Raw genomic sequence first — 57,671 nt, 5'->3', positions numbered from 1 at the left:
ATAAAGGTTATTCGATTCCACTAGAGGAATTAGAAGAGTTTGACGTTCCAGTATTAAATATGGGACCAGTAGGAAAAGATGCACATCAATGGACGGAGCGTCTGGACGTAAATTACGCATTTGAAACGTTATTAGATATGTTACCTATATGTATTGAAAAACTACTTGTTTCTAATAAAGTTACACAGTCATAGTGTTTGCATAAGAGCGAGAAAAGGACCGTAGTGATACGGTCTTTTTTTCGTAATGAATAGTTTGAAACCTTAGATTTATGAAATTGTGATGTAAGAATTCTCCTTAAAATAGATTCGCAATAAACTATTTAGAGAGAGTAGATATGGCTTGTACACTTTTTGTAACGGTATTTGCTGAGTTTTTGTATAATATAATTATGTGAAGTTAAAATAACTTATTGTATCAATAATATATATTTGCGTAGAATATCCATTTTAAGATTTTGAAGTCCCCCCCTAAATGAAAAATTTATTTCGCTACAGTTAGTTACTTAGTGAAGTCTGCTCATTTTTTTCGTATTAGGGAAGAAGGTACTTTTTAACTTGATGGGTATGGGGTAGTATCCCTTTTAGCAAAACCGGAGTGGAAATGATGAGTATAAATAGTTTTGTGAGATTGATAAAGGACGAATTATTAAAAGAGGTAAGCATAAGAAGTGAGGATGAATTCGAGCCTATAGTAGTTAAAGATATTCCTAGACTTTGGAAGTGTTTAGGGACAGGTAATTATGCCGCAGTATTTATGCACAAAGAATACAAAGATTGGGTAGTGAAAGTTTACGCGCGAGAAGGAGAAGGAATTGAAAAAGAGTCAGAAGTATACCGAAGAATCGGAAATCATCCTTCTTATTCGAATCTTATATATAAAGGAGAAAATTTCATAGTATTGAAACGTTTAAAAGAAATTACCTTATACGATGCTATTCATAAGGGGATTAAAATTCCTAAGCAGGTAATCCTTGATATCAATGAAGCTATAGAGTATGCAAGGGAGCAAGGATTAACTCCCTGTGATGTTCACGGAAAAAATGTGATGATGGAAAATGGAAGGGGATATGTAGTCGATGTATCTGATTTCTTAAAAACAAAAGAAGATAGTAAGTGGAGAGACTTAGAAAAGGCATATTTTACATTTTACTTGCCTTTCATTTATAAATTGCCTTTCCCTGTTAAAATACCGTATTTCATGTTAAACATTGTTCGACGTTCATATAGAAAATATAAGAAGCTTACAAAGAAATTCAAATTGTAAAAGGACCACATACTTATCTTTAGGTTAGATAAGTGAACCACTAGTAAACAAAAGGACCGTACATTTTAGATATGTCTAATATGTACGGTCCTAATTTTATAACTTCATGAAGTAATTTATTTATAAAATGATTGTAACAATAGAATATACTATTTCAGTACATTTCATTTTAAATATATTGATGTACTATAGTTCTAAACAAATCACAATAATGGATTAGAAGGGGAATAAACTATGTACACAGACGCAATTGAGTATTAAAATTTCAATCTAATGTACCTTTGCATAGATGCAGGTATCAGTTAGTTCTTTACCGTCAGCTGAAAGATCTTCATTACGTAATATCCCTTCAAGCTCAAAACCTAGTTTTTCAGGGATCGCACGACTTTTAGTGTTATTAGATTCACAGCGTATTTCAATCCTTCTAAATTTGAGTAACTGAAATCCAAGATTTGTTAACTCACTTACTGCTTCTGTCATATATCCATTGCCACTAAATTGCGTATTAATCCAGTATCCAATTTCACATTTAGAAATTTTCCAATTAATTCCGTGAAGGCTAGCAGTTCCAATAAAATCATTAGTACCCTTAAGATAGATAAGATAGCGAAAGCTTTCTCTTTTTAAAAAATCTATATGGGCATTTCTCAGGATAATTTCAGTTTCTTCAACAGTAGGAATTGACTGGAATAAAAGCAACCATTGTTTTAACTCATTAATTGAATCCTTAATAGCTTGGTGTACGACATTCCCGTCACCAGCTTGAAGTGGTGCTCGAAGAATTAGTCTGTCTGTTTCTATTTGTAACGGAACATCTAATAAAATAGAATTCATATCATTTCTCCTCTCGAAAACTTTAAATTATGACAGAATGAAACTTATATAATAAAAAAACTTTCACCCAAAAGAAATAATTCTTGAGGACGAGAGTTGCAATTTCGTGGTACGTTATTATAATAAATAAATTAAAAAATACCCTATCTCACTAATAGGAGATCCTGTCACAGCATTACTATAAGTTATTACAGAACCGTGCGAAGCTCTTAGTCTTTCTTCATTAAGAACTTGATAGCAATACAGTAAAGTTTATCTCCCATAATGGGGCCTCTCAAAAATTAGTAAACAATAAATATATATTCAATTAATCACTTAGAAATCCCTTTTCGCATATTGAAAACTAAACTGCCAGTTGGTACAAAAAAATGGCTACCGAAGCAGCCTTAGGTTATTCAACTAATGATTGTAGAAGGAATGAGTGTCGCATTTATTAATCCCAATTTATTTGATTTAAAAATTTACTTCTATGCAGATGGTGAAACAGAATTAATGAGAAGGTCTAGCCGCGATATTGCTGAAAGGAGAGCCGATATCAATTATTTAAGGCGGTCTCATGCAGAACGTCGGATTCAGTACGAAGTGTTTATGCATCCATACAGTCAATGTTTTGATATTATTATCAAAAATTCCGATGAAGCAATATGTCTAGAAAAAAATACATTTGAGTTTTATAGAGTTTAAATGCAAATACTCTATTTGTTATGTTTATTATGAGGGTTCATTTTCATTATTTGGCTCCCAAATGAAGCAACTTTAGTATTCACTCAAAAATCCATTGTCTATGAAACAACTAGATTTTTAAACGGCTTTAATAGACAACTGCCATTTACATAGACAGATGTCTATTGTATTTTTGGCGGCAAGATTAAATAGCTTTTTTGTTACTTTACAATAAAGTATACTTAATATCAGTAATTCATGTAATTAGGAGTGATTTCTATATTTAGGGAAAATGCAAAAAGGTTACTTCTGTCATTAGTAACAAATCCAATACTAATAATTGTATACGGCATTTTTTGTTATGAGTTAGCCTTATACTGTAAGTACGGAAGGATGAATTATAATATTTATATTTTGTTATTATGTATAGTACTTTTTATATCCATGATTACATTTACTACAATGCGGGTGATAAAAAATAGAGAATATGAATCTAAAAAATTAACTAATTCAATAGCATGGAGATCCATTTCTATTATCATTATTGTTGCAATTACATCATTTTATGGGATGCAGATTTATCAAAGTGCAATAAATTACAATGGCAAATTGGCATGGTTTATAGAAAGGTTAAAACATGAAAGGTCAGTTAAACTTAAACATAATAATATATATGAATCTGGAGTAGAAGGTATTTTTGAAGATATAAATAAAAAACATCCTTTGCCAAAGAAATTGTATATGGCAACTGATTTTGATCTTACATTTCATTCAGATGGAACAATCACAGAGTTTGATACATTTGTTTATGGGAAAAATGTTGATGGGAAAGAAGAAACTTATTTAATCTCTTATAATAAGAAGAAATCAGAAGATATTACTATAATACGAGACGGGTATGCAAAGCCTGATTATGATGATGATAAATTAGTAGAACCTTTAATTAAAACGGTTAAGGCGATTCCAGTTAAGCAAACGGTTAGAAAGTGGAATGAAAGTAAGTATGGGTTGATTTATTATGGAAAAAGAAATTGGGGATCCAATACAGAGGGGATTATTAATATTACTGAGGATGGTAAGGGGCAGAGTCTTAAAGAAGCAGCTTCTGAAATCATTGGATATACTGTATCTATATTTGTCCCTGGAAAAGAGAAAGAGCTAGTACCTGCTAGATATAACTTAATATGTGACGCAAGTTGGAGTAAATCAAAGACGCCTCCAAATGAAGATAGGCTTAAAGAGAAGAAACAACAAGATTTAAAGAATGAAAAAGAACAGTTTTTCCTATCAAAAGAAGTTGGTTATAAACTAAATATGACAGATAAAGCATTAGGGAGCGCCTTTTATTCATTAAGCAAGACTAGTGATGAAGGGGAAACATGGGAGGTTATCAATCCAGACCCATTTAATAGGGGGATTGGTAGTGTATCAGGAATCACTTTTATAAATGATAAACTTGGGTTTTTAGGAGCAGTTAGACCTTCTGGTAATGAGGGAGAGTTATATCGCACAGATGATGGGGGGGTATCTTTCAAAAAGGTAGAATATCCGCCGCATGAAGTCAAATTAGATCATACACAGTCCACAATAAGTCCTTTTGATTCTCCTAGTATGCCATATGAGAAAGATGGGGTTTTTAATATGTTAGTGGGACAAGGGGCAGATGGAGACTACAATGGCGATAGTAGTGCACTTTATCAATCAAAAGATAACGGAGAGACATGGGAATTTGTAGAAGAAGTGAAAAAGAAGCCCGTAAATCTTTAGATGATCTTAAGGCTTGGATACAATAATCTGACCTATTAAAATCTCAAAAGGATTTTGTTGATACGTTACCTGAAAAAGAAGCAAGTATCTCTAAACTAGAGGAAAGTAAAAAATAAAGAAAAGAGGTTGCCCAAAAGTAACTATTCAGCGACTTTTGGGACAACCTCTTCTTTTTGTTGTATATTTTCAAGAAAATTTAGAATAAAATAAAAATGTAGTCATCTACCTATTATTCACTAATGAAAAGAAAAGGGGGTAGCGAAATGCAACTGAAGTATGGGAAGCACATTAATATATTATCTATTGTTCTAACTTTGTTCTCTTTTTCCGTAATTGTAAGTTTCTCTACCTGGTTGAGTGGATATTCAATTCCCAACCTTTCTACAATGCTTAAGGTAACAATGTGGAGTGCATTTATTCTTGGAATTATAGGGTTTAGACAAGAGAAAAGCGCACTAGCGATTATAATTATGGGAATATGTGCCTTTGCTCTAGTCGTTCTATATACTTATGCGGTTATAAGTTTTCTTGAGCATTAAACACCATGAAAAAGAAACGAACATTTTTGTTCGTTTCTTTTTTTGGGATGATTATTATAAAATAGCCTCTTCTAATGATTGAGTGCTGAATCCAAGAATTGATTTTTGGGGTGTTATTTTCATGATCGTTTACAATGATATATGGAACTCCTTGTACGTTAAAGAATTCAAACTCTTCTTTTCCTTCTGGGGTATTAGAGGGGTACCACCCACATTTTTTACTGAAAAAGAAATTGTATTTATAAAGCGAAAAAACGCTATTCTTTTTGTAACAATATACAGAAACGCCATCCTTTCCTATGATTCTACAGAAAGAATAGCGTATTTTTTCATTTTAGGGGGCATTTCTTTTTATTAGTTTGATAGCGAGGTGACGATACCCCTTTATTGTTTTTCAGATTTCGCTTGTTCTAAAATGTATGCTTCTTCTTGTTCCGGTGTCGCTAATTCGTATGCTTTACCAGTGCTGCTATTGTCCCATTCCCATAATAAATTATGCTCCTCAACCGATTGAGAGAAATCGCCTTCATACCAACGAACCAAAATCTTAAGGTACTGTTCTTTATGTTGTAAGGTTCCACTATTACTTTCATCAATCGCTTGACGTATTTTTCCGATGTTTTCTGGAGTCATTTTGATAAATCCTTGCTTTTCGTGGGATAATACTTTTTGATGAGTCATTTTGTGCATTGCATTGATTATATGACGATCAGAGTTGAGGTCAAGTATTACCTCTTCCCCTTTAATTCTCTCAGTCTGCTTTTCCTTAACGTCTGAACCTGCATACGTACCGACTTTGTAGCCAGTAAAAATACCAACTGCTATAGCAATAACTAAGGTTGATGTGATTTTAATCCACTTTTTCAAACCTCTTCCCCCCCTTTTATTGAAGTGTACCATAAAAGAAGAACTGTATGCCCATATCTATCTGTGAGGTCTACATAACGTATCATTATCAATAGTCAACGATGTATAAAATTTTCGTTATGGGGGTAGTTAAAAATATTAGCTTGATAGCGATGTGGCGGTACCCCTTAATGGGCATCTTTTTCATATTCAGCAATAAATTTCATAGTATACTAATATTTAGGTGTTTATATTGGGAGGATTAAAATGATGAAGAAATCAGTATTAGCAGTTGGTTTATCGGTTGCAATGTTAGCGGCTTGCGGCGAAAAAGAAGTGGTTCAAAAAGAGAAGCCAAAAGCACAACAAACAACTGCGAAAACAGAACAACCAAAAGATGAGCAAACACGAATGATGAAAAGTTTTGAACGTAGAACCAAAGAAATTAAAGAATATTTCGGCGGTACTGTTACAGCGGTTGAATTAAAAAAAGAAAATAACTTGTATGTCTTATATGTTTTCGTTGACAAAACAGCATTGTCAAATGCAGACGAAGGCCTACGGGAAAATTTCGGCTACAGAACGAGAACAAAGTTAAAAGACGCCGTTGCGCAGAGTGGCTTGCAAGAATACGGCAAAACAACCATAAGATACTTCACATCAGACAATAAAACAGAAATTGAATTTGAATAAGTATTCCTGCGGGAGTGCTTTTTTATTTTATTTGCAGGAAATTATCACCATTTGTCGAATTATATAAGCTGAAGGGTGATAAAAATGAGACATAGAAATCTTTTTATGCTGGCAATGAATACGTAAAAACAAAAACATTCACTTATAACGGTTAATAGGAGGAATTATCATGAAAAAATTAGCTACAATTGCATTAACAGTAGCTTTAGCTTTAGGCGGTTTGACGGTTATGAACATTAACACACCTGAAGCACAAGCAAGTGAAGATTGTCATTACATCTGTGGTCCTAGCGAAACGGTGAATGGTGTTACAGTTCAAGTTCACGCTACGGAATACACTTTTGGTGGAAACGTAATTGCAAGAATTACAAATAACCGAGCTGAGGACATTCATTATAATGTCAGCATCGAAAAGAAATATGGAGACAACTGGGGAGAATATGATACTTTCTTCCATTGGCAAAATCAATGGGTTCCAGCTGGAGCAAATGATGAAATTTCAACTTTCACAGGATATGGAGAAAACATTTACGACAATGGAACATACCGTTATAAAGTTGAAATTGTAAGTGCTGACGGTTCTGTAGATACAATTTACACAGCAGCAATGACGGTAACAGGGCGATAGCTCATGACTGAGCTTCATTATTTATGATTGTATTTTCAATAATAGCATTGATAATTGCGTTGATATTATTATTAAAATAAGCTCTTCGGAGCTTATTTTTTTATATAAAAATTGAATATTAATATTCTATTATTGAGTTTTATCCTCTGTTCATAAACATAAGATTTTCTGGACAGATGTCTCTTAAAGTACAGAAAACGCTTAAAATATGTCCGGATTATGTCTAAACGTACAATTTTCCCGAAATGGTATGGTGAGACCACATCCATCAACTTAAGAAAAGTAAACACCCCAAAAACAAAAAAATGAGCTGACTTCTCAAAAAAACTAACTGTAGAGAAAGAAAATTTTCATTTAGGGGGTACTTCAAAACCTTAGCCTGATGGGCTTTTTTCTTTTTTCTAAAGATCCAGTGTAAGTTCTTTAAATATTTTCATACCAGATAAACCCTATTGGGTTTTAATTTTTTGGATTACGCTACATGCTTGTGAGGCATAGAAAGGTTATATACGACGCCTAAGATATCAAAGACGGTTTCTTCTCATACCTATGGGATTTTCGTCCGTTTTTCTGTAAGAGATCAAACAGACGAAACAATATCTTTGTTAATTCTTTGGTGTCTTTTTGTAGAGATTCATAAATAAGTAGAAAATAATCTTTTATGATATAAATCGTTTTATATTCGCTTAATTCTCGTTTTTTCTTGATGAGAATTAATTGGCAGATTTGAGACACAGAAGCTATTTTGAACGTAAGGGATTTGTAAGGAATAGGTAAGGAAAAAGAGATTTTCATTGCGTATGATGAAAATATAAAGAAGCATGAAAGGAGGAACAGATATAACTTATATATGAAAAACAAACCAGTTAATAAGAGCGTTTCATGGAAAAGAAATAATTTCTGAGGTTAACATACATGCAAAAAGAGGGATTTACCGTTTATTAGGACAGAATGGAGCTTGTAAAAATAATCATTATGAAGATGATTACGAATTCAATGTTGACTTTTTGTCATCGGTAGAGATGATAGCTGTGTGGTGAGTATGAAATATCAAGCAACCACCTATACAATATGAATAGAGGAGAGGAATGCCTTATGAAAACACGTAGTCAAATTACATTTGCAAGTCTGGCTCTTTTAATAGCTGGAAGTTCCCTGTTATACACAACGCCAACCTCAATTGTAAAAGCAGAGCCCACTCAAAATGTATCTAGTTCGTTACAAACAAATACTCAACGAGATCGTAATTCCGTCAAGCAAGCAATGCGGGATACATTGCAACTTGGATACCCGGGGATACTTGCTAAAACTTCTGAGGGTGGAAAAACTTGGGGTTATGCCGCTGGGGTAGCGGATCTGAGCAGCAAGCAACCAATGAAAACAGATTTTCGCTTTCGCATTGGCAGTGTAACGAAGACGTTCATCGCAACGGTTTTACTTCAATTAGCTGGAGAGAACCGCCTGAATCTAGACGACTCCATCGAAAAATGGTTGCCTGGTGTCATTCAAGGAAATGGATATGATGCTAAACAGATTACTATCCGTCAGATGTTGAATCATACAAGTGGCATCGCTGAATACTCAAGGTCAAAAGAAGCTGATTTTACGCATACAAAAAGATTGTATACCGCTGAAGAGCTAGTGAAGATTGGACTTTCGATGCCCCCAGACTTTGCCCCAGGAAAGGGCTGGTCTTATTCAAACACAGGATACGTATTACTGGGTATCCTTATTGAAAAAGTAACCGGAAACAGTTATGCGGAAGAGATTGAAAATCGGATTATTGAACCGCTTGAATTGTCGAATACATTCCTACCTGGCAATTCAAGCGTTATGCCAGGCACTAAGCATGCCCGTGGATATGTCCAACCAGACGGAGCAAGTGAGCTAAAAGACGTTACTTATTTTAATCCAAGTATAGGTAGCTCGGCTGGAGATATGATTTCTACTGCTGACGACTTAAACAAATTCTTTTCTTACTTGCTCGGTGGAAAATTAATGAAAGAACAGCAACTAAAACAAATGCTTACTACAGTTCCTACAGGAAGAGCTGAAATCGGGAGATACGGTCTTGGAATCTATGAAACTAAGCTTCCAAACGGTGTCCCGATTTGGGGACACACAGGTGGTATTCCAGGATTTAGTACTTTTGCTGGAGGTATACTTGGAGGTAAGCATACGTTGGCCGTCAGTTTGAACAGTATGGGTAGAGCTAACAGTCCTGATCCTTTTAAAAATATTTTACTTGCTGAATTTGGTAAGTAGGTAAAAAGGAAAAAATTTTTTCATAGTTTTCATAGTTGAAAATATACTTTTCTAGTTCAAAAGCCCCAACTTATTTTTAAAAAAATTTGGGGCTTTTTTACTTAGTTGAAAGTATATCGGCATTTTTTAAATATATCATAATCAATTCGCAAATCTTATAATCATATTTTTAATGGCTGCATGAATGTTTTCAATGATTTCATTCCTTATTATTAAATCTCCATAAATTTAAATTAGCCTATCTTTATTAATTCATTATGTATCAGCATTTGGATTTTTTATAAAGAAAAGGCACTATCATCAAAGTGCCTCTTCTTACTTAATCTACAATGGGATAGCAACACATCGCCATCCTTTCTGTATATTTCTACAAAAAGAATAACGTTCTCTGTGAATTATAGATATAAATTTATCTTAGGTTGATAGTGATTTATGATGCCTCCATATACATAAATACATTTTGTCGAAATTATTAAAAAGGGGAATTTTTCTATTTGAAGAACTAATAATTGATTGTCAATATGTATTAGAAATCTCAATCTAAACTAAAGGAGAACAAAATGGGACAAAACAATAAAGGCTTTTCTGAAACAGGATTGCGCAAAATGCGCAATGTACTGGGGCAGCATGTCGATTCTGGAAAGATTCCTGGGCTCGTCGCCTTAGTCAGCCGAAACGGGGAGACGCACGTCGAAGCGCTTGGAACAATGAGGCATGATGGTGGCGCACCAATGCGTCGGGACACGATCTTTCGATTGGCGTCCACTAGCAAGCCGATCGCAGTTTCACCAGTAATGGTTCTGCTCGACGAGTGCAAACTGCATTTAGACGATCCAGTAGACAAATGGCTGCCCGAACTCGCTGACCGGCAGGTGTTGAAACAGCCCGATGGTCCACTGGAAGAGACCGTCCCAGCACGGCGTCCTATCACTGTACGAGACCTGTTGACCTCCACATTCGGTCTCGGAGTGGATCTCACGTTGATGGGTTCTCCGATCATGAACGCGTTCTTCGAGAGTGGGATATTCGACACGCCAGGGCAGGATATGCCCGATCCAGATGAGTTTATGTGTCGCCTAGGTGCACTTCCGCTAAGCTACCAGCCCGGAGAGCGGTGGCAGTATCATATCAGTATTGAAGTGCTCGGCATTCTTGTTGCCAGGGTCACGGGTCAGACATTCGAGTCATTCCTGCGCGAACGCATATTCGATCCACTGGGAATGAAGGACACTGGTTTCTACGTGCCTGAGCTCAAGATTGACCGGCTTCCACCTGCCTTCAACCCAGATCCGCAGACAGGTGAGTTCATCGTGTGGGATGAGGGTACAGGCGGACGTTACAGCAAACCTCCAGCATTTCAAGCAGGCGGTGGTGGGCTGCTCGCAACCATCGACGATTATCACGCGTATTTGCAGATGCTGTTGAACAAAGGGATGCACGGGACCAAACGGATTCTGTCTAGGCCCGCAGTCCAGCTGATGACCACCAACCGTCTTACTCCTGAACAACAAGTATACCGAGACGATTTGGCCAAAAACAACGTCCATTTGTCGTTTGGACAAGGGATACAAGGTGGCTGGGGCTTTGGGATGGGGGTGCGTACCTATCTTGGAGACTACGCGTCTATCGGTCAATTCGGCTGGGATGGCGGAACTGGCACTACAGCTTACGCTGATCCAGACAAACAGTTTATTGGAATTCTGTTCACCCAGGTTGGGATGTCAACTCCGGCCCCATCGCATCTTATCCAAGACTTCTGGACCACGGTCTACCAAGCAATCGAAGACTGAAACCGAACTTAGGTATTGTTTAAAGGAAAACTCCAAGACAAATTATACGCATGATGGCCACCATCAACACCATGGTTAAAAGCTATGGCAGGACGGGAAGTGTTGGAAGTACTACGAGAACAGTTTGGCATTATTAATAAGAGCCAAATAAAAAATCCTCTTGGATGCAAGAGGGTTTTTTTTATTGGGAATAGTAAGGATGAGGGGAGGTGCATTACATATGGGAAAAGGTAGAAGTAATAATGCTGGTAAAAAGCAACCGAATTTCGATGATTCATCTAATTTCGCTAAACAAAGCCAACCGACAGAAAAGAAGAAGAAATAAGAAAAGGATCTCTCTTTATCAAGAGAGATCCTTTTTAAAATATATTGACGTTTCAGCACAACATATCGATTGCCTAATCAAATAGTCATAAATACAAGGCTTAAACTCCTGCGAATGGAAGCCAATTTAATATTATTGTCCTGCTTTTTCTAATGGGTGGAATGATTGCTCAAATTGTAGCCTTGAGGAACCCTCAGCGAGTTCTAAGTATAACTTTGATTGCATCAAGTATTTTTGGCTCTGAAGACAACAAACGGAATTTGCCTCCGATCGATGAGAAGATACTCACTTACCGTGCTAATGGGGCCAAACTAAATTGGTCGGATGAAGAATCTGTTGCAAATTACTTGGTTACAGGATCAGTGTTACTCTGTGGTTCAAAGCATAAGTTCGATGAGAAGAGGGCTTATAAGCAGGTAGAAAAAGAAATAAAACGAGCAAATAACCTACTCAGTATGTTTAATCACTCACTTCTTAAAGGCGATGATTCTTATGAGGGGAAGTTAAAAGAAATTAATATACCTACTTTGGTTATCCACGGTACAGAAGATACAGTGCTTCCATACGAGCATGGTCTTGCTCTTGTTAATGGAATTCCCCATGCTGTATTACTAACCGAAGGATCGGGGCACGAGATTCATTGCGACGATTGGGTTCATATAATCAGCGCTATTTCGAACCATACTTCACTCTTATAATCATTATAGGAATCGCATAAAACAAAAACACTTGGAAAAAGGGCCACAATTGAATTTGTAACCCTTTTTTTCTATTGAAAATCAGTTTTGGAGCTGTTACTCAATTATAGAATATTAATACTCAGTGATTGATAATTCTGTCTTGTAAGGGGTAGTACCACATCGCTATCAAGCTAAGAAAAGTAAGTACCCCCAGAACGAAATTTTGTGCTAACTTGTAGCAAAAAAGCTCATTTTTTTGTTTTGGGGTAATTCTGAATTCTTAAGTTGATTGGCATGTGGCGGTACCCCTGATAGGGCATGCGATAAAGTGCTATTAAATTCGAGGAAGCCAAAGTATAAAAGGGGCATTTATTGCAGCTCGAATATCTTTTACTGATTTATTGCATATAAAAGTAGCTGCACAAAAGTACAGCCACTCTTTTCTTGAAAACATTATTAGAAAAGATCAAAAGGTATACGTACCTTTTGAAGTGTTAGAATACTCCTGAAGAAATAAATAATTCTAATTATAAAGGGCAGTTAATATTAATTCGTTTTTGGTATAGGTTTTGATCATTATAAATCCAATTTTTCTAGTTTTGGGACGTTTCATTTACAGAAGATAGATAATAACAAAATTTTCTCAATAAGGAATTTACTGCTTTTAATATAATTTTTTAACAATTCATGGTATATCTGTATTAAGGGGACCTTTTCGGTTGATTAGGGAGAAAGATTATAAAAATGATATGGGAGGAACAAAAAATGTCATTGAAAAAGAAATTAGGTGTTGGAGTGGTTTCAGCCGCTCTGGGTTTATCTTTAATTGGTGGGGGAACATATGCATATTTTAGCGATCAAGTGGTGACAAATAATTCATTTGCTGCAGGTACATTGGATTTAGCTATGCAGCCAACTACTTCACTTAACTTAGAAAATTTAAAACCTGGGGACAAAATATTAAAGAAATTCAATTTAAAAAATAGTGGTACATTAGATATTAAAGATATCATGATGAAAATAGACTATACTGTAAACGATTTAAAACAAAATAACACTACAGAAGATTTAGGTAAACATATTAAAGTACAATTTCTTTGGGATTGGGATCCTGCAAAAAGCCCTGTATACGAGACAACTCTTGCAGAACTAAAATCACAAAGCCCAGAGATTGCCTCCAAAAAAGTATTTCATTCTAAGTGGACTGAAACAGGAGGATTAAAACCTGGGAAAATGGATTGGTTTTGGATAAAGTTTATATTTGAAGACAACGGAACAGATCAAAACGTGTTCCAAGGGGATAGTATTGCGCTAAAAATGGAGTTCCAAGCCAATCAAACAGATGGACAAGAAAGATAAATGTAAGAGCATAATACTGGTAAAAAGTAAAACTGAGCTTATGCCTTTTAATAATTTAAAAGAATGATTACAACATATCTATACCAAAAGCCATTGATATCAGCATTTGCGCATGATATTAATGGCTTTTGTAAGTTTAACATTTTGAATGTTTTGTAAAACTAACATTTAATTTATAAATAGAAGAAAAAAATAGCCAAAAGTCGTAGAGCGTTTAAGAGAGTAAATAACGACTCTCTTTTTTTGCTTTTGTATTTTTATAGGTATCCATATACATTGAATACGGAAATCCCCACGCTGCAATTGTGCAGAAATAATAAAGTTGTTTAATTTACAATAAAGTCATTTGAAAAATAATATAGTTGTTTAAAAATCCTTATTCCACGAACGGAGCAGGTTAGTGGAAGCAATAGTAATTAGGTTTGACTGGGAAAATTGTCGATGATATTAAAAAAGACACCGAAGTGTCTTATGTTTTTCAAATTAAGCATACCGATAAATTGAAATATAATTACTTAACATTATGCTTATCTTGGGAGCGGGGTATTTTATCGGTGAGTGTATACAAACCATGTAATGCTTGCTGTTAATAATGCTGACGAAATCAAAGCTGTAAGAACACTATATGTTTGCCACATAAGTATTGTTGACCAATCAAAAGCACAGCACAGTATACCCAGGGCAATCGTAGCGGTCAGGAAAATAACTGTTACGGTTATTCTCTTTTTTGTCATTGGCTGCCGCTCATTCGTTCTCCTTCTGCGTAATCCTAAGATAAATAGCAAAACGGCCAATAGGCAAAGAATAATTGTGATAGACGACAAAATGATATCCAAAAGCTGTGTGCCGCTTATTTCATATGACTGAGTTAGATTGCCTTCTAATATATCTTTAACTTTTAGTACCATGTTTGTATTGGTATTTGCGCCGTTGCTCAGCAAGGAGACGGCTGTTCGTTCATTTGGCAGTATGACTACTTCGGTTCTGAAATTTGGATTGCCCCCAGTGTGTTCTATAATCGTTTGTTCGGCGTTTACGGACCAGCCTGCCGCATAATACATACCGTTGACAGCCGAAACAGACATATCACCCCTATGTGATTTTTCGATAACCATGTGAAATATTTCGGGTATGTCCTGCACGATCCCCATCTGTATGCCCATCCAACGCGCCATATCTTTTGTATTAGAAATGATGTAGCCTGCGGGTTTATTCCCAGCATAATCCGGAGCTTTAAATGGAGTTGTCATAAAAAAGGAAGAACGGTAGCCCTGTGCCAACTGTCCAGTGACTTGAGCAGCTTCTTTATAAACATACGTCTGGTGAAGACCTAACGGCTGAAATACCTGTTCCTTCATAAAGTCTTCATAGCTTTGTCGCGACACAATCTCAATAACCAAACCCAATACGTCATAATTAACGGTTCCATAGTTATACTGTTCACCGGGAGGGAACGCCAATTCAGCATCCACGAGCATTTCCACAGTTTTTTGCAACATATCCGGTGTATTGCCTTGTGGAATATTTTGAAGATGCCTAATATTTGTTAGACCACTGGTATGGTGAAGAAAGTTATTTAGTGTAAGACTTTGCATATCAACAGGTTTCCCCTGATACTTTAACGTAAACCAAGGTAAATATTTTTGAACAGGATCAGTCATTGAGAGCAACCCTTGCTCTTCCAACAACATAATACCCATACCGGTAAAAGCTTTACTGACCGAGGCTAACTCATAGAGTGTATTTTCACTTGCAGACAACCCCTTTTCACGGTCTGCATACCCTGAAGAAAAGTAGAACACTTCATCATCAGCAAGTATTGAGATTGACATTCCCGGTACACCTGATATACGACAGGCATCATCTAGCAACGCTTGTATTGCCGTAGATTGCGAATCTGACAACGCATAACTTTGTGTTGTGAATCCTGAGAATAATATAAATATCGTTAATACAAAAACAATAATCTTTTTCATAAACTCTCCTTTTTGGAAAATTATAAGTGAATAATATAAATAACCTCTTTTTACAACTACGAAACTTAATTTTAATTTATCTTTCTATTCACCTATATAATATCAAGTAATTGTGGAGAGTTACACTTAAAAGAACAGATGCGTTAGTTCAATAAGAAGTAAACAACTTTATTATTCATTTTTTAAGTATTATATAAACAGATGGATGTAATTTGAAACAACTTTAAAGAGCCTTGCTACGTAGAATGTAGTAAGGCTCTTAGCTTTTAATAATCAAAATTCAATAACTTTATTATCATTATACAGCAATCAAGCTAAGAAAAGCATAAATCCCAAAATAGTAAAAGTAATGCTTTGAAAAAAACTATCTACTAGAACTGGTACTCTGTCGGTAAGTCATGAAAGAGGTACTTATATTATTTGTTTTGTAAATTATCTTGAATTTGTTGTTCCATATTTACTAGTGATGTTTTTAGGGAATTACTAAGCTTTTTAACAAATTTAAGAACAAGAAGCCAGTTTTTAATAATAGAATTCTAAAAGCGTTAGGGTAGAAATTTATTGTTTTTGTTAAAAAAGAATTGACTTCTACTATAGTTGTAACTAATATAGTTACATAATGTTGCAATCGAATTGGTTACAACTAATTACTGCTTAAAATAAAAATATGATTTATATATTTAATTAAGGATGGTGGTCCACACGTTGCCACCCGGTGTAGAAAGTTACTAATGCATTCAAATTAATGTATAATCCCAACTTTAGTATTTTCTGATACGGGGCAATAATGTGCAACGTAATCTTTTGTTAAAAACCTTGGTTAATCTTTCTTTGGAAATATTAGTTTTTGGGGAATATAGTAAGGTATCCCAAAAAGAACAAGGTATAAAAAGATGTACTTATATAAACCAAAAAGTTAGCTGAGCTAGATAATAAAAATAAAGGTAGGAGATTTAAATGGAGACAAAACAAGATAACCTTATTTACGTATGGGACGCCTATTGTGGATGGTGCTATGGCTTTTCAGAAAGTATTAAAGGATTTTACAAAAACCACACTGAAGTGCCGTTAACAGTTTTATGTGGAGGATTATTTTTAGATGATTTACCAATGAAAAATTTCTCATATATAGAAGAGGGGAATAAAAGAATTAATCAACTTACAGGTGCAGAATTTGGTCCTTCATATCAAAAATTGGTGGAAGAAGGTACTTTTAAAATGAATTCGAAAGATGCTGCAATTGGCTTTTCAGCTTTACGCTCATTAGCACCAGACCGTTTGTTAGAATTCACTTCGGCTATGCAAAAAGCGTTTTATTATGAGGGCCAAAGTCTGAGTGATCCTGAAACATATCGTAAGATTGCAATTGAGCTTGGTCTGAATTCTAAACAAGTATTAGAACGTTTAAACTCTCAAGAAACAATAATAGATGCCCAAAACGACTTCAATAAAGTTCGACAGCTTGGTGTTAATAGTTATCCTTCATTACTTTTACAAAAGGATAATCAAATTATCCCTATTGGTGGTGGGGTAATGACGCCAGATAAAATTGAAGCGCGTTTTAAAAATTTATATTAATGAATTTTAAGTTACAGTATATAACATTTAACGTTTTAAAAAAGACTAGAATTGGATGGACTTAACCCTTTTTATAACAGTCGGTTTCAATTTATTTTTAAAAAGAGTCCAATTTTAATTTTACTATCAGCTATAGTAGCAAACATGTTAGCTTAAGCCAACTAGCTTCATTACAATTCCGGGTGAGCTAGATCACCCACAAGCAACAGCACCCGGCTATGCGATGTATTTTTGTTGGATGATTCGACATCTTGAGAGTAATCCATGGAATGATCGCATCATGGAGGAAGAACACAAGTGGTTATTAGAACCAAGCGCGAAAATTTGGCCAGAAAAGGAATAGACGAAAATAAAGGTTCTGGTGCAAAAAAAAAGTATAAAAAAGTAGGAACTGAATCTTTTAATTTTAGATAATTTTCAGGTGTGATGAATTCCTCTCACTCTTTATTTTTTTATGGCATTAGGAGAGGCTAGCCCCTCGCTCCACTTTACCCCATACCGAAAAACAAAGGGTATAGGTATACTTTCCTGTTTAAAATATTGTTCGTATAGGAAGCGAATAAGCTTCCTATACGAACAACATTACATATTAATAATTTGGAGGGTTTTAAAAAGAAAGAGGTGGTTTTTAAATGTATAATAATTCAATATATTTTCCTTATATAAATTATGATCAATGCTTCGATCGTCAATTCCCTGGTCCTCAGATTCCAGGTATACCTGGAATGCCAGGTTTTCCGGGTGTACCAAGTTTTCCAGGACAGCAAAGTTCACAAGCTCCAACATCTCCTCCCCCATCATTTATTCCTCAACAATCAACTGCTTCACCATTTGCTGTTGATCCAGGAGCAATTTCATTATGTTTATTTCGAAATACTTATATATGGCTTAGTAATGGTGAACAATTTTGGTATTTCCCAATTTTTGTAGGACCAAGGTCTGTTGCTGGTTTTAGATGGAACGGTAGGTTTTGGGTTATTTTTGGAATTGATACGAGAAGGATTATTTCATTTACATGTTTTTAAAAATTATAGAGTAACGATAGAGGTTTAATTATATAAACAAAAGAGGTATTTGAATGAAAAAATTTCAATCATTTGATGGTACAATAACTATGATTAACGATTTTGTAACAGGGTCAAACGAAGATATAGGATGTAATAAATTAATGTCCGTAGATAATGGTTATGGAAATCTAATAAATTTTGTAGTGAAACCAAATACGTATTTTATCGACTATGCAACGGTAGTAGTAGGAGATAAAGTAACTGGGTTTTACGATGCTAACGCTCCTGCTCCTCTCATTTTCCCACCACAATTTCAAGCGATTGTTATGGCAAAATATACACCGCATCAAAATGTAAAAGTAGACTATTTTAATGAACAGTTGGAGAGTAGTGATGGAAAATTAAAATTAAATATTTCTCCTTCTACTCAAATTTTATTAACAAATGGTCAATTCTTTACAGGTAATCTTGTAAATCGAAATTTAATAGCTATTTATAGTTTTACAACAATGAGTATACCAGCTCAAACTACACCATATAAAATCATTGTTTTGTGTCAAAAGTGATTTCTATTCTAAAGGGTCTCTCGGTTTATCAAACTATAATCCATTGTAGAATCAAAAATTTTAGCCATCTTATTGACCAGAATCATAGGCATGTCAAGAGGCGTTTTGCTAAATCTGCAGGATTTCAAAATCTTCGTCATGCTTCACGTACGATAAAAGGTATCGAGACCATTCATGCCCTATATAAACAACGGCGAAGTCTTCAAAGAGACTCCGCCTTTTCAACGTACAATAGTATTCCTTTCTAAATATGAACATATAAGTATCATAAATACATCAATATCATGAAGATACAGGAACCTAATATGTAATATTGCATATTAATAAATTTATATGAGTATATATAACATGAAAATCACTATAACGAACATGCAGGTTTCCTTTTTTATTTGTTATTTTTATCAGTAAAGTAGACCACATATCAGCTTCAGATACTTGTTTTATGATACAAGTAATCAAACAAAAGGAGGGCCATACAACATAATTACACCATTATTAACAGGGCACTCTTTTAAGTACAGGAGATTATTAGCAGGTGGAGAAAATGTTGAAGATGTACAGACAGATAAACATATTCCATATGAAAAAAATGAATTGCAGCAAACTCTAGAAAAGTACGATTCGAAAGAGTTTGGGTTATAAAAAGAAAATAGATAAATTGACAAGAGAAAAGCACTTTGTGTATATCACAGGTGTTTTTTATTTTCATTTTGATATAGGGCTTGAATTAAATTCCCATGTTTTTTTGCAGCCATTCAATAATGAATATGTACATATTCATTATTGAAATTAGTAATAATAAAATGTATTATTGAAAAGCACTATTTATAATTCAAGTAATCAAGGCTATGTATCCATAATAATTTGAACATTCAGAAATTATAATATTAATCATAAAAATGAGGTGAGTTTAATAGAAACAGTACATATTAAATGGTATGGATTGTATAGTTTAAATGATTTTTATAATAGAGAAGAAGCTTTTAAGAAGGGAATATTTGCAATCTCTAGAGTATATGCTAAGAATGAAACATTGATCTATATAGGAAAAACCAAAAGAAGCTTTATACAAAAGATAAGGGAACTTAATAAAGATTGGATTTTTGATGAAAGCGAATTAAAGATTACATTAGGAATAATAGAGTCTCCTAGTGGTGAAAGTTACTCTGAAAAAAAGGTAAAAGAGATAAAATCCCTTTTGATTTTACGACATACCCCAGTAGAAAACAACACATCTTTATTGTACCATAGAGGGCAGTTTAATTTGAAAATTATAAATAAGGGGAGAAGGGGCTTAATTGTTAAAAAGATTTCTACAGGAGATCTAATGTGGACGTAATTGGAATCACCTTTGAATAAAATTGAAGGTTTCTTACGAACAGATGCTTATCAATTTTTAATGTATTAAAATATTTTTGAATAACATATGTCAGATGCTTGAAACAACACAAATTTTATTATGATATGAAATCTTGTATGGGAATTGTAATTCATTCCCATTGTTTAATGAAAATATTAAGAATTATAAGGATAATGCATAAAGATTAGAAGAGAAAATAAACTCGGAGGTTTAAAAAATGGGACAAGGAAGCAGGTTTCAAGAAAAACAACAAAATCGTCGTAAAAAGGTGATTTTTAATATTGCATTTACTTTGGTATTAGTGACAGTTGGTATAGTGACATACCAGTTGTTTTCCCCTTCTGATACATCAAAGAAAGCAATTGCTCAAGAAAAGAAAGCAACAAAGATAGAAGAGAAGAAACATAAAGAGAAAGAAGCAGCGCAGTTAGAAGAGAAGAAACGTGAAGTGAAAGAAGCAGCGCAGTTAGAAGAGAAGGAACGTGAGGAGAGAGAAGCAGTACTGTTAGAAGAGAAGAAACGTGAAGAGAGAGAAGCAGCACTGTTAGAAGAGAAACAAAAAGCAGAAAAATCGGTAAAAACGAGCGAAAATGAAAATAAAGAGGGAGAAAAAACGGCATCTCAAGAAAAGGGTTCTCAAACTAATCCTTCTTGGAAGCCAATTGGTACAGAGCAAGGAGCAAAACCTGCAATGAAATTTAAAGAAGGAACAGTAGATTGGAATGAGATGAAAAAAGCAATTTCTTATGCTGTTGATGTTCCAGAGGGTCAATTGATTTTTGATTTTATTGGAAATAATGGTGAAAATAAAGCCTACGGTAATGTACGAGATAAGCAAAGTAATAAAAAATATAAGGTTGATATTGATTGGGTAGAGAATCAGGGCTGGAAACCAGTATCTGTTCAAGTGGTAAAATAAATAAGCAAAATGTAAATGCTATCCTCTCTTGTTGTGAGCGACTAAGCTATTAAGTGATGTTATAGAAGTTCATATAGTAGAGATTCCAAAGTTGATGCAGCAATGGCGCGAAGAGAAAGTCAATCCGTGGGAAGATTCGTTTGTTCGTTGGTTATTATTACCTGCGAATGAAGATGAACATCGCACACAAACATTGGAGGATATTGCCATGAACCGAGATCCGATTTTACAAAAAGCAATGAATAAATGGGAACGTATGAGTCAAGATTCTTCTTTCCGTCAAGCATATGAAGCAAGAGAAAAGGCCTTAATGGATGAGGCAGCAAAATTTGCTCATGCAGAACAACAAGGAATTAAAAAGGGAATTGAACAAGGGGTTGAGCAAGGAAAGATGCAACTCATTCGAGGCATGCATAAAAATGGTGTGTCTGTAGAAGACATTGCAAAGCTTACAGGATTACCAGAAATAGAAATACAGCGATTTTTGCAGAGCTAGTTCTTAGAGAAAGCATTTTATCCAATAAAATGCTTTCTCTAACTCTGCCTGAAAAGAAGATGAGATGTCTCAATCTTCTTTTTCTATTTTTAGGGGATACGGAAACATCACTATCAAGCTAATGAAAACGAAATAATCCAAGACCGAAAACTCCTTCCTCAAAAATATAAAGGTGTGAAACACTAATTTTAGGTGGGAGATGAATATCAGTAGGCGTAAGCCTACGTTTTTTTTATACTGTAGATATCGTATAAAAAGGTGAGGTGCACCCTATGTTAGTAAGTAAGGCATATAAATTGCATATCTACCTAAATAAGAAACAAGAAATATTAATTGCTAAAACCATTGGTTGCAATCGCTTTGTATTCAAAACATGAAATTAATTAGCTAAATTCTTCTCTAAATAAAAGACCACTGATTTTTTAAACCGGTGGTCTTAAGTTTACATACTATTCATTTGTATAAGTGTCATATTTTTCTATTGTCTTTAAATGATTTTTGTAATAGAAGCTTCTTATCTTTCTTATTCAAATGTTCCCTTCACTATCGGAACTTTATTTTCTACCATAAACTTGCCTTTTGCAATGACGCTGTGAATGTCCAACGTTTCTTTTTCCAACAATACGATGTCAGCATCCTTCCCGGTTTGGATACAGCCCTTACTTGAAAGTTTCAGCAATTGTGCGGGATTCGTGGTAATGACTTCTAGTGCCGTTTCTAACGGAATACCTTCCACTAAAACAGATTCTCGTACTTCGTGAAATAGCGAAGATACTTTTCCGACTTGAAGGCCTGCATACTCCCCATTGTTGTCAAAGAAGGGGAGGCTGGCCTGTCCATCTGAGGAGAAGGTGATGTGTCCGACTGGGACCCCATCTTCAAGCATTATACGTAATGCCTCACTGCATTTCACTTCCCCGTCCTCCAAAAATTGAGGAGTAGTACTTGTGGTAAAGTCTACGTAACCGCCTCGCTTTGCGTAATCAATACCCGCCCTGAATAATTCTTCGTTTCGATTTATATGTGTTGGATGGAAGTGCCGAATCGGAATGTTGGTTTTATCTGCAATTTCATGTAACAATGAAAGTTTTCCTTCTCCGTCCCCTACATGAACTTCTATTATGCCAGCTTTTCCTGACAGAAGACCGCCATTGCGTGCGGCAGTGGCGACTTTAACTATTTCCTCAAATGTAGGTTCTGATGATCTATGGTCGGAGATAGCAATCTCTCCAACACCGATAATTTTGTCAATTAAAATAATATCATCTTCGATTTTTCCCGTCAGCGTTTTTACTGGCACTTGATAGGAGCCTGTGTGAATGAAACAAGAAACTCCCTCTTCTTCAAGTGCCCGCGCCTTGGCAAGCAGACTTTCCATTTTACGTGTTGTCCCGTCAGTACCGAGTAAACCGATTAGTGTTGTAATACCTGCAGTTGTAATATCAGTAAGCATCAGCTCAGGTGTGCGGGTTTTGAATCCGCCTTCTCCGCCTCCACCAATTATATGAACGTGTGAATCGATAAATCCTGGAACAACCAAAAGATTTGCCGCATCAATGACTAGAATAGGAGCAAAGTTGTAAGGAATTGCGATTCTATCATCTATGAATGCGATTTTATCATCTGCAATTAATATGTCTTTCCGTCCTAGATAGTTGGGTGCGTATACTTCTCCATTTTTTATTAAGGTAATCAATTCTTTTCTCCTCCTGTCAATACTTTTCGTTTTATATCAGAATGGACCATATCCTATGAAGTGAGCTATGATAACAGCTACTAATCCGATGAGATAGTGAATGAACACAAGTGGCAGAATCCACTTTGCCCACTTAGTCCAAGAAATTCCTGCAATCGCCAAGCCTGCCATTAAGGTCGTAGCGGTCGGAAAAATCATATTTCCGATTCCGTCAGCAAAAGAAAACGATAACACTGCAGTTTGGCGTGTAATACCCAATAAGTCTGCAAGTGGCACCATAATCGGCATTGTCAGCATCGCATGACCCGTGCCAGATGCTAGAACAAAATGAATAAGAGCTTGGAAATTGTACATGCCAACAACGCTTAAATAGTCCGGAATATGCTTGATTGATACAGATAATTGATGCAGCATAGGGTCAACGATATGCCCTTCATTTAATACAACAAGAATGGCGCGCGATACACCGATAATCAAGGCACCACCGAGCAAGGATGCAGAGCCGTTTATAAAGGAGTTAACAATCTGATCTGCAGATAGTTTTCCGATGATCCCAATCATTATTGTTAATAAAAGGAATAAAGATGAAATTTCTGTAATGTACCATTCGAATTTGATTACACCAAACGCCAAAACGATATAATTAATTACAAAAGCTCCTAAGATGAACTTATGTCTTCCTGTTAACTTCTCACTTGATTGCAGTAATTTTTCCGCTTCTTCTTTTGTATATTTTCCATAGATGCCAATAGAAGGATTTTTCTTTACCTTCATTGCGTAACGATAGATATAAAGAACAGAAACAAGGTAGATGATAATAAATAAAATAAGGCGAAACACTATTCCTGAGAACATCGGTAATTCTGCGATTCCTTGTGCAAGCCCTACTGTGAAAGGATTCATGATGGCAGTTGTAAACCCTGACAATGCTCCTACTATGACGATAGCAGTACCTGTAATTGCATCAAATCCCAGAGCCAACGCCAGTGGAATGATAAGAGGAAGATAAGCTAGTGTTTCTTCCGCCATCCCCATTAAAGAGCCACCTACAGCGAAAAACAGCGTCACGACAGGAATCAATAGTTTTTCACGCGTCGCCAACTTCCTAGCCATTGTAGCGATAAGCACATCAACCGTACCAGTTGCTCTTAAGACACCAAAAAATCCTCCGATAATCAATAAGAAAAATATAATATTGCCGGCTTCTACCATTCCTGTATGAACAGCTTTTATCATATCGAAAAATCCGACCGGAGCAGATTCTATTGATTTAAAAGAATTTGGGTCTACAGTAGTCCGGTTATTCACTTCAATCCGTGCATATTCTCCGGTCGGTAAAAAATAAGTTAATAGAGTCGCTATTACGAGAATGCCGAATAGCAATACAAAAACATTAATTTTTTTCTCTTTTTTTCCAAGTGAAACAGCCTGTTCTTGTAGTTGGCTCATATGTGTTCCTCCTTTGTATTTAAAATAAATGGATTGAAATAGAACGCTTACAAAAATACCGCTAATAGACCATGTTCTTTTCTCGTATTCTGCTGTTTCCCTCCTTTTCATAACCTCGGACACTTCATTAATTTATACATGCAATATGTGTGCCAATATGGATAGTGTGATTTTTAAGGAGATTTTTATGGCAAGAGTAGAGATTTTGGTTTTTATTGTCCTTTTTTGGCGATATAATAGAACCAATTTAAATATAGGCAGGTGTCTTAATGTTAAAATCCTCACTTACACTTATAGCTGGAAGCTCAAAAACAACGCAAGCCTTACAGGAGCAACTAGAACAATTGCTTGGAGACTATGTTTATATTAAAAGCCATGCTGCGGATGAGGGAATACCGCAGTCTCTTGAAGATACAATTATTTTGTATTCATCAGATTCTGTTTATGATCAAACAAAAGGTATGTATAGCGTGAATGCTGAGAAAATAATTGTGGGAAAGAGAACAGTTCATCATGAATACATTGATAAACTTTTAAGAATACCTGAAGATTCATCAGTTCTAGTGGTGAATGATAATGATGATGCAACAATAAATCTTATTGAATCCTTATATCAACTTGGTATAAATCATATTCAATTTATCCCTTTTCGGAAGGGGGTATTGTTTTATGATGATGTTCGAATTGCTGTTTCGCCAGGAGAAACACATCTGTGCCCTTCTTACATAAAAGAAGTAATTGATATAGGTGTACGTCTTTTTGATATGACAACAATTCTGGAAGTTGTAGAATGTTGTGGTTTGAGCAAGGATATATCCTCGAAGATTTCAGAAAGGTATATTAGCAATATCATTGAATTACAACGTAAGTTATTACATGCAGAGCGGGATGCTAAGCAGATGAGTGAGCACATCCAAAATGTGTTAGGAACTGTCGATGATGGAATATTAGTCGTTAACCAGGAAGGGCGGATTACGGTATTCAATGAACGTCTTACGGCATTGTTTCATATTGTGGCGCAAGATGTGGTTAATGAGTATGTAGAACATGTGATGAGTCGTCGGGATATTACCGATTTCATCATGAATGGAAAGGATGAAAGCAAGTTCTTCGACATAGATGGCGTGGATGTCGTAATTTTTCGTTTGCAAATGATGCAAGAAAATACAATTGTCGCAACTTTTAAGAGTGTACATCAAGCCTTTGAAATTGAAAAAACAGCGCAAAGAGAAATGCGTAATAAAGGATTTCATACAAAATACGGATTTGAGGATATTATCGGCGAACATATTGTAATGAAAGAGCGTAAGCGAATCGCCAAGAAACTTGCCTTATCGGAACATCCGATTTTAATTCAGGGTGAAACAGGGACAGGAAAAGAACTGTTTGCCCATGCTATTCATGAGCATTCATTGCGAAAAAACGGACCGTTTCTGGCTGTAAATTGTAGCGCATTAACAGAGAGCCTGCTTGAAAGTGAATTGTTTGGTTACGAAGAAGGGACATTTACAGGAGCACAAAAGGGGGGCAAGAAAGGTCTGTTTGAATTAGCGGATAACGGAACTATCTTTTTGGATGAAATCGGGGACATAAGTCTTACTGTTCAATCACATCTGCTGCGCGTTCTGCAAGAGGGGGAAATCCGCAGAATCGGTGGTGTAAGAATTATACCTGTTAATGTTCGAGTGATTACCGCAACAAATAAAGATCTTCAAGGAAAGATAAGGGCCGGTTCATTCAAAGTCGATTTATTTTACCGGCTGAATGTACTTAATCTCTGCATTCCACCACTCATTGAGAGAAGAGCGGATATACCAATTTTGATTAAGCATTTCATCACAAAGAGCGGAAAATGGGTAAAGATAGAACAAGATGTGCTGGAGTATTTCATGCAATATGAATGGCCTGGAAATATACGAGAATTAAAAAGTACAATTGATTATATGCTGACAATTTGTGAGGGAAATGTCGTGACGAAAGGAGATCTTCCGTCCATGCTGGGACAAGAGGGGGGCAGCGTGAAATCCGAATATTCCGTATGTGGAAGTATACTGGAAATGAAGGAGCATGTTTTTATCTTGGAAGTAATCAAGCAATGTAACGAAAAAGGAAAGGCGGCAAGCAGAGATCTGCTTTCAAGTAAAAGCAAAGAATCAGACTTTGCTTTATCCCCACAGCAAATCCGTCGCCGCCTGGATATTTTAGAAAGTGAAGGATTTGTCGTAAAAGGAAGAGGGCGAGCCGGTACAAAGATTACTGATGCCGGAATAGAGTATCTGTATTTTCTTAAATCAAAGTATGCTTTGTATTGTTAAAGAAATCATTCCTATATTTTGATTGTGAATGGAAATGATATAATTAGCCATTACAGATTCTGGTGCAAACTTTGCAAGTAATCCCCTAATGTAGATTTCGGATAAAGTTTGATCAAAGTATTGCTGCAAATATTGATTTTATAAAGAGAAGAAACTCACACACTTTGAAAAAATCCGATCAAAATGTGTGGGTTTTAATTTTGGATTCCTTAAGTTTTTATAAAAAAGATTGATCATTTTATGTGGTCTACTTAAATAAACGCAGCTGTTAGTTTAACTATAATTAGTAATTTTTCCTGTTTCTGTTGATAAATATAAAAATACTGCCTAGCACACTTAATGAAAGCACAAAATATAACAATAAATCAGGTAGAAATTCTGAAGGAACAATATCTATCGATTGAAAAATAATAATGGCAATGATACCTAAATATAGGATGTTGTACAACACATTATTTGTTTTATATTGAATTTCTCTCCCTCTTTCGTCTTTTGCTTCATCACTTGATTGAAATTTTATTACATACATCTGACTGATGAATATAAAAACTAAAAATAATGATTTTAACCACAACATATGTCTCACTCCTCCTGATAATCGAACACGTCAGTTATTGACTTTTCAAATATATTTACAATTTTAAAAGCAAGAATTAGAGAAGGATTATATTTATTTTTTTCAAGAGTAGCGATAGTTTGACGACTAACACCCACTCTTTTGGCCAGTTCTTCTTGAGTCCAACCTTTTTCTGCTCGACAAACTACAATTTTATTATGTAACAATAGCAACACCTCTTGAAAAGATTGAAATTTATTTCTTACAATTTGTAAAGTATTTTTGACAAAGTGTTATTTGAAATTAATAATATGCACAAAAAATACCCCTTTATACAAAGGGATAAAGCGGTGCAACTTTTTTATAAACAGTACGACTTTATTTCAAAGGTACAATATTTTTTCTCCTGAAATTAATTTATCATATATAAACTATAAATCTTTTTTAAGGAGAGAGAAACTATGGGGAGTTCAGTTAGTGATCAAGTACTTTCTCGTTCATCAGGTGAGAGTTATAATGATACGGCTTCTGTTGATGTAAAAGTTGGGGATCATTTAGAAACTTGGAAACGTGTTAAAATACCTTCTTCTGTATTATTACATAATCCTAATAATATTTTTGATGCAACTATTTATAAAAATGATGAAACCAAACAAATTATTGTTGCTTTTCGTGGCTCTTGGGAGCAACCAATTTCTTAAGTTGATGGGTATGCGTCAGTACCCCATAAAGAAAAGACACCCATATAAGAGTGTCTTTTCTGATAGTTTTTTTAGCAGAAGCAGCTAGCTCCAACTATGATTAATAAAATAAATAATACAACTAATAAAGCAAAGCCGCCACCACAACTACTACAACTACCACCAAATCCCATAATAGTTCCTCCTTTAGATAGGAGGGGAAAACACGGGGTCACTCATGTATTTTAACGGATTCATTTTACCTTATGTTTTTATAGAATAATTGAGCAGGTCCTTTTGAAAATAAAGAAAAGACACTCTTATGAGTGCCTCTCCTTAGCAGCCGAATCCGCTGCAGCTAGCTCCAACTATTATTAATAAGATAAAGAGCACAACTAGTAAGGCGAATCCGCCACCAAAGCCACAGCCTCCGCCACAACTACCACCAAATCCCATATCAATCTCTCCTTTTAGTAAGAGAAAAAAATCGGGGTCACACATGTGTTTTAACGGGTTTACATTAATTTATGCTTTTTAATGATGAATGAGCAGGTCCTTTAAGCAATAAAGAAAAGACACCCTAAGGTGCCATCCTCCGACTTGAACCATCTTAATTTTAATAATATGTATTGGACTCCCATCCGAATATTATTTTACAAGGTTAAGTAATGTTGGTCATTGAGAAATATGGTTCAAATCCATATTTTAAAAAGTTATATATAAGAGAACAAGCTATTAATTAGGGGTAAAACCACATGCCCATCAACTTAAGGATAGAAACTCCACGGTTTTCCATTAATTGAAATGGACAAACTTTTAAACAGTATTATCCTCTTAAAAATGAGCATACGAAATAAACCATAACGGGTTTCATTTTTTTCATTTAGGGGAACAATTAATCTCTTAAGTTGATGGGTATGTATGGTGCCCATCAACTTAAGGGATATTTTTATACAAAATGCGATTTTTTCACGTAGTATTTTATTATCGTTTATAGATGGTATAAAAGTAGGCATTTCAAATAAACCCTGACGGGTTTGAATCTTTTTACTATGCTACCTGATAAGTAGAAGTGGTATACTCATAGACAACACCCAAAATATCAAAGACTGTCTTTTTCTCATAACAGTGGAACTTTCGCTCGTTTTTCTGTAGGAGGATAAACAGGATCACTTGAGTTGGAAGCTTTTGATACAATCCGATATAGGCTTCGTGAATTTCATGGGTTTGCCCTGGTTGTATCTGGAATTGATTTGGAAATTGTTACAGAAAAAAGACCCGCCATTCTTACAACTCTGGAAAATCGAAAATGGCTGTTTATGAAACTTTCTATATTTATACTTAAAGTTGGTGCTACTTCTTTATTGCATTAGATAGTAATGTAATTTATAATACGTTTAAATGATTAAATTCTTAAACGGAAGGTAATGTTAGCCAAATGAACTGTAATGATAAAGTAATGCATATTTTAGAAAATTTAAGACCATGTTTTCAAGGGTTGGGAGATCCAACTCGTCAGCAAATTGTATCACTTTTAATTGATAAAGATAGCTTGAATGTGACGCAAATTGCGGAGAATATTCCCATGTCAAGACCTACTGTATCTCATCATTTGAAAATATTGAAACAATCAGGGTTACTTCAAGTTCAGAAAAAAGGCACTGAAATGTATTATTGTCTTGAATTTAATGAAACAATAAATCTTTTAAAAGAACTTGTTTCTTTAGTTGAAGATGAATGTAAGAACTAGGTACTCATTTATAGTTTAGGGACACCTTTTGTCCCTTTTTTTAGCGATAATATGTTAAAAGGTTTAAGTTTTTAATCATTTAAACTTATAATCTCATACTAATTAAAATGGAGGTTTCAGATGAATAAAAAAACAGTATTAATTGTTGGTGGGTATGGAGTTGTTGGTAGTCAAATTGCTCGAATTTTACATGATCGACATCCTGATTTGGAAATTAGATTAGGAGGAAGAACCTTAGGGAAAGCGTTACCTTTTGAATCAGAGAGAGTAAAAATAGTCAAGGTAGACAACACAACAGATGATCCCTTAAGAAATTTGGATGATAATTTCACATTAGTTGTTAATGCGGTTAATGATCCTCAAGATAGACTACTCCTATCTGCAGTTCGAAAAAAAATTCCATTGGTTGACATTACTCGTTGGACTGAACGCTTTAAGAGTTCTATTGATCGATTAAAAAATGTTGAGGTGCAATCCCCTGTTGTATTAGCTTCAGGGTGGATGGGGGGGACAGCAGCCCTTTTTTCTAAAATTTATTCAAAAGATCTTCAAGAGGTTACGGTTGATATCAACGCACTATATTCTCTTCAAGACAAAGCAGGACCAAATTCAACAGCGTATATGGACCGGTTAACTATTCCGTTTGAAGTCAAAGCTCGAGAGGGAATGCGACAGGCTTATCCAATGACTAATCCAATCAAAGTCCGCTTTCCCAACGGTTATATAACCAAATGTTATCGTTTGGATACTCCCGATCACGTAACCCTGCCAGAATCAATTCATGCTGTTTCGACTAACTTTCGTATTGCTTTTGATAGTAAAATCTCTACATATGGACTGGTTTCTCTGGTGAATACAGGGATTTGGAAAATGATTAGCGGAGAAAAATTTACCAATTTACGGAAAAATATTCTCTATAAACCCGGAAGGGGAAGTGCACATAACATAGTTATTCACCTTAAAGGTTATGATGCTACTGGTGTATTGCATAGACGATGTGTGAACATATCAGATCCGTTAGGACAGACACATCTTACTGCTTTAGGAGCAGCTGTCCAAGCAGAGAATATTCTACAAACATCTGATATTGTGGTTCTGGATTCTAAAATTTACTTTCCAGAAAATCTATTAGATTTGGGTGTGAATGCATGTGCAATTTTAGATTTTTATAGAGAATATGGAGTTAATATTACGACAGAAAATATATAAAAGGTACCGTTCTATTCGTGTGACCCCTAGTACACATATGGCTATCAAGTTAAGAAATACAAATATATCCAAAAAGAGAGAATATGCATCTTCATGAGAAAATGTACATTCTCTCTTTTTGCGGTGTTATAAAATTCTTAAGTTGATGGACATGGGGTAGCACCAACAAAACACAAATTTCGTACGCTACGACAGCGTAACGATTTTATGCTACCAGTAAAAAACTGATTAGTGAGAGCTCATAATGTGCGGGGGAGGGACACCCCCGCGAATTTAAGTTTCACTTTATAAAAAAGTAAGGACCGGTACCGCTTGTTATTTGACGATTACTTTTCCATCCATTCCTTTCAAGTAGTGGAACCGACATATTAGTTCATATGTACCGGGAGTTTCAGGTTTTACGGTAATTGTTATTTCTTTTCCTGACGGGACTTCGGCGTCAATTCCGAGTTTTTTCACCGTAAAGGTATGTTCTCTATTTCCTTTGTTTTTCAATAGCAACGTCGTCGTTTTCCCAACCGGAACAGTGATGATACTCGGATTAAAGTAATCATCATTCAATTCAACCTCAATAGGCTGTCTCACAACGTCGGATTCGGCAAATACACGGAGCGAACCTAAAGTAGTCATAACTACAATCATCGCAAGTGAAATGATTAATCCAGTTAATAGCTTTTTCACAGACATTCGTAATCCCTCCTTTCCTAAGCACTAGTGTTTTCAAATTACTAAAATATTATCAATATAAATGGGGTTTAGGCGTGGCTTAAATAGTAATTCTTTCGGCAACTCCTACTAACCAAGTACTAACTGGAATAGGATTTGGGTAAATAAAAAAAGCCTCCACTACTGTGGAAGCTTCTCCAAATGATGTGCAATATCAATATACATATCGGAATAAACCGAATGGATTTCATTACTAGGCGCAGCGTTAGAAGAGAAGTGGACGATTACCATACTTGCTTTCGGATCGATGTAAAGGGTTTGTCCGTAACTGCCTAACACTTCGAAAGCACCTTGTTCATTGTGCGGAACCCACCATTGATTATGATAAGAAATGGAAGCACCATGACCAATTGCGAGCTCACCTTCTTGTACATTTTTCACACTTTCTGTAATAGAAGAAGGGACGATTTGTTTTCCGCTATATTGACCATTATTTAATAATAATTGTCCGAACCTCGCCATATCTCTAGCAGTTGCATTTAAGCCAGCGCTTGCTTGTTCTACTTTTGTTTCATCTGTAACGTAATAAGCGTCTTCTTCCATACCAATGTGAGACCAAATTCGCTCGCTTACATTTTCAGCTAACGATTTCCCTGTAATCGTTCGGATAATCCAAGCGAGTGTTTCTGTTGATCCGTTATTGTAAGAAAAAGCTGAACCAGGTGGTGCAGTTTCTTCTGCTTCTAGTAACATATCATAAATTTTCATAGGGCCCTCGTAGTTTTTTCCTCGGGGTAAAATATTACTAGCTAAATATAGTTGTGCATCTTGATTTTCTAGTCCTAGCTGCATATATCCGTGAGTAGGGTATTCAGCGGAAACTTGCATGTCCATTAATTGCTGAAGTGTTGCTTTTCCAAACGGTGTATTTTTTAATTCTTTTATGTAAGTGTCAGCTGTTTTCTCTACATCAATAAGATTTTCTTCAGCGAGAGATTGTATGATTGCACCAGTAAACACCTTTGCTAATGATGCCATTCCATGAGGTTCACTCTCGTTATATCCATTGAAATATCGTTCATAAACAAGTTGACCATTATGTACAACGACAAAAGCATCTGTTTTGTTTTCGTCTAAAAGTTTTTTTAGAGGAGTCGTATTTCCAAATCTACGCTCCACAGCAAAATCGTCTAAGTTTTGTAACGCGGTAGGGAAGGGAGCAACTTGGTCAGGGATGTTTTTTACTTCATTTATTAAAGTGAATTCTTTCATATGTGTATACGACCAGCGTAAGTAAGGATCGTCCAACCAGTTTTCTTTTGTGACATTTGCTTTAGTGGGGGTCGTTTTATTATTTTTAAAAAAAGTAAACCCAAGCCCTGTAACTACGAATAGTAATACTAGTAACAGTAATAGCAGGGGAGATTTCTTTACATTCATATAGGTACCTCCTTTAGTTTCTATTATAAGTATACGCTCGTCTTAAAATAAATACAAAATAAGGAAAGTAAACGGGTAAGTTTACTTTCCTTATGAACGTTAAGCAGATATTTGTCCGTCTGTACTTTGTTTCTTGAATTTTTGTTTTCGTCCGTGTAATCCATAATATAGAAGTAAAGTGAACGCAACGATAATAGCTGCGATAAAATACATATTATGATAACTTGATTTGGCAGCGACTATACCTAAAATGAAAGAACCGAAGCCAATGCCACTATCAAAGAACGAGTAGTAAGTAGCTGTCGCAGAACCACGTCGATGGTTTGGAGCGGCAGAAATTGCAATCGTTTGGAAACTTGGAATTAATGTTCCGTATCCTAAACCGATTAACATACCTGCGCCAAGGAACCAAAATGAAGTTTGCGCTTGGCTTAAAATGAACATCCCAATTGTGAAAATAATAATAGCGGGATAGATAAGTACATTTTCACCGAAACGATCAAATATTTTCCCTGTAAATGGACGAGAAATGACCACAACAAGTGCGTATAAAATAAAGAAGTAACTTGCAATTTCGCTTAAACCGAGCTCTTTCGCATAAATAGGAATAAAGGATAAAATGCCACTATAAGAAAAGGCTAAAACAAATCCTGTCAGAGCGATTGGAATAGAAGATGGTTCAATTAAGTCTTTCCATTTCATTTTTTCTCGTTTTTGTTTGTTTACTGGTGCTTCATGCGGAATATTGACTAGTAATCCTAATAAAAATGCGAGTAATGAAAATACTGAACAAACGATAAATAGTACAGTAAATGAAAAATGAGAAATAATTGTTAAACCTAAAAAAGGACCAATTACCATCGGTAGACTCATAAATACGCCGTAATAAGCAAGTGCTTCGCCACGTCTATGAGCTGGTGCTACATCAGTTACAATTGTTCCAGTTGCTGTTGTTGCCATTCCGAATCCAATACCATGTAAGAAGCGAAGGGCAAGTAATAAAAATAAACTTTGCGTACCGAAATACATAACGGTAGCGGCTAAAAATAGTGAAAGTGAAATAAATAATATTTTCTTTCTTCCTAAATCATCGAGCCATTTTCCTGTGAATGGTCTACATAAAACAGATGAAATAAGAAAAACAGTTGCAACTAAACCAATTTCCTCAGGTTTTCCTTTTAGGCTGTCTATAACATAGACAGGCAGAGTAGTCATAAGCATGTAAAATGTTAAAAAGAGAAACAGACTACTAAAACAAGTTCCGAGGAAATCCTTCGTCCAAAGTTTTTCACTTTGCATCGTCATCCCTCCATATTAATGATCTAAATTTTTGATGATTTGTTGTAACAATTGAAAAGCTTCATGTAAGTCTTCTTCTTTAATACCTTCTAGCGTCTTTTCTTCAAAGGAATCAACTTCTTCTTGCCATACTGGAATCATTTGTAGTGCAGTATCAGATAATGAAATCAACTTTTCACGGCGATCTTTTCCTTCAGTACGAATAATCCAGCCCATTGTTTCCATACGTGTTAACGTACGAGTCATCGTTGGTGATTCAACATTTAAATATTGACATAATTCTGTTTGGGTACAAGATCCAGTTTGATTAATGCGGAAAATAACAGCCCATTGCGCACTAAATAATCCTGTTGGAGATACACGTTCATTAAATTTCTTCGTAAACTTACGAGAAGTTTGACTGACAATGTGGAAAAAATGTTGTTTTTCGTCCATGTATTTTGATCCTTTCAAATTAGTTACCTAGCTAACTATATACCTTTTTATTTTACTTGTCTAGTAATAGACATGTTGTTTTATGTGGAAATTTCGTATAGATTTTGTATTGAGAACGTACATTCTACATGGTATTCTTTAATTAAGTAAAGAATTTTCTTTCTATTAAATAGAATGGGGGAACTTGTGATGATTAAGCCTGCAACAATGGAGTTTGTTTCACTATCGAACGGAGAAACGATTGCGTATCAGGAAGTTGGAAGGCAAAATACAGAAATTCTTGTACTCATTCACGGGAACATGACATCGTCACAACACTGGGATTTAGTTATTGAAAAGTTGCAAGATCAATACCATATTTACGCTCTTGATTTAAGAGGATTTGGCCAATCAACATATAATCAATCGATAGATTCATTACAAGACTTTGCAAGAGATGTAAAACTATTTATCGATCAATTAAAACTAGAAAAATTTTCATTAATGGGCTGGTCAATGGGCGGTGGTGTTGCGATGCAATTTACAGCGAATCATCCAACATTTGTCGAAAAGTTGATTTTAGTAGAATCAGTGGGAATGAAGGGATATCCAATTTTTAAAAAAGATATTAACGGGCAACCGATCGTATCAAGTTTAGTAAAGACGAAAGAAGAAATCGCGCAAGATCCCGTACAAATTGCTCCAGTGCTAGATGCGATAAAAAATATGAATAAATTATATTACCGTACAGTATGGAATCTATTAATATATACACATAATCAACCTGAACCGGATCGTTATGAAAAGTATTTAGATGATATGTTAACGCAACGTAATTTCGTAGATGTGAATTATGCGCTCATTACATTTAATATTTCGGATGAACATAATGGGGCTGTAGAGGGAAATAAGCAAATTCATCATATTAAAGCCCCAACACTCGTCATACAAGGTGACAGAGATTACGTCGTACCGCAAGTAGTCGGTGAGGAATTAGCAAAACATTTGCCAAATGCAGAGTTGAAGATATTAGAAGATTGCGGACACTCACCGTTTATAGATTGTTTAGATGTATTTATAAAACATGTAGAGGATTGGTTAGACAATAAATAATTCCCGAAATATAAAACTTGCATATACTATAGCATTTGTATGTATAAGGGGAGAGAGTCAATGCATAATCCATTTTTAATATATCATTCTCCATATAATGATCATCAATATATAAAAATGATTATAAATCCGATGTATATGCAAGTTTCACCAGCTGTAGTTCCTTTGCAAGTGCAGCAATCAATGGTCCATACACATCCGATTTTATTTGGGCCTTCATTTTATGAAAATCCATATTTTAAGCATTTTCATTACAATGTGAAAGCGCAAGTATGGGAAGGATAAGAAGCTAAAAGGTTCATTCTTTTAGCTTCTTTTTTTATTATGAATATTCGTACACGCATTTGAAGAAACAGTTTATAATGAAAAGTGGAAAGCGTGAGAAGGAGAGGGAAAGGGATGTCGATGCGTTTTACTTTTTGGATTATGGTTGGAATTGTAGCAATCTCAGGTTTGTCACAAGGGATGCTTTTACCGACCATTGCAATGATTTTTGAACAAGAAGGGGTTAGTTCAAGTATTAACGGTATTCATGCGACGGCATTATATATTGGGATATTAGTTATTTCACCGTTTCTTGAAAAACCGATGCAAAAGTTTGGAATGAAGCCAATTATCGTTATTGGTGGGTTTCTCGTTATTATTTCATTATTCTTTTTTACACAAACTTTTTCATTTTGGGTATGGTTCGTTCTTAGATTTCTAGTTGGAGTCGGAGATCATATGCTTCATGTCGGAACACAAACATGGATTACGACAACATCAGACCCGAGTAAAATAGGTAGACAAGTATCGATATACGGTGTATTCTTCGGAATTGGTTTCGCAGTTGGCCCGTATTTAGCAAGCACTGTTCAGTACGGTCTTGCAACACCATTTATCGTATCTACTATACTTTGCTTAATAGGATGGCTTTTACTACTACCAACGAAAAATGCATTTCCAGCACAAGATGAGGCAAAAACTGAAAGTAAATCATCCTTTTCTCGTTATAAACAAGTCGTTGGATTAGCTTGGATTGCGCTAATTGGTCCGCTCGCATACGGCGTACTTGAAGCGATGTTAAATAGTAACTTACCAGTATACGCACTTCGCAAAGGATGGTCTGTATCGGAAGTTTCCTTCTTATTACCAGCATTCGCAGTTGGGGGCATTATTACACAAATCCCGCTCGGTATATTAAGTGATAAATACGGGAGAGACCGTATTTTAACGTGGACGTTCAGTGTAAGTACGGGCATTTTCCTACTTGCAGCAGTATTTGATCAATATTACTGGATCGTCTTTGCATGTATGCTTATAGCAGGTATGGTCATTGGCTCGTGCTTCTCACTAGGGCTTGGATTTATGACAGATTTATTACCGAGACACTTACTACCAGCGGGTAATATATTATCCGGAATCGCCTTTAGTATAGGAAGTATTATGGGACCTGTATTAGGAGGCGTATTTATAGAAAAAATACAGTATACAAGCTTTTTTATTGCGGTTATGATTATAATGGGAATTCTCGCAATGGTATATATGGTTTACATGAAGAATCAATTCGCATCAAGAAAAATAGAAAGTAGGTTAGGGCATGACAAAACAACCTAATAAAAAGAAATTTGAAGTACTCGAAAACGAAACAATTACAGACTGCTTAGCACGTATGGAACAAGAAGGATATGCACCGTCTCGTCGCATGGAAGAACCAATCTTTCATGAAGTGAAGAAAAACGGCAAAACAGAAGTTGAACCATGCGGTAGAAAAATTGTTTTTGAGGGGAAATTGAAGTAATCAAATAACAGATTTTCTTTTTGATACAGAACAAGCCATCCAATTCATCCTCTATGAATTGGATGGCTTGTTTTTTTACACTTGATCAGTGAAGGAAAATATATTTTCTGGGAAGAACGAAAAGACATGCCCAATTCTTCTAAATCCTGTTTTCTAGACTGTAGCTTCATGTAGAAAACTTTGCAACAGAGCCTTTATTTATTGTTTTTGCTAAAACTTATGTACAATTCACAGTGCGAAACAACACATATAAAATGCCACTTCCTTTTTCATTTCTCCTAATTGGCTTCTTTATATGGATCGCAGAAAATATTGCTACTTTTTTCGTATATTGATAAAATAAGTTCTTGGGTCTTACTTGTTGTTATCAGTATAATGATTATCGCTCAACTTAAAGAAATTAGTTACACAGATTTCGCACTATCTAAAGAGGGGACGGCAGCGATTCCCTCTTTTTGGAGCCACTCACAAACGTAAAGCAAGAGAGGAGGCTATATGAACTATTCTCCTCTCTTGTTTAGATTAACCAGCTACTACAATTGGAACAGGTATATCAAGTTCAATATCTGGAGGATGTTGATTGGAACCTAGTCGACATTCTGGTGGATAATGTTTTTCTAGCAATCTATCAATTCTGATGGAATCGATAGATTGTTAGAAAGTGGAAAAAATATCCGTATATTCCGAAGCAGATGTAACAGAGTGTCCTTCCATAATTAAGTGTAAAACCAAAATACGTTGTTTTAAAAAGTTATTTGTTAGAACTGGTTATAAGTAATAAAACAGAAAAGAGGATTACATGTTACATAATTTACAGAGAAGTAAAAGAATTTTTTTATTATGTCTTATTTTTTTAGTGCTTTTAACCGCTTGTGGTAATACGGATGTTAAGACATCTAAAGCTTCATTACCACCGGCTCAATCAAATATAGATAAATCCTTAAAAGCACCAAATTGGGTAGATAGAAGTCCTATTCAACAATCTCCTAATTTTACGGAAGATAAAAAAGTAAAATCGGTTGTGAATTTAATAGCAACGGGTGATAATTTATACCATGACGCAGTAATTAAAGATGGCAAACAAAAAGACGGTTCATATGATTATAACTATATTTATGAAAATATCAAAAAAGCTGTTAAATCAAGTGATCTTGCTATAGTGAACCAGGAGACCCCGATTGCAGGAAATAATTTAAAAGTACAGGGATATCCTACTTTCAATACACCTGAAGAAGTAGGTCAATCTTTAGTGGATACTGGATTCAATATAGTGACTCAAGCGACAAATCACGCTATGGATATGGGTATTAAAGGTGTTGCGAATACAAGAGAATACTGGAATAAATATCCAGATGTTATCCCGGTAGGCATTAATGAGAGTCAAAACGAGCGCAATGAAATAAAAACGATTACAAAAAATGGGATTCGTTTTGCATTACTTAATTATACATATGGTACGAATGGAATTAAAATTCCAGCTGATAAGTCTTGGGCATTAAATTTAATTGATAAAAAAGCGATACAAAATGATGTGGAAAAGGCAAAGAGTAGTTCTGATATGGTGATTGTTATGGTGCATTGGGGAGTTGAATATACCTCTACACCTTCAAAACAACAAAAAGAAGTTGCTCAATATTTAACAGATTTAGGTGTAGATGTAGTAATTGGAAATCATCCACATGTAATTCAACCAATTGAGTGGAAACAAAATAAAGATGGACATCAAACGCTAATCTATTATTCTCTTGGAAATCTTATTTCTGCTCAAGAAAAATTAGAAACATTGGTTGGAGGATTATCTTATATACAATTTGTTAAGTATGAAGATAAAACTTTTGGTATACGACAAGCGGCACTCGTACCGACAGTAACCGACTATGCTGATGGTAAGAAACAATTTAAAATTCAATTTTTAAAAGATTATTCGGATGAAAATTCTAAAAATCATGGGATTAAAAAATTTGTAGGTCCCGTTTCTTTAGAGGATTTCAAGGGTATTCCTAGAGATGTGTTGGGAAATTGGTATAAAGACTAATAAACAAAAAGGGAATGAGATACAATTAAAAAATTTATAATTTTAGCATTGGTATTGACATTGGGATGGAGCCTTGCTGCTTGTAGTGGAAAGCAAACATCTCAGGAAACTACTAATAATAGCGATAAAAATAAAAATGAGATAAATGCGAATAAAAAAGATGTTTTACCTATCTCTGATCTTAATGATTGGAGAATTATCCTTGTAAATAGAGAGCATATGTTACCAAAGGAACTAGGAATTGAATTAACAAGTATTACCCAAAATGCTAAGCCAAATATGAAAATCGATAGCAGAATTGCAACTTCCTATCAGGATATGGTAACAGCTGCAAAAAAAGAGGGCATCAATCTTTATTTAAGATCAGGTTATCGAGCTATAAAATTACAACAAACGTATTATGATGCTTCAGTTAAAAGCTATAAATCTCAAGGTTTGTCGGATAAAGAGGCTAGTGCTAAGGCATTGGAATATCTTCAGTATCCTGGCGCAAGTGAACATCATACTGGATTAGCATTAGACATTATTTCAGTTGAATGGCAGAATACTGTAGAAGATTTAAATGCAAAATTTGAAACTACCGATGCATTCAAATGGTTAGATAAGAATGCTGCAGAGTATGGGTTTATTCTCCGCTATCCAAAAGATAAAGAGAATATTACTGGCATTAAGTATGAGCCATGGCACTATCGTTATGTAGGAAAAGAAGTTGCTATTTATCTAAAAGAAAAGGGATTAACTTTAGAAGAGTATTGCGAAAAAATTAAGTCCGACAAATAAAAATACACTTTGATTCTATTAAAAAACCAGCGGAAAAGGTGGATCTGGAGGATGTGTTAATCTTCCTCCTAGTATTACGAAAACTGTGTATGATAATGTAAGCACGTATGAACCTATGTATCAAGAACTTAAATTTATAAAAGAAGCAGTGAAAAAGGATCTGATATTCATATCAGATCCTTTTTCATTCGTAACATAGAATACTTGCTTACTGTATCTGCTTAACTAAGCTTTAGAGATTGCCTGTTTTCCTGGTGCTACAATATTAACCTCGCTATCATTTTTGTTTTGGATGTTGGATTTTCTTAGCCTGATAGACATGTAGAGGTAGCCCAAACACTGCGATTGGTAGTGATTTTCATTTGTTAGAATCTTGTGAATTTTGTTAAGGTGAAACAGTTGGAGTAAGGAAAATATTTTAGGAGTTGAGTAGGGTGAAGAGATATTTTGTTAATAATAGATTGGTTGAATGAAATGGTAGATATTCTTGAGATTGACCAATTTTACTCTTGATCGCGTTCTTTGGGGAGTTTTTATAGCCTTGTATTATGTAAAATAGATAGGAACAAAATAAAATCCCTCAAGAATAAGGGTGTTCTTGAAGGATTATTTATGCTGTATATATTTTATATTGCTTGTAACGTATTAATGATGTTCAATTTTAGATATTTCAGCGCGTTGAATATAACCATCAGAGAAGCTGAAATAAAGAGAATAGCTTCCTCGATTATATATAAAGCCTTCACTAGTCATATCCTCACCGATTCCATCTGGTTCACCAAACCACTCTTTTAATTCGTTGATAGAGATATCCATTTTCACCCATATATATCTAGCGTCCGAAGGGTACATATCAATATTATAATCTCCGTATACCGCTGTATTAGGTGCATCACATTCTGTACATGGTGCTTGCTTCCAAACATCAGGCGCTCCAAATTCTTTTTTTACCTCAGATATATCTTTACCTAGTGCATCTAATTTAAATGGACCAAACGTCCCATTCTGTAAAGCTGTTGTTAACATTTGTTTCAGTTCTTCTTTTGAATTGATGTTGAAATTATAAGATCTGTTCTTTGCTATTGTATTATAGAAAAATTGTGCATACTGTTCACGCTTCACAAGCATGTTTCCATTAAAATTAGCTGCCTCGTCACCTTGTGCTATACGGTTACTACGCAGTGCATTGGCAGATTCGTAGGCCCAATGATCTTTTGGTACATCTTTAAAGTTCTCTTGTCCTTTTGATTCTAAATGAAATGCTTTTTGTAACGCTACTGCCATCTCATACCGAGTTAATACATCATCTGGACGAAATGTACCTGTTCCATCACCTTTCATAATTCCAGCTTGTGCAATGGCTTTAATATCCTTTTCAAACATATGATTTGTAATGTCACTAAACATATTCGCCTGTTTATCGTCTGCTATTAAACCTAAATGTCGATTGACTAAAGAAGCTACCTGTCCTCTAGTAACATTGTCCCCAAAACCGAATTTCCCATTTCCATATCCCTTATAAATCCCTGCTGACGCTAAGTAATCGATAGCAACTTTTGACCAGTGGTCCTTTGGTACATCTGTAAATACAGTGTCATTATTGCTAACTACCTTATAGCTATTTTCATTAAAGTTTGTTTTCATAGTTGTTTCTGCATTTACTGTGCCTACCATTGTTGTAGTTGCTAGTGCTGCAGTTATTACTAATCTGCATGAAACTTAATCATAATATCTATAAATATTCATCTCTATTTAAAAATGGTATATAGAGTGAAATGTAAAGTAACTCAAAAATATACAATAAAAGTTGATTTTGAAGTTATTTTTGCTTAATTTACTTTTATAAATCCATTCAATAAAATCATCTAAATCCCTTTTCGCTATTTGCGGACAGTAAAATGCTTCTTTTTTCAATCTACGATAGAAGACAGAACGTATATTTGGTATAATCAAAACATACTATATGAAACGATGTACATGAGTTTGAGATTTATGTAATAAGGTAAGTAATACATAACAATAACTACTCTTTATAGGATTCAGTTCATGTTATACAAATCAATCGTTAGAAAGGAAAAGAAGTAATGAATCAAATTTCATTTGAAGATTTATTTGAAGAAGAAAACGAAAAAGAAAAGGTGGAGGTAGCTGAAATACCAGTACCTTTATCGCCATTGCAACAAGATATATTAGGATTATTTAATTCTGAAGAAATAAGTGCACTGGAGCTGTGCGAACAATTAATACGAGCTGGTAAAATACCCGATGAAAGATTCACAACGGATAAACCTAAAGCATTTGGACAAGTATGTTTAATATTAGAAGGTTTTGTTAAAGAAGGAAAGCTTATTTTTGTCAAAAGTGATGAGAAAAGAGATAGGGTTTATAAATTGAATGAAGAAGTTTTTAACGGATAAGGTGTACAGGGGGGATGAATAATTTTCTAAGGGAGTTCATTTGTTTTTCTCATCAAAAAGGTGTCAATCTTGCTTAGATTGACACCTTTTTTGATCATCTAACATCTAACATATTTACGTTTGAAACCAAGTCTTCCTCTATCAAGTTCTTTTTGAATAATCTCTGTATCATTTAGCAAACTGCTCTTTTTATTTTCACGTTTTATTGCAACTATACCAACTTCTTTTGCAATTTCGACTGCTTTTTCGTGTAATGGCGCATATGAAATCCCCACAGTGTTTAGAAAAATTATTCTCCTGTTATTTATGATGATCGCCGTAAGGTCATTGCCCAAAATAAAAGAGCACAAGCACTAACGGATGCACCTAATATACAAACTCCGTTCCATCCGTAGCTTGCATAAATGTTGGTTGAAAGAATCGCACCTGTTGCACTGCCGATAGAATAGAAAATCATGTAACTGGCAGTGAGGCGACTTCTCGCTTCTGGACGCACTGTGAAAAGCATACTTTGATTGGTGACATGTACAGCTTGCACAGCTAAATCTAAAAGGATAACACCGATAACTAGTAGGAATAGAGAATGGTTCATTAATTTAATTAGGAGCCATGAAAGTAATAATAAGGATAAGGCTATGCCAGTAGTTCTCTCTCCGAATCCGCGATCAGCAAGTTGTCCGGCTTTAGTGGCAGCTAATGCACCAGCAACTCCAGCAAGACCAAATGCTCCGATAGCTGTATGTGATAGATTATATGGTGCAGCACTTAGAGGTAAAACTAATGAAGTCCATAAAATACTGAATGAAGTGAAAATGAGCAATGCTAATATTCCGCGAATGCGTAAGAGGCGCTCTTCTACAAATAATAAGAGAACGGAATGTAATAATTTAGGATAGGTCATAGCTGTTTTTTTAGGTTTAAGATTAGGTAAATTACGATATAACAAACCAATTACGAAGAGCATAAGTACAGCAGAGGTAAGATAAACGGAACGCCATCCCGCTAAATCTGTTAATGTTCCAGCAAATGTACGTGCAAGTAGAATTCCTATTACGACACCACTCGTGACGAAACCTACTATTCGCCCACGGTCTTTTGGGTTAGCTAAAATGGATGCGTATGCGACGAGTGTTTGCGTAACAGTCGCAAGAATTCCGACTAAGGCCATACCTATAAAAAGTACGGTACTGGAAGGGGCGACTCCGACCACAATTAAAGCGAAAACGGATAAAAGCATTTGAACAATAATAAGTCTTTTTTGGTTTAACAAATCACCAAGTGGAACTAATAAAAGTAATCCGAGTGCATAACAAACTTGAGTAATCGTAATAACGACACCAATAGTTGAATGGTTGATCTTAAACGCATTTGATAAAGAATCAAGTAGAGGATGAGCGAAGTATATATTCGCCACAGCCATCCCGCAAGCTATTGAAAATAATAGAGTTATATAGCGGGGCATGATTGTATTAATAGGTGATTGGAACTGATCATTATTTTGTGTAAGAGCAGTTGTCATTTTTTCTTTAGCATCCATAATATCATCTCCTTTTGTTTTTAAAATAATGTACCGAACGGTATATTATTTCGTAAGTCAAATATAATCAAGGATAAGTTGCTATGTCAAGTGAATTGTAAATTAAATTCAGTTTCTTTTGACATATCATTTATAATTTAATACGATATATAATATACTGATTAGTACATAAAAAGTGATTTATAATTTAGAAAACAGGTGAAAAAAGAGGAGGGATTAAATGGCTCGACTACGTGAATTTGATAAAGAAAAAGCTTTAGATGCTGCTATGCAACTTTTTTGGGAGAAAGGATACGCTGCTACTTCATTAAGTGATCTAACTGCTAAAATGGAAATACAAAGACCGAGTTTATATGCAGCATTTGGTGATAAAGAAGGGCTATTTGAAGCTGCATTACGGAGATACACGAATTTACACGCAGCTAGCATTCGAACAAAACTTCAAAAAGAACAATCTGTAAAAGAGGCCATTCGTATATTTTTTGAAAATATGGTGGAAGAGGAATATAAAAAAGAATCAAATAAAGGCTGTTTTTGTATTAACACAATGGTTGAGATTGCCCCTCATAATGAAAAATTTGAAGTGCTGACTAGAGAACATCAAATGTATCTTTCGGTTATATTTCAAGAATTAATTACTAAAGGAATTCAGTCTGGAGAACTGCAAAGTGATGTGAATGCTAAAGCATTGGCACAAACGCTAGTTACTTCATTAATTGGATTAACGGTGTTAATGAAATCTCGCCCAGAACGTTCAGTTGTAGATAATTCGGTATGTATCATATTATCGTTACTAAAATAAATGTAACAGAATTGTATTTCAATCAACTATGTCGATTATAGACACTTTTATTTATAAGCTTTTAACTTTAAGCACTGAATTGTCTACGAAGGCAACAAGTGCTTTTTATTTTCGTGTAAATATGAGCAGGTGAATCATAATGGTTGTCTGCAATATATGAAGATTGTTGGAGACATTTGTAATTAGGAATCGGATAAGAGAGGACTGAAAACACTATATAAGCCCCTTCCAAGCCCTTCATAAGCACCTACCAAGTAATAAATCACTAAGAAAAGAAAAAACAAAACAAAAACAACTACAAGAACAAAAAAGCGCGAAAAAATAAAACCGGCGTTGTAGTAATTAAAAAAATTTGGAATTCAAATGCAAAAAACAAAGCCCTCATTCCTATATGTATATTGAAGGATTGAATTCTGCCTTTTTATGAATAAAAGGAGGAGGTAAATATATGGCGGTGTACCGTAATGTGCAGGTGAACTTTTGGCAAGATGAATTCATATTAGATTTAACGCCAGAGGAGCGTTATTTTTATATATATTTGTTAACTGGTACGAAAACGAAGCAATGTGGTATTTACATATTACCGAAGCGTTTGGCAGAGCTTGAAACTGGTTACAGTATGGAGACTGTTGAGAAGTTATTGAACCGGTTTGTGGAATACGGGAAGATTGTATATGATGCGGAAACGAAAGAGTTATACATACTAAATTGGCTACACTATAACCCTATTTTAAATACAAATGTAGAGAAGTGTGTGTTACGTGAGTTAAAGACTGTAAAAAATAAAGAGTTCATACATATATTTTTACGTAAATGTCTTGAAGAAGAATGCAAGATTCCATTATTACTTCAGTATTTTGGTATGCCAGAGGAAGAGATTGATAGTAATTCACAACAAGTAATTATTCAAGAGAAGGAAGAGGTAGAAAGAGTAGAGGATGCCACTCCGCATAGTGAAGTTTATAAATTTTACGAACAAAACATTAGCAGTCTATCTCCATATATCGCGAAGGAATTAAAGGAATGGATGCAAAGAGTTTCAGGAGATAAAGTACTAGAGGCACTTAAAATTGCGTTTGAACATAATAAGCGAACGCTCGCTTATGTGAAGGGGATTTTGAGGGATTGGTGTAAGAAAGGACGAGTAAGCTTCAATAAAGGAAAGGAAATAGTGCGTAAGAGAGAAGTATTCAGTTTGTATGATCCATAGCATGAGCAAGTAATGATTTCTTCTTTTCTAAAAGGTTCTTTCACAATAGAAGCGAATAGATTGAGAGAGGAGGGATTGTATGGAAGTCGTCATAAAAAAGAAACGAAATAGGGGAAAAAGAATTTTTATTTGGTCTAGTAGTATCGTTCTTTTTTTGTTTATTTGCGCTATGATTTTTTTGAACATATATACGCTTAGTTCTGTGCCAAAGATAGATGGAACGATAAAACTTGAGGATTTACAACATGCTGTTGCGGTGAAACGAGATAGTAAAGGTGTACCACATATTAAAGCGGAAAATGCGCATGATTTATATTTCTCGCAAGGGTATGTACAAGCGCAAGATCGTTTGTTTCAAATGGATTTAAGTAGAAGACAAGCTTCTGGTATGTTAAGTGAAGTTGTAGGGGAAGCAGCTGTTGATCGAGATAAATTGTTTCGAACGCTCGGTTTACGGCGAGCGGCCGAAGCGTCTGTTAGTCAATATGATGGAGAAGCGAAATATGCCCTGCAGTCATTTGCTGATGGGGTGAATACTTTTATACGTGAGGCAAAAGAGGAAAAGAAATTGCCGGTTGAGTTTACTTTATTAGGCTATGAACCTGCTGAATGGTCAATCGTGGATTCTTTAACGATTGGAAAGTATATGGCGTTTGATTTAGGAGGACATTGGCACGGACAGGCATTTCGATATTGGGCGCTGAAAAATTTACCGAAAGAGCAAGCAAATGAGCTATTTCCTACATATCCGAAAGATGCGCCTAGATTGCTAGCTGAATTGAAAAATACAAATGTGGACGTAGCACAAAGTTTTTCAAAGACAGTTATTCCACCAGAGTTTAACGGTAGTAATAACTGGGTTGTGAGTGGTGAAAAGAGTGTATCTGGTAAGCCAATTTTAGCGGATGATCCTCATTTATCTCTTGCGACACCTTCTATTTGGTATCAATCGCAACTTGAAATGAAAGATTTACATGTGAGTGGCGTTATTTTCGCAGGAGTACCAGGCGTTATATTAGGACACAATGACAAAATAGCATGGGGCGTTACGAATACAGGTCCCGATGTGCAAGATTTGTATATTGAAAAGAGAAATCCTAATAATGAAAATGAATTTTTGTATAACGATAAATGGGAAAAGGCTACGGTTGTTGATGAATCTATTAAAGTAAAAGGCGGGAAAACAATTCCGTATAACGTTACGGTTACGAGGCATGGTCCAGTTATTTCAGAGTTTGCGGATAAAGGAAAAGAGAAAACAAAAACAGTATTCGCTTTGAAATGGACTGCTTTGGAGCCTTCTGCTGAATTAAAGGCTGTATTAAATATGAATAAGGCGAAAGATTGGAATGAGTTTGAAACGGCTCTTCAAGATTTTCATACACCGACTCAAAACTTTGTGTTTGCATCAAACGATGGCACAATTGCTTATAAAGCGAATGGAAATATACCAGTGCGTAAAAAAGGTGATGGTAGTTTGCCTGTGCCAGGATGGACAGATGAATATGAATGGGAAGGGTATATTCCGTTTGATCAGCTACCGAAAGTAATAAATCCAAAACAAGGGTTTATTTCAACTGCAAATAATAAAATCGTTGATGACGCTTATCCGTACCATATTAGTAATACGTGGGCGCAGCCATATAGGCAAATGCGTATTCAAGAGTTTTTACAAGAGAAGGAAAAGTATACGGTGAAAGATTTAGAAGATTTACAGATGGATCAAAAAAATTTATATGGGAAAGAGTTTACTCCTATATTGCTAAAAGAGTTAAATAAAGCATCTTTAAATGAAGTAGAGAAAGAAGGCGTAAAACAATTAGCAAAGTGGAATTTTTACGATAGTAAAGATGAAGCGGCACCATTAATATTCCATTTGTTAATGAAAGAGATTTCGAATACGCTATTTTCAAAAGAAATACCGAAAGATGTGATGGAGTTATTTGAAGGGAAGTCACAAGTAGTTGATGAATTGATTCGAAAAGAAGTAGCAGGAGAAAATAGCGCTTGGTTTACGAAGTACGGAGGCTTCACAAAAGTTGTGCATACATCGTACGAGAATGTAATGAAAAAATTACAGAAGGAATATGGACCGAATGTTGCGGAGTGGAAGTGGGGCGATTACCATCAACTTGCTTTTACACATCCGATTTCGAGATCATCTAGTATGTTAGCATTACTTGCATTTAATCGTGAGAAACCAGTTCCAATTGGCGGAAGCCAAGTTACCGTTCAAGCAGCGAGTTACGGAGATAACGGTATTGTAAATCATGGGGCTTCTTGGCGATTCGTTATTGATACGAAAGATATGTCAAACGGTTATCATATCGTAGGGCCAGGACAATCGGGACATTTTAGAAGCGATTGGTACCATGATCAAATAGATGATTGGGTAAATGGAACGTATCATACGACTACATTGAATATGGATGGAATAGAGGGGAAGGTGTTAACTTTAGAGCCGAAGTGATAATATTTCCACTGATGAAAACTGTTAAATTAGAACATAACCAAGTTCTTAAATAATTTTAAAAGCCTACTATCAGTTAAATTGATAGTAGGCTATTGTATTTTAGAGAATAAGATTCAATGATTTTATTATGACAAAACAGTAAGTGTTTTAACATTTACTTATACGATAACGGACCTTATTTACTCTGTTACAAAAGAAACCACACAAAGCGTTCTGTTTTTTTGTTACTCATTGATATATACCGCAAAACATTTTGTTATTCAATAATTCCAATTTCTAGAGCCTTTTGAACAGCTTCTTCTTTGTTACGGACTCCTAGCTTTGTATAAGCTGTGGAAGCATAATTTCTGACCGTACCATTCGATAAATATAACCTTGATGCTATGGTAGTGTATCGAAGTCCTTTTGCTACTAGCTGCAATATTTCTATCTCTCTAGCTGTTAGCTCATAAGCAGTTGCTTTTGATTGTGGTGTCTCGATTTGCTCATCAAACTTCTCAAATATTTTGTGAGACATTCCCTGATCAATCAGTGTCCCACCTTTGTGAATAAGTCGGATCGTATTAGCTAGCTCCAATGTTTCAATAGATTTGAGTAAAAAACCATCCGCACCGTTGCGAAGTGATTCCAACGCCTGTTCGGTATCCTGAAAAGTTGTAAAAATCAATACGCGGATATGTGGCCATTGTTGCTTAATCTTTTTGGTTGCTTCGACTCCATCCATGTGCTGCATATCTAAATCCATAAGTATAACGTGGGGTTGAAGGCGCCCACACAAATCGATGGCTTGATTGCCATCCTCAGCCAAACCGACTACATTTAAATCTTCATATCTATCGAGTAGTGTCCTCAAACTTTCCCGAACAAATGGCTGGTCGTCTACAATTAACAAACGAATAAGTCCATCTTTTATTTCAGTTTGTCGCGGTATGGTACATGTAACAAGCATTCCTTCCTCTGGCTTTGTATATACAGACAATTGACCTTGCAAATTCATTGCCCGTTCTTTCATCGCATTCATACCGAAGCCTTCCTGCCATTCTACATTTCCTTTTCCATTATCTTGAACTTCTAACCTCGTATATTGTTGTTCAAACTGCAATGAAACTATAATTTCAGTCCCCTGACCATGACGTACTGCATTTGTAAGAGATTCTTGTAAGCAACGAACGAACGCTATCTTCGCTTGCCGAGACAATTGATATTCCTCTCCGTATGCCCGAAAACTTACAGTAACCTGAGCGTGCTCCTGAAATTCGGCTCCAAGATTTTGTAGAGATTGAATTAAGGAGGGCGATTGACACGGAGACTCCATTTGATGTAGGTAACCTCTCACGTCCTCGATGCTTTTACGTCCCATTTCAAGCAGAGAATCTAGCCTCTGTATACCCATTTCAGTAGCAAGTTCGGTGCGCAACGTTTCCATCCCCATAATAATAGAAGTATAAGCGTGACCAACTGTATCATGAAGCTCACCCGACAGTCTGTTTCGTTCCTCTGCCAGTGTTATGCGTTCAATCTGAGACATATATTGCTCAAGTACTGCGTTTTGTTTACGAATTGCTTCATTTTGCTTATGATTGACGATTAATAAATGAAAGGCGAATCCCATTACATAAGCGAATCCATAATAGGTGACCATAACCCAATAGCTATTACTTGGCGCAACCGCATAGAAAATTCCAGTTGTTATAAAAACTGTTGTTGGAGCTGTCCAATAATAGGACAAATGCTTACTATTTGCTGCGATAAGAAATACCGATATAAGAAAGATATTGTAAGCTTCTGGAAATAAAGAGGTTAAGAATATACATAGTCCACCATATAGCAATATTTCTGTGAATAAGTAATATTTATAATTGAATAGTAAGGCTACCCATGGAATAGAGAAGGCAATAATTTCCCAAATAATAATAATCCAAAGTGGTAATGTTAAACCATCCTGGAAATTTAATGTTGCTAGGAGGGTAGACACACTAACAAGTAGACGGATTCCTAACATAATCCAATCATACCAAAACCAATATTTAACCATATCAAACAATTTATTTACCCCCTAAGTAGCCTTCTTTCTCATTTCCTATATTATAGAATAATCCTTCTTACATTGTTATATTTTTAAGTTTAAACTGCCTACTATTCGTAGACTACAAACTTCTATCGATTTAGTTGCTGAATCATGCTGCGTGTATAACCTCCAAATTTTTTCGTTAAACCATCTACTATTTTAATACTTATGGCGGTAAACACTATACCGATAGACATTACAAGGAGTGACTTGGGAAAAGTATCTATCTGTATGAAAATAATATTCATATCGATGTATCGATACAATAGTGGTGCTAACAGGAACATAAGTGGCATTACATAAAAAATGATTGCACTAATGAGACTGAAAATGCCAATCACAAATTTCTGCATTAACCAAAAGACAGCAGACCAGGTGTGGCGATCCGTAAGTCCTAATTTTATTTGCGCCCAGTCCGATGTATCCGTTGTTACACTTCTATCGTAAGATTCTGTCGAAATATCAGTATAAATTTTCGTTTGTATGCGCTCGAATTGGATAAAGGGTGTGGTAGTTTGTAGTACGCGTATAACTAATGGAATCCCAACTACCGTAAATGAAAGGGTGAAACTGAATAGCAGAGCTATTAGATAAAAACAAAAATAAAACAAACCTGTAATGAAAGTTAGTAATAAAAAATAACCATTCTGGATGAATCTTGATTTCATAAAGCTCATCGCTCCTATCTATGTAATAACCGAATTATATTGCTTTTTTTGTCATTCTCACTAGTGTAAAAGTGTCATATGACATCTCTAAATGATGTTAAAAAGGGGAGAGTAACCTACTTCTGGTTAAAAAAGATGCTTATATTAATCTCCATAAAACAATCCCGTTCTTGCAGATGCAAGAACGGGATTGTTTTGTACTTTTATTTAATATGAGATGGACTTGTTTTTCGAATGTGAAAAATAATATCAAATTGCTCAAGCAATGATTTATCAAAGTATGCCGATTCGTTTGGGAATATTTGTCCCCCTATACTTAGTAATGGTCTTTTTGTTTTAACCCATTTCTCTGCTTGTCCTTTAAGGTGACGGTTATCCAATAAAAACATGTTATATGGTACTTTTCCGAGGGTATAGTTAAAACTATTTACATTTTGTGGAATCGCACCCGTTGTAATCTTACCTCCAGTAGAAGGATCATATTCGCTGTATAAGGTGAAATTCCCCTCCGTAGTTGTACTACCAATTGTGACATAATTAGTGTCTAAACGTTCCTTCAAAAATTGCCCCGCAACATAAGGGTATAATTTCTCATCGATAATTCCTTTAGCAATATGAATATTGTGTCCCCATACCATCGTTTTACCACCCAATGTCTCTTGTGCCCACATTGCATGATCGGCCAAGTATTGCTCATGTAGCTTTAACATACTTGGATAGTCGTTAGGAATTAGCATTGTGGTAAATTTCTCTATTGCACTTGCTGTTGCTTTCGCCCAGATGTACTCGGGTGAAACTATTTCTGTGTTGGTTTGTTTATTCTCATCTTTTAGTAATCGAGCTACTCTCTCAGCGTTTGCTTTGAACTTTTCTTTTATTTCAGGAGCAAGGTCCATATATTCCTGTGTACTTCCATTAAAAGCCGACAATTCTTTATAATTTTCTTCTACTTCTGCCAGCAAATCTGGTCGATGCAGCCTTACATAATCAATTACTTTATTAAAGCAACCTTGGTCCAATTCCTTTAAGTCGAGCCCAATAAATTGGATCTTTTTTTTATTGGATGGATCGGCATTATAATCTTTCATCCACTCAATCATGGCTATAATTTCATCAGTAGGATATAACAAGTTTAAAAATTCCCTAGGGTTTCCTTTTCCTGTTTGGATATATTCATTTAGCTTTAAGCCGTTTCCCCAATCTTCTTCCATTGTGAAATTTGTAAAACCCATCTCAGTAACTAAATATTTCACAAGTCGAAACTTCATAGTGAAAATTTCAGAGCTTCCATGAGTATTCTCTCCTAATCCTACATATTGTGCACTCCCAATCATTTTCTTAAGTGGTTTTAAATCCTCAAATGATTTTGACGGTTCTATCGTTTTTAATGGGTAAGCCTGTGATTGTATTGATTTAACTATATTTTTTTGGATTGATTGACCTGAATTTTCGACTGCTACTGTTTGAGCCTTTCCTACTTCTCCACATCCTGTAACTAATAAAGCTGTACTAACCATTGCAATTATTCTTTTCTTATTCATTTTTTTCCACCTCAATTGAATTATTTTTAAAAGCGAGATTGATTCATGTACTTGCACGAATCAATTGCCTTAATTCAATTGTTATCTATCCCATATCATATTTTCTAGTTACATATTGTCATAAGGTTAATTGACACAGGTCATAGACTAATCATTACACTTTTGTACTATCGGCTATGACAACTTATAAATAATAATTACATTGATGAGTCGCAAGTAAGACTAGATTATAAATTTGGGAGGGATTTTAAAGATGAATTAATCTGTATGCCAAAATATTTTTATTCTAAGTTGTGTCTGTGGAAATGAAAAGAAGTAAATTCGATAAACAAGTGAATTAAAGGGGAAGGGCGGATTACAATGATATTACACGCAAAATCGTTCCACAATAAAGATAAAATCCAACGTGCTAAAATAGGACTTCAACTCTTTCTGAGTATCTTAATCATTACTTCTATTATCCTAAATGTAGTAGTAATAATTACTAAAAGTATGCCGCTTATTGTGGTATATATGTTTACCCCAGCATTTTCTTCTATTTTGACTCGCATAATACTGAAAGAAGGGTTTAAAGATGTATCTTTTAGTCTCGGTAACTTAAAGATATGGAAGGGGATTGGTTTTGCTCTGCTAATACCTATGATTATTTGTGGAATTACTTATTCTATCGCCTGGTTGAGCGGAATTGCGGGGTTTCAGCATCCCGAAGGTGGTATGTTAGAACCAATCTACAATATACTTGGGCTTCAGTATCTAACGGCACCATTCAGTTTCATTTATCTAGTAGTATTGAGCGGCATTTTAGGAAGTTTGCTTAACTTAATCCCAGTTTTGGGGGAAGAAATGGGTTGGCGAGGTTATATGCTCACAAGGCTAGTCGATGCAGAGTTTTCACGGCCCATCCTTATTAGTGGATTGATCTGGGCAACGTGGCATGTTCCAATTGTTATTGCTGGCCTATATGTAGAGGGAACATCTGTCCTTCTTTCAGTACTTGGCATCTATTTTTGTATTGTGCCATTCAGTTATATTACAGCTTATTTACGACTTATCACAGGTAGCGTTTGGCCTTCGGTTATCATCCATACTACTTGGAATGCCATTATTCAAGGACCTTTCGCACGTGCAAGTACAGGATATCAAACTGAGATTTGGATTGGAGAATCTGGCTTGATAACTGCTATTATTATCTTAATTACTGCAATAATTACGTCTCGAATAGTAAATCTTACTAAATAGCATACGGATGTGTTTTAAATTCAATTAGTGAAATATGACGAGGCGCAATTATGGATGCTCAAAGACATGAAAGTAATACAAATGAGATTCTTATTTCTGCTGATAACTATTGAGCAGATGAAGTACGTGATTGCTCGTGAATTAGGAGTCACATTAGGACCGGATACATCAGCACGTGCAAATGGTTCTGTCGGTGGAGAAATTACAAAACGCTTAGTTCGAATGACAGAAGAACAATTAACAGGACAATATAGGTTACAGTAAGTTAAGGTGATAAATAAAAAAACATATATGGATTCTTTTCAGACTGTGGAAAAAATCTTCTCCACAGTCTGTTTTTGTGTAAAAAGAGGAGTAAGGACTTCTGGAAGAAATACAACGGATACTGAATTAAAGCATGGATTCAATCCTTCTGATTTCATCAGTACTCCAGTTGAAATTTTTTACAATAAGTATAGCGTTTTTTTATTTTGAGGATATAATTTTAACTTCGCTTGATGAGCATGTGGCGTTACCCTATTATGTTTTTCTTATGACTATCAATCGAATATCAAAAATTATATAATGACCGAAATATATTTTTTGGAAATTTTTTTTATTATTAATTATCTATCTGAATATATAATTTCATTGAATAGATAAATTATTGACAAAGAGAGGGGTCTATAAAATGAATTTCATTGCAAAATTAATAAACCGCTTATTTTATAATACTATCAGTATAAAAACGTGATGTCTTTTATAACAACGAGGGTTATTTAAGGGGGCAGTTCATTTTTCTAATGAGGAAATGAAGCAAAACCAATGATGTTTAACATTTTGCAAGAATTAGATAAAATCGCAGTAGAATTAGAACGTGCAGCTGTTAAATTCCGAGAAGCGGATGAATCGTATGACGGAAATTTAGTTGACTCTGATATTCAAGAAGGAGCCATGTGTGGAAAACTCCCTCCAAAATCAGAAGAGTCATTTTTCAATAAAAAGGATTTAAATGCTGCGTGGACTGGTATTTCTACTGGTTTTGTAGATGGTGTTGTAGATGCATGGAAAGGATTCGTAGCTTTAGGAGATAAAGAAACTTGGTTAAATATGCGAGATGCGATTGTAAACTATAGAGAGACTATTCCTGCTGCATGGAACACTGTATCAGATACATTTATGAATAATTTTTGGAATGGAGATCTGGAAAGCAGAGAACATTATGCAGCTTACGCAGTCACTACGCTACTCACAGGCTTTGTTGGTAGCAAAGGTCTAGATAAAGTAGGGCAAGCAGGTAAGGTGGCTGCTATTACAGGGTTTACTAAAGGGAAATCACTTGTGACTAATTCTCCGGCATACAGAAATGCATTACACATATTAAATAACTATGAATTTAAAGCTGGTAATCATCTTTCATGGTAGTACACAACAATATTTACAGAAAGCAGCTACGTATACTTATGAAGGTGCAAATGGACCAAAAACGATTCGTTTGCGTAAAGGAGACTTAGCAGGAGATAAGCACCCTGTTACAGGTATTCCGTATGATGCTGAAGGATTTCCTATTTTTGAATCAAAAGGCGAGGTAATGTTAAAAGAGGCAGATTTCAAAAAGTCTAGAACAACACAGTCTAGAAAGTGTAGTAAGGCATTATATGAACAAATAATGGAAAATCCTGAATTAGCTTTAAAATTTACGTATGAAGAAATTCAATTATTTAAAATGGGAAAAACTCCAGAGCATTATACATGGCATCATCATCAAGACACTGGAAGGATGCAACTTGTAGATTATCAGACTCATCATGATACTGGTCATACAGGTGGATATAAAATTTGGGGAAAAGATAGCGATAAATAGGGAGGTACTTAGCCATGAGTCACATTACATGGATTAATGTAAATGAAAAAAGAGTAACAGATGACCAAATTAAACAATTAGAACAATACTTAAATATTAAATTTCCTAATGATTTTATTGATTGTGTACAAAAATATGATGGTGGATATCCAACGCCAGATACATTTAACATTCCAAATCAAGATGAAAATTCACTTAATAATCTTTTAACCTTAGATTCTGATAGAAAATATTCAATTCTAGAAACATATAATAGTACGAAAGATAGATTACCTGACAAAATATATCCTTTTGCTAGAGATCCATTCGGCAATCTTCTATGCTTTGATTATCGAAACAACACTGATTCACCAATAATCGTATTCTGGGATCATGAGGAAGAAGACATAGAGGAAGCAATATATCCTGTTTGCTCAACATTTTCAGAATTGCTTGCTAGTCTACGTGATTTTGAAGAAGAAGATTGAGGAAACAAAAAACGGCCTACAATTCTAGACCGTTTTTTATAATTTACTAATTTTCCAACCATCATCCGTTTTCTCTAATTCAATTACGATTACTTTTTTAGGATTATCCTTATATAAAGCATAAACAGTTACTGTAGCTGAACGAGCTTTGAACAAGATTACTGGGGATATGGAAACAACATGGATCCAAGAAAATCAATATCTGTAATAAGGAGGGAGGTTAACTTCCCTTCTTTCAAGTGTTCGTTAAATTCCGATTTAATGAACACTTGAATAATATACGTATCTCTCTCCCTTCTTTATTTTTTAACTAAAAGAATTAATTATAGCTATAATATTCATGAAGTAATTATTACTTTGTACACAGTTAAGAATTTATTTGTATGATGGTGTGATTTTTGAAAAAAGAACAAAGGAATTCTTAACTGCAAAGGTAAATAATGAAGTAAATAAAAGTAATACAAACAAAAAGCGAATATAGATAAAAATTTATTTATAAAAAAAAACAGATGTGGTTAGGTTATCAAAAAATATTCAATAACTTCCATTGTGAAAAGATAGAAAAGGAGCGGAAATACGCTCCTTTTTTATTTATCTTACTATTTTTAGGAGGTTAATATGAATAAGGTATTGATAAAAGGTGAATAGCATTTTTATTGATGAAATT

50 protein-coding genes and 12 pseudogenes (1 of these 62 cut by a window edge) are annotated in these 57,671 nt (G+C 35.0%); 41 read left to right on the top strand and 21 right to left on the bottom strand.

What is annotated here, in order from left to right; genetic code table 11:
• Together MR066_RS03825 and MR066_RS03820 are read left to right on the top strand one after the other, a co-directional pair.
• A protein-coding gene (locus MR066_RS03825) for a M20/M25/M40 family metallo-hydrolase (protein ID WP_016101011.1) crosses the window boundary here: on the top strand, window positions 1-194 show its final stretch. The gene continues 1,447 nt to the left of window position 1, outside the view; 194 of the gene's 1,641 nt are visible here — the last part of the coding sequence; its start codon lies off the left edge, out of view; its stop codon occupies window positions 192-194.
• Window positions 195-597: 403 nt separating this feature from the next.
• Entirely contained in the window at window positions 598-1,266 is a 669-nt protein-coding gene (locus MR066_RS03820) for a protein kinase family protein (protein ID WP_080019775.1), read from the top strand.
• A gap of 270 nt (window positions 1,267-1,536) precedes the next feature.
• On the opposite strand, the gene MR066_RS03815 is transcribed toward MR066_RS03820, so the two are convergent.
• Window positions 1,537-2,100, bottom strand: a complete 564-nt coding sequence (locus MR066_RS03815; protein ID WP_242246031.1) for a GNAT family N-acetyltransferase — start codon at window positions 2,098-2,100, stop codon at window positions 1,537-1,539.
• 396 nt (window positions 2,101-2,496) lie between these two features.
• On the opposite strand from MR066_RS03815, the pseudogene MR066_RS03810 reads away from it, so the two are divergent.
• The 3 genes and pseudogenes from MR066_RS03810 to MR066_RS03800 all read left to right on the top strand — a co-directional run.
• Window positions 2,497-2,784 (top strand): annotated as a pseudogene (locus MR066_RS03810) (hypothetical protein); the annotation flags it as partial.
• Between the two features lie 249 nt (window positions 2,785-3,033).
• Entirely contained in the window at window positions 3,034-4,530 is a 1,497-nt protein-coding gene (locus MR066_RS03805; protein ID WP_309145084.1) for a WD40/YVTN/BNR-like repeat-containing protein, read from the top strand.
• A gap of 263 nt (window positions 4,531-4,793) precedes the next feature.
• A complete protein-coding gene (locus MR066_RS03800) occupies window positions 4,794-5,069 on the top strand; it encodes a hypothetical protein (protein WP_002084476.1) in 276 nt (91 codons plus the stop codon).
• 384 nt (window positions 5,070-5,453) lie between these two features.
• On the opposite strand, the gene MR066_RS03795 is transcribed toward MR066_RS03800, so the two are convergent.
• Window positions 5,454-5,936 carry a PRK06770 family protein gene (locus tag MR066_RS03795; protein ID WP_242246030.1) on the bottom strand — a complete coding sequence of 161 codons (483 nt, stop codon included), beginning with the start codon at window positions 5,934-5,936 and terminating at the stop codon, window positions 5,454-5,456.
• A gap of 246 nt (window positions 5,937-6,182) precedes the next feature.
• Here MR066_RS03795 and MR066_RS03790 point away from each other — a divergent pair, with 246 nt between their 5' ends.
• The gene (locus MR066_RS03790; protein ID WP_088039811.1) at window positions 6,183-6,608 is read left to right on the top strand and encodes a hypothetical protein; all 426 of its coding nucleotides are present in this window, start codon (window positions 6,183-6,185) and stop codon (window positions 6,606-6,608) included.
• Between the two features lie 169 nt (window positions 6,609-6,777).
• Complete coding sequence (locus MR066_RS03785; protein ID WP_002084479.1) at window positions 6,778-7,236, top strand: hypothetical protein; 459 nt, start codon at window positions 6,778-6,780, stop codon at window positions 7,234-7,236.
• Between the two features lie 472 nt (window positions 7,237-7,708).
• Here the strand turns inward: MR066_RS03785 and MR066_RS03780 are convergent.
• Window positions 7,709-7,965, bottom strand: a pseudogene (locus tag MR066_RS03780) (IS4 family transposase); the annotation flags it as partial.
• A 366-nt stretch (window positions 7,966-8,331) separates the two neighbouring features.
• Between MR066_RS03780 and MR066_RS03770 the strand changes: the two are divergent.
• From MR066_RS03770 to MR066_RS03755, 4 genes and pseudogenes are all read left to right on the top strand, one after another.
• On the top strand, window positions 8,332-9,501 hold the full coding sequence (locus MR066_RS03770) for a serine hydrolase domain-containing protein (RefSeq protein WP_242246029.1): 1,170 nt from the start codon (window positions 8,332-8,334) through the stop codon (window positions 9,499-9,501).
• 560 nt (window positions 9,502-10,061) lie between these two features.
• Window positions 10,062-11,291 carry a serine hydrolase domain-containing protein gene (locus tag MR066_RS03765; protein WP_151304331.1) on the top strand — a complete coding sequence of 410 codons (1,230 nt, stop codon included), beginning with the start codon at window positions 10,062-10,064 and terminating at the stop codon, window positions 11,289-11,291.
• A gap of 477 nt (window positions 11,292-11,768) precedes the next feature.
• Window positions 11,769-12,314: pseudogene (locus MR066_RS03760) on the top strand (alpha/beta fold hydrolase); the annotation flags it as partial.
• A 747-nt stretch (window positions 12,315-13,061) separates the two neighbouring features.
• Entirely contained in the window at window positions 13,062-13,655 is a 594-nt protein-coding gene (locus MR066_RS03755) for a TasA family protein (protein WP_002084491.1), read from the top strand.
• A 548-nt stretch (window positions 13,656-14,203) separates the two neighbouring features.
• Here the strand turns inward: MR066_RS03755 and MR066_RS03750 are convergent.
• On the bottom strand, window positions 14,204-15,631 hold the full coding sequence (locus MR066_RS03750) for a serine hydrolase domain-containing protein (RefSeq protein ID WP_242246028.1): 1,428 nt from the start codon (window positions 15,629-15,631) through the stop codon (window positions 14,204-14,206).
• A gap of 957 nt (window positions 15,632-16,588) precedes the next feature.
• On the opposite strand from MR066_RS03750, the gene MR066_RS03745 reads away from it, so the two are divergent.
• From MR066_RS03745 to MR066_RS03700, 10 genes and pseudogenes are all read left to right on the top strand, one after another.
• Window positions 16,589-17,209 carry a DsbA family protein gene (locus MR066_RS03745; protein WP_002033220.1) on the top strand — a complete coding sequence of 207 codons (621 nt, stop codon included), beginning with the start codon at window positions 16,589-16,591 and terminating at the stop codon, window positions 17,207-17,209.
• A gap of 163 nt (window positions 17,210-17,372) precedes the next feature.
• Window positions 17,373-17,552, top strand: a pseudogene (locus tag MR066_RS03740) (5-deoxy-glucuronate isomerase); the annotation flags it as partial.
• Between the two features lie 289 nt (window positions 17,553-17,841).
• Entirely contained in the window at window positions 17,842-18,234 is a 393-nt protein-coding gene (locus MR066_RS03735; protein ID WP_002031996.1) for a transporter, read from the top strand.
• A gap of 53 nt (window positions 18,235-18,287) precedes the next feature.
• Window positions 18,288-18,782 carry a hypothetical protein gene (locus MR066_RS03730; RefSeq protein WP_002013693.1) on the top strand — a complete coding sequence of 165 codons (495 nt, stop codon included), beginning with the start codon at window positions 18,288-18,290 and terminating at the stop codon, window positions 18,780-18,782.
• A gap of 23 nt (window positions 18,783-18,805) precedes the next feature.
• A pseudogene (locus MR066_RS03725) lies at window positions 18,806-19,030 on the top strand (DDE-type integrase/transposase/recombinase); the annotation flags it as partial.
• A gap of 187 nt (window positions 19,031-19,217) precedes the next feature.
• Complete coding sequence (locus tag MR066_RS03720) at window positions 19,218-19,424, top strand: hypothetical protein (protein WP_002031994.1); 207 nt, start codon at window positions 19,218-19,220, stop codon at window positions 19,422-19,424.
• A 262-nt stretch (window positions 19,425-19,686) separates the two neighbouring features.
• A complete protein-coding gene (locus MR066_RS03715) occupies window positions 19,687-20,121 on the top strand; it encodes a hypothetical protein (RefSeq protein ID WP_002035470.1) in 435 nt (144 codons plus the stop codon).
• Between the two features lie 238 nt (window positions 20,122-20,359).
• Window positions 20,360-21,061: a YrrS family protein gene (locus tag MR066_RS03710; RefSeq protein ID WP_215588359.1), complete on the top strand. Its 702-nt coding sequence runs from the start codon at window positions 20,360-20,362 to the stop codon at window positions 21,059-21,061.
• A gap of 43 nt (window positions 21,062-21,104) precedes the next feature.
• A pseudogene (locus MR066_RS03705) lies at window positions 21,105-21,557 on the top strand (Rpn family recombination-promoting nuclease/putative transposase); the annotation flags it as partial.
• A gap of 272 nt (window positions 21,558-21,829) precedes the next feature.
• Window positions 21,830-21,925, top strand: a pseudogene (locus MR066_RS03700) (helix-turn-helix domain-containing protein); the annotation flags it as partial.
• 155 nt (window positions 21,926-22,080) lie between these two features.
• Here MR066_RS03700 and iadA read toward each other — a convergent pair.
• Together iadA and MR066_RS03690 are read right to left on the bottom strand one after the other, a co-directional pair.
• Window positions 22,081-23,253: a beta-aspartyl-peptidase gene (iadA, locus tag MR066_RS03695; protein WP_242246027.1), complete on the bottom strand. Its 1,173-nt coding sequence runs from the start codon at window positions 23,251-23,253 to the stop codon at window positions 22,081-22,083.
• 36 nt (window positions 23,254-23,289) lie between these two features.
• Entirely contained in the window at window positions 23,290-24,702 is a 1,413-nt protein-coding gene (locus MR066_RS03690; protein WP_242246099.1) for a YfcC family protein, read from the bottom strand.
• Between the two features lie 269 nt (window positions 24,703-24,971).
• On the opposite strand from MR066_RS03690, the gene MR066_RS03685 reads away from it, so the two are divergent.
• Window positions 24,972-27,017: a sigma 54-interacting transcriptional regulator gene (locus MR066_RS03685; protein ID WP_242246026.1), complete on the top strand. Its 2,046-nt coding sequence runs from the start codon at window positions 24,972-24,974 to the stop codon at window positions 27,015-27,017.
• A 283-nt stretch (window positions 27,018-27,300) separates the two neighbouring features.
• On the opposite strand, the gene MR066_RS03680 is transcribed toward MR066_RS03685, so the two are convergent.
• Window positions 27,301-27,594: a hypothetical protein gene (locus tag MR066_RS03680; RefSeq protein ID WP_002084521.1), complete on the bottom strand. Its 294-nt coding sequence runs from the start codon at window positions 27,592-27,594 to the stop codon at window positions 27,301-27,303.
• A 5-nt stretch (window positions 27,595-27,599) separates the two neighbouring features.
• On the bottom strand, window positions 27,600-27,800 hold the full coding sequence (locus tag MR066_RS03675) for a helix-turn-helix transcriptional regulator (protein WP_002084522.1): 201 nt from the start codon (window positions 27,798-27,800) through the stop codon (window positions 27,600-27,602).
• Window positions 27,801-28,034: 234 nt separating this feature from the next.
• On the opposite strand from MR066_RS03675, the gene MR066_RS03670 reads away from it, so the two are divergent.
• Window positions 28,035-28,274, top strand: coding sequence for a hypothetical protein (locus MR066_RS03670; protein WP_002035481.1), 240 nt, complete (start codon window positions 28,035-28,037; stop codon window positions 28,272-28,274).
• Between the two features lie 71 nt (window positions 28,275-28,345).
• Here the strand turns inward: MR066_RS03670 and MR066_RS03665 are convergent, their stop codons facing one another.
• Both MR066_RS03665 and MR066_RS03660 read right to left on the bottom strand, forming a co-directional pair.
• Window positions 28,346-28,447, bottom strand: coding sequence for a YjcZ family sporulation protein (locus MR066_RS03665; RefSeq protein WP_000505688.1), 102 nt, complete (start codon window positions 28,445-28,447; stop codon window positions 28,346-28,348).
• 142 nt (window positions 28,448-28,589) lie between these two features.
• Entirely contained in the window at window positions 28,590-28,709 is a 120-nt protein-coding gene (locus MR066_RS03660; protein ID WP_002035483.1) for a YjcZ family sporulation protein, read from the bottom strand.
• Window positions 28,710-29,431: 722 nt separating this feature from the next.
• Between MR066_RS03660 and MR066_RS03655 the strand changes: the two genes are divergently transcribed.
• The 3 genes from MR066_RS03655 (at window position 29,432) to MR066_RS03645 (ending at window position 31,212) form a co-directional block, all read left to right on the top strand.
• Window positions 29,432-29,626 (top strand): hypothetical protein, encoded by a 195-nt coding sequence (locus tag MR066_RS03655; protein WP_242246025.1) that lies wholly within the window; start codon window positions 29,432-29,434, stop codon window positions 29,624-29,626.
• Between the two features lie 65 nt (window positions 29,627-29,691).
• Window positions 29,692-30,003, top strand: coding sequence for an ArsR/SmtB family transcription factor (locus MR066_RS03650; RefSeq protein WP_002013825.1), 312 nt, complete (start codon window positions 29,692-29,694; stop codon window positions 30,001-30,003).
• A gap of 120 nt (window positions 30,004-30,123) precedes the next feature.
• On the top strand, window positions 30,124-31,212 hold the full coding sequence (locus MR066_RS03645; RefSeq protein ID WP_044443391.1) for a saccharopine dehydrogenase NADP-binding domain-containing protein: 1,089 nt from the start codon (window positions 30,124-30,126) through the stop codon (window positions 31,210-31,212).
• 315 nt (window positions 31,213-31,527) lie between these two features.
• Here MR066_RS03645 and MR066_RS03640 read toward each other — a convergent pair whose 3' ends face one another.
• From MR066_RS03640 to MR066_RS03625, 4 genes are all read right to left on the bottom strand, one after another.
• Complete coding sequence (locus MR066_RS03640) at window positions 31,528-31,899, bottom strand: cupredoxin domain-containing protein (protein ID WP_002013813.1); 372 nt, start codon at window positions 31,897-31,899, stop codon at window positions 31,528-31,530.
• Window positions 31,900-32,058: 159 nt separating this feature from the next.
• Window positions 32,059-33,318, bottom strand: a complete 1,260-nt coding sequence (locus MR066_RS03635) for a serine hydrolase domain-containing protein (protein WP_242246024.1) — start codon at window positions 33,316-33,318, stop codon at window positions 32,059-32,061.
• Between the two features lie 99 nt (window positions 33,319-33,417).
• Window positions 33,418-34,617 (bottom strand): MFS transporter, encoded by a 1,200-nt coding sequence (locus tag MR066_RS03630; RefSeq protein WP_002128166.1) that lies wholly within the window; start codon window positions 34,615-34,617, stop codon window positions 33,418-33,420.
• A 15-nt stretch (window positions 34,618-34,632) separates the two neighbouring features.
• The gene (locus tag MR066_RS03625; RefSeq protein WP_242246023.1) at window positions 34,633-35,052 is read right to left on the bottom strand and encodes a MarR family winged helix-turn-helix transcriptional regulator; all 420 of its coding nucleotides are present in this window, start codon (window positions 35,050-35,052) and stop codon (window positions 34,633-34,635) included.
• Window positions 35,053-35,226: 174 nt separating this feature from the next.
• On the opposite strand from MR066_RS03625, the gene phaZ reads away from it, so the two are divergent.
• The 7 genes and pseudogenes from phaZ to MR066_RS03590 all read left to right on the top strand — a co-directional run bounded on the left by phaZ (window position 35,227) and on the right by MR066_RS03590 (window position 40,739).
• Window positions 35,227-36,144 (top strand): intracellular short-chain-length polyhydroxyalkanoate depolymerase, encoded by a 918-nt coding sequence (gene phaZ / locus MR066_RS03620; protein WP_242246022.1) that lies wholly within the window; start codon window positions 35,227-35,229, stop codon window positions 36,142-36,144.
• Between the two features lie 60 nt (window positions 36,145-36,204).
• Window positions 36,205-36,429 (top strand): hypothetical protein, encoded by a 225-nt coding sequence (locus MR066_RS03615; protein WP_002013808.1) that lies wholly within the window; start codon window positions 36,205-36,207, stop codon window positions 36,427-36,429.
• Window positions 36,430-36,543: 114 nt separating this feature from the next.
• On the top strand, window positions 36,544-37,740 hold the full coding sequence (locus MR066_RS03610) for an MFS transporter (protein ID WP_002142467.1): 1,197 nt from the start codon (window positions 36,544-36,546) through the stop codon (window positions 37,738-37,740).
• A complete protein-coding gene (locus MR066_RS03605; protein ID WP_000166305.1) occupies window positions 37,724-37,924 on the top strand; it encodes an NETI motif-containing protein in 201 nt (66 codons plus the stop codon). The genes MR066_RS03610 and MR066_RS03605 overlap by 17 nt, the downstream gene beginning before the upstream one ends.
• A gap of 194 nt (window positions 37,925-38,118) precedes the next feature.
• Window positions 38,119-38,401, top strand: a pseudogene (locus MR066_RS03600) (DUF817 family protein); the annotation flags it as partial.
• Between the two features lie 322 nt (window positions 38,402-38,723).
• Complete coding sequence (locus MR066_RS03595; protein ID WP_242246021.1) at window positions 38,724-39,959, top strand: CapA family protein; 1,236 nt, start codon at window positions 38,724-38,726, stop codon at window positions 39,957-39,959.
• A gap of 48 nt (window positions 39,960-40,007) precedes the next feature.
• Window positions 40,008-40,739 carry a M15 family metallopeptidase gene (locus MR066_RS03590; protein ID WP_242246020.1) on the top strand — a complete coding sequence of 244 codons (732 nt, stop codon included), beginning with the start codon at window positions 40,008-40,010 and terminating at the stop codon, window positions 40,737-40,739.
• Between the two features lie 645 nt (window positions 40,740-41,384).
• Here MR066_RS03590 and MR066_RS03585 read toward each other — a convergent pair.
• Window positions 41,385-42,413, bottom strand: coding sequence for an S-layer homology domain-containing protein (locus tag MR066_RS03585; RefSeq protein ID WP_242246019.1), 1,029 nt, complete (start codon window positions 42,411-42,413; stop codon window positions 41,385-41,387).
• 410 nt (window positions 42,414-42,823) lie between these two features.
• Here MR066_RS03585 and MR066_RS03580 point away from each other — a divergent pair, with 410 nt between their 5' ends.
• A complete protein-coding gene (locus tag MR066_RS03580) occupies window positions 42,824-43,156 on the top strand; it encodes a DUF3895 domain-containing protein (protein WP_242246018.1) in 333 nt (110 codons plus the stop codon).
• A gap of 98 nt (window positions 43,157-43,254) precedes the next feature.
• Here MR066_RS03580 and MR066_RS03575 read toward each other — a convergent pair.
• Window positions 43,255-43,443: pseudogene (locus MR066_RS03575) on the bottom strand (DNA alkylation repair protein); the annotation flags it as partial.
• 17 nt (window positions 43,444-43,460) lie between these two features.
• Window positions 43,461-44,693: an MFS transporter gene (locus tag MR066_RS03570; protein ID WP_242246017.1), complete on the bottom strand. Its 1,233-nt coding sequence runs from the start codon at window positions 44,691-44,693 to the stop codon at window positions 43,461-43,463.
• A gap of 220 nt (window positions 44,694-44,913) precedes the next feature.
• Between MR066_RS03570 and MR066_RS03565 the strand changes: the two genes are divergently transcribed.
• The 3 genes from MR066_RS03565 to MR066_RS03555 all read left to right on the top strand — a co-directional run bounded on the left by MR066_RS03565 (window position 44,914) and on the right by MR066_RS03555 (window position 49,175).
• Complete coding sequence (locus MR066_RS03565; RefSeq protein ID WP_002190148.1) at window positions 44,914-45,495, top strand: TetR/AcrR family transcriptional regulator; 582 nt, start codon at window positions 44,914-44,916, stop codon at window positions 45,493-45,495.
• 448 nt (window positions 45,496-45,943) lie between these two features.
• Entirely contained in the window at window positions 45,944-46,705 is a 762-nt protein-coding gene (locus tag MR066_RS03560; protein ID WP_242246016.1) for a DnaD domain-containing protein, read from the top strand.
• Window positions 46,706-46,784: 79 nt separating this feature from the next.
• On the top strand, window positions 46,785-49,175 hold the full coding sequence (locus MR066_RS03555) for a penicillin acylase family protein (RefSeq protein ID WP_242246015.1): 2,391 nt from the start codon (window positions 46,785-46,787) through the stop codon (window positions 49,173-49,175).
• 259 nt (window positions 49,176-49,434) lie between these two features.
• On the opposite strand, the gene MR066_RS03550 is transcribed toward MR066_RS03555, so the two are convergent.
• From MR066_RS03550 to MR066_RS03540, 3 genes are all read right to left on the bottom strand, one after another.
• The gene (locus MR066_RS03550; RefSeq protein ID WP_002084561.1) at window positions 49,435-51,222 is read right to left on the bottom strand and encodes a helix-turn-helix transcriptional regulator; all 1,788 of its coding nucleotides are present in this window, start codon (window positions 51,220-51,222) and stop codon (window positions 49,435-49,437) included.
• A gap of 113 nt (window positions 51,223-51,335) precedes the next feature.
• Window positions 51,336-51,914, bottom strand: a complete 579-nt coding sequence (locus tag MR066_RS03545) for a sensor domain-containing protein (protein ID WP_061688626.1) — start codon at window positions 51,912-51,914, stop codon at window positions 51,336-51,338.
• A 203-nt stretch (window positions 51,915-52,117) separates the two neighbouring features.
• The gene (locus MR066_RS03540; protein ID WP_242246014.1) at window positions 52,118-53,455 is read right to left on the bottom strand and encodes an erythromycin esterase family protein; all 1,338 of its coding nucleotides are present in this window, start codon (window positions 53,453-53,455) and stop codon (window positions 52,118-52,120) included.
• Between the two features lie 360 nt (window positions 53,456-53,815).
• Between MR066_RS03540 and MR066_RS03535 the strand changes: the two genes are divergently transcribed.
• From MR066_RS03535 to MR066_RS03520, 4 genes and pseudogenes are all read left to right on the top strand, one after another.
• Complete coding sequence (locus tag MR066_RS03535) at window positions 53,816-54,694, top strand: CPBP family intramembrane glutamic endopeptidase (RefSeq protein ID WP_061688624.1); 879 nt, start codon at window positions 53,816-53,818, stop codon at window positions 54,692-54,694.
• Between the two features lie 50 nt (window positions 54,695-54,744).
• Window positions 54,745-54,958 (top strand): annotated as a pseudogene (locus tag MR066_RS03530) (small, acid-soluble spore protein, alpha/beta type).
• A 540-nt stretch (window positions 54,959-55,498) separates the two neighbouring features.
• Window positions 55,499-56,537 (top strand): annotated as a pseudogene (locus tag MR066_RS03525) (HNH endonuclease).
• A 14-nt stretch (window positions 56,538-56,551) separates the two neighbouring features.
• Window positions 56,552-57,004 (top strand): SMI1/KNR4 family protein, encoded by a 453-nt coding sequence (locus MR066_RS03520; RefSeq protein WP_061688622.1) that lies wholly within the window; start codon window positions 56,552-56,554, stop codon window positions 57,002-57,004.
• Between the two features lie 36 nt (window positions 57,005-57,040).
• On the opposite strand, the pseudogene MR066_RS03515 reads toward MR066_RS03520, so the two are convergent.
• Window positions 57,041-57,154, bottom strand: a pseudogene (locus MR066_RS03515) (DUF4878 domain-containing protein); the annotation flags it as partial.
• Window positions 57,155-57,671 lie beyond the last annotated feature (517 nt).

It is taken from the genome of Bacillus cereus group sp. BfR-BA-01523 (genome assembly GCF_022662615.1).
Lineage (GTDB): Bacteria > Bacillota > Bacilli > Bacillales > Bacillaceae_G > Bacillus_A > Bacillus_A mycoides.
The sequence above is the reverse complement of the archived record's forward strand: the minus strand, read 5'-3'. Positions and strand labels throughout refer to the sequence as shown.

Bases quoted from the DNA above. Each gene is read 5' to 3' on its own strand.
- MR066_RS03815 (WP_242246031.1), bottom strand. From the start codon at position 2,100: ATGAATTCTATTTTATTAGATGTTCCGTTACAAATAGAAACAGACAGA.
- MR066_RS03800 (WP_002084476.1), top strand. From the start codon at position 4,794: ATGCAACTGAAGTATGGGAAGCACATTAATATATTATCTATTGTTCTA.
- MR066_RS03790 (WP_088039811.1), top strand. From the start codon at position 6,183: ATGATGAAGAAATCAGTATTAGCAGTTGGTTTATCGGTTGCAATGTTA.
- MR066_RS03785 (WP_002084479.1), top strand. From the start codon at position 6,778: ATGAAAAAATTAGCTACAATTGCATTAACAGTAGCTTTAGCTTTAGGC.
- MR066_RS03770 (WP_242246029.1), top strand. From the start codon at position 8,332: ATGAAAACACGTAGTCAAATTACATTTGCAAGTCTGGCTCTTTTAATA.
- MR066_RS03765 (WP_151304331.1), top strand. From the start codon at position 10,062: ATGGGACAAAACAATAAAGGCTTTTCTGAAACAGGATTGCGCAAAATG.
- MR066_RS03755 (WP_002084491.1), top strand. From the start codon at position 13,062: ATGTCATTGAAAAAGAAATTAGGTGTTGGAGTGGTTTCAGCCGCTCTG.
- MR066_RS03750 (WP_242246028.1), bottom strand. From the start codon at position 15,631: ATGAAAAAGATTATTGTTTTTGTATTAACGATATTTATATTATTCTCA.
- MR066_RS03745 (WP_002033220.1), top strand. From the start codon at position 16,589: ATGGAGACAAAACAAGATAACCTTATTTACGTATGGGACGCCTATTGT.
- MR066_RS03735 (WP_002031996.1), top strand. From the start codon at position 17,842: ATGTATAATAATTCAATATATTTTCCTTATATAAATTATGATCAATGC.
- MR066_RS03730 (WP_002013693.1), top strand. From the start codon at position 18,288: ATGAAAAAATTTCAATCATTTGATGGTACAATAACTATGATTAACGAT.
- MR066_RS03710 (WP_215588359.1), top strand. From the start codon at position 20,360: ATGGGACAAGGAAGCAGGTTTCAAGAAAAACAACAAAATCGTCGTAAA.
- MR066_RS03690 (WP_242246099.1), bottom strand. From the start codon at position 24,702: ATGAGCCAACTACAAGAACAGGCTGTTTCACTTGGAAAAAAAGAGAAA.
- MR066_RS03685 (WP_242246026.1), top strand. From the start codon at position 24,972: ATGTTAAAATCCTCACTTACACTTATAGCTGGAAGCTCAAAAACAACG.
- MR066_RS03680 (WP_002084521.1), bottom strand. From the start codon at position 27,594: ATGTTGTGGTTAAAATCATTATTTTTAGTTTTTATATTCATCAGTCAG.
- MR066_RS03670 (WP_002035481.1), top strand. From the start codon at position 28,035: ATGGGGAGTTCAGTTAGTGATCAAGTACTTTCTCGTTCATCAGGTGAG.
- MR066_RS03665 (WP_000505688.1), bottom strand. From the start codon at position 28,447: ATGGGATTTGGTGGTAGTTGTAGTAGTTGTGGTGGCGGCTTTGCTTTA.
- MR066_RS03660 (WP_002035483.1), bottom strand. From the start codon at position 28,709: ATGGGATTTGGTGGTAGTTGTGGCGGAGGCTGTGGCTTTGGTGGCGGA.
- MR066_RS03650 (WP_002013825.1), top strand. From the start codon at position 29,692: ATGAACTGTAATGATAAAGTAATGCATATTTTAGAAAATTTAAGACCA.
- MR066_RS03645 (WP_044443391.1), top strand. From the start codon at position 30,124: ATGAATAAAAAAACAGTATTAATTGTTGGTGGGTATGGAGTTGTTGGT.
- MR066_RS03640 (WP_002013813.1), bottom strand. From the start codon at position 31,899: ATGTCTGTGAAAAAGCTATTAACTGGATTAATCATTTCACTTGCGATG.
- MR066_RS03635 (WP_242246024.1), bottom strand. From the start codon at position 33,318: ATGAATGTAAAGAAATCTCCCCTGCTATTACTGTTACTAGTATTACTA.
- MR066_RS03630 (WP_002128166.1), bottom strand. From the start codon at position 34,617: ATGCAAAGTGAAAAACTTTGGACGAAGGATTTCCTCGGAACTTGTTTT.
- MR066_RS03625 (WP_242246023.1), bottom strand. From the start codon at position 35,052: ATGGACGAAAAACAACATTTTTTCCACATTGTCAGTCAAACTTCTCGT.
- phaZ (WP_242246022.1), top strand. From the start codon at position 35,227: ATGGGGGAACTTGTGATGATTAAGCCTGCAACAATGGAGTTTGTTTCA.
- MR066_RS03615 (WP_002013808.1), top strand. From the start codon at position 36,205: ATGCATAATCCATTTTTAATATATCATTCTCCATATAATGATCATCAA.
- MR066_RS03610 (WP_002142467.1), top strand. From the start codon at position 36,544: ATGTCGATGCGTTTTACTTTTTGGATTATGGTTGGAATTGTAGCAATC.
- MR066_RS03605 (WP_000166305.1), top strand. From the start codon at position 37,724: ATGACAAAACAACCTAATAAAAAGAAATTTGAAGTACTCGAAAACGAA.
- MR066_RS03595 (WP_242246021.1), top strand. From the start codon at position 38,724: ATGTTACATAATTTACAGAGAAGTAAAAGAATTTTTTTATTATGTCTT.
- MR066_RS03585 (WP_242246019.1), bottom strand. From the start codon at position 42,413: ATGGTAGGCACAGTAAATGCAGAAACAACTATGAAAACAAACTTTAAT.
- MR066_RS03580 (WP_242246018.1), top strand. From the start codon at position 42,824: ATGAATCAAATTTCATTTGAAGATTTATTTGAAGAAGAAAACGAAAAA.
- MR066_RS03570 (WP_242246017.1), bottom strand. From the start codon at position 44,693: ATGGATGCTAAAGAAAAAATGACAACTGCTCTTACACAAAATAATGAT.
- MR066_RS03565 (WP_002190148.1), top strand. From the start codon at position 44,914: ATGGCTCGACTACGTGAATTTGATAAAGAAAAAGCTTTAGATGCTGCT.
- MR066_RS03560 (WP_242246016.1), top strand. From the start codon at position 45,944: ATGGCGGTGTACCGTAATGTGCAGGTGAACTTTTGGCAAGATGAATTC.
- MR066_RS03555 (WP_242246015.1), top strand. From the start codon at position 46,785: ATGGAAGTCGTCATAAAAAAGAAACGAAATAGGGGAAAAAGAATTTTT.
- MR066_RS03545 (WP_061688626.1), bottom strand. From the start codon at position 51,914: ATGAAATCAAGATTCATCCAGAATGGTTATTTTTTATTACTAACTTTC.
- MR066_RS03540 (WP_242246014.1), bottom strand. From the start codon at position 53,455: ATGAATAAGAAAAGAATAATTGCAATGGTTAGTACAGCTTTATTAGTT.
- MR066_RS03535 (WP_061688624.1), top strand. From the start codon at position 53,816: ATGATATTACACGCAAAATCGTTCCACAATAAAGATAAAATCCAACGT.
- MR066_RS03520 (WP_061688622.1), top strand. From the start codon at position 56,552: ATGAGTCACATTACATGGATTAATGTAAATGAAAAAAGAGTAACAGAT.